The 56,564-nt window shown below is 64.0% G+C and carries 53 protein-coding genes and 5 pseudogenes (2 of these 58 cut by a window edge); 21 read left to right on the top strand and 37 right to left on the bottom strand.

Translation table 11 applies throughout. From position 1 onward, the window contains the following. Nucleotides 1–2,090, bottom strand: partial view of a hypothetical protein gene (locus ACSQ89_RS31530; protein WP_436296808.1) — the 5' portion only. The gene continues 70 nt to the left of window position 1, outside the view; the window shows 2,090 of its 2,160 coding nt (coding positions 1–2,090); its start codon is at nt 2,088–2,090; its stop codon lies beyond the left edge, outside the window. A 962-nt stretch (nt 2,091–3,052) separates the two neighbouring features. Here ACSQ89_RS31530 and ACSQ89_RS31535 point away from each other — a divergent pair. From ACSQ89_RS31535 to ACSQ89_RS31550, 4 genes are all read left to right on the top strand, one after another. Further along, nucleotides 3,053–4,171, top strand: a complete 1,119-nt coding sequence (locus tag ACSQ89_RS31535) for an IS110 family transposase (RefSeq protein WP_436296809.1) — start codon at nt 3,053–3,055, stop codon at nt 4,169–4,171. Between the two features lie 285 nt (nt 4,172–4,456). Continuing rightward, a complete protein-coding gene (locus tag ACSQ89_RS31540; protein WP_436294313.1) occupies nt 4,457–4,798 on the top strand; it encodes a hypothetical protein in 342 nt (113 codons plus the stop codon). A 316-nt stretch (nt 4,799–5,114) separates the two neighbouring features. Further along, nucleotides 5,115–5,618 (top strand): O-acetyl-ADP-ribose deacetylase, encoded by a 504-nt coding sequence (locus ACSQ89_RS31545; protein ID WP_436294314.1) that lies wholly within the window; start codon nt 5,115–5,117, stop codon nt 5,616–5,618. Between the two features lie 320 nt (nt 5,619–5,938). Beyond that, entirely contained in the window at nt 5,939–6,484 is a 546-nt protein-coding gene (locus ACSQ89_RS31550; protein WP_436294315.1) for a hypothetical protein, read from the top strand. A gap of 274 nt (nt 6,485–6,758) precedes the next feature. Here the strand turns inward: ACSQ89_RS31550 and ACSQ89_RS31555 are convergent, their stop codons facing one another. Continuing rightward, entirely contained in the window at nt 6,759–7,439 is a 681-nt protein-coding gene (locus tag ACSQ89_RS31555) for a redoxin domain-containing protein (RefSeq protein WP_436294316.1), read from the bottom strand. A 465-nt stretch (nt 7,440–7,904) separates the two neighbouring features. On the opposite strand from ACSQ89_RS31555, the gene ACSQ89_RS31560 reads away from it, so the two are divergent. Beyond that, entirely contained in the window at nt 7,905–8,114 is a 210-nt protein-coding gene (locus ACSQ89_RS31560) for a hypothetical protein (RefSeq protein ID WP_436294317.1), read from the top strand. 326 nt (nt 8,115–8,440) lie between these two features. Here the strand turns inward: ACSQ89_RS31560 and ACSQ89_RS31565 are convergent, their stop codons facing one another. From ACSQ89_RS31565 to ACSQ89_RS31620, 12 genes are all read right to left on the bottom strand, one after another. Next, nucleotides 8,441–8,635, bottom strand: coding sequence for a hypothetical protein (locus ACSQ89_RS31565; RefSeq protein WP_436294318.1), 195 nt, complete (start codon nt 8,633–8,635; stop codon nt 8,441–8,443). 523 nt (nt 8,636–9,158) lie between these two features. Continuing rightward, nucleotides 9,159–9,545, bottom strand: coding sequence for an IS66 family insertion sequence element accessory protein TnpB (gene tnpB, locus ACSQ89_RS31570; protein ID WP_436294319.1), 387 nt, complete (start codon nt 9,543–9,545; stop codon nt 9,159–9,161). Further along, complete coding sequence (locus tag ACSQ89_RS31575) at nt 9,542–9,904, bottom strand: transposase (protein ID WP_436296810.1); 363 nt, start codon at nt 9,902–9,904, stop codon at nt 9,542–9,544. The genes tnpB and ACSQ89_RS31575 overlap by 4 nt, the downstream gene beginning before the upstream one ends. 208 nt (nt 9,905–10,112) lie before the next feature. Beyond that, the gene (locus ACSQ89_RS31580; protein ID WP_436294321.1) at nt 10,113–10,331 is read right to left on the bottom strand and encodes a hypothetical protein; all 219 of its coding nucleotides are present in this window, start codon (nt 10,329–10,331) and stop codon (nt 10,113–10,115) included. 233 nt (nt 10,332–10,564) lie between these two features. After that, nucleotides 10,565–11,002, bottom strand: a complete 438-nt coding sequence (locus ACSQ89_RS31585) for an SgcJ/EcaC family oxidoreductase (RefSeq protein WP_244504023.1) — start codon at nt 11,000–11,002, stop codon at nt 10,565–10,567. 232 nt (nt 11,003–11,234) lie between these two features. Continuing rightward, nucleotides 11,235–11,687, bottom strand: a complete 453-nt coding sequence (locus tag ACSQ89_RS31590) for a hypothetical protein (RefSeq protein WP_436294322.1) — start codon at nt 11,685–11,687, stop codon at nt 11,235–11,237. Nucleotides 11,688–11,789: 102 nt separating this feature from the next. Beyond that, on the bottom strand, nt 11,790–12,410 hold the full coding sequence (locus tag ACSQ89_RS31595; RefSeq protein ID WP_436294323.1) for a 2-hydroxychromene-2-carboxylate isomerase: 621 nt from the start codon (nt 12,408–12,410) through the stop codon (nt 11,790–11,792). Continuing rightward, entirely contained in the window at nt 12,407–13,402 is a 996-nt protein-coding gene (locus tag ACSQ89_RS31600; protein ID WP_436294324.1) for a Bug family tripartite tricarboxylate transporter substrate binding protein, read from the bottom strand. The genes ACSQ89_RS31595 and ACSQ89_RS31600 overlap by 4 nt, the downstream gene beginning before the upstream one ends. A 19-nt stretch (nt 13,403–13,421) precedes the next feature. Continuing rightward, entirely contained in the window at nt 13,422–15,299 is a 1,878-nt protein-coding gene (locus ACSQ89_RS31605) for an AMP-binding protein (protein WP_436294325.1), read from the bottom strand. A gap of 25 nt (nt 15,300–15,324) precedes the next feature. Then, nucleotides 15,325–16,167 carry an SDR family oxidoreductase gene (locus ACSQ89_RS31610; protein WP_436294326.1) on the bottom strand — a complete coding sequence of 281 codons (843 nt, stop codon included), beginning with the start codon at nt 16,165–16,167 and terminating at the stop codon, nt 15,325–15,327. A gap of 10 nt (nt 16,168–16,177) precedes the next feature. Beyond that, a complete protein-coding gene (locus ACSQ89_RS31615) occupies nt 16,178–17,488 on the bottom strand; it encodes a serine hydrolase domain-containing protein (RefSeq protein ID WP_436294327.1) in 1,311 nt (436 codons plus the stop codon). 34 nt (nt 17,489–17,522) lie between these two features. Then, complete coding sequence (locus ACSQ89_RS31620) at nt 17,523–18,134, bottom strand: TetR/AcrR family transcriptional regulator (protein WP_170855723.1); 612 nt, start codon at nt 18,132–18,134, stop codon at nt 17,523–17,525. Nucleotides 18,135–18,265: 131 nt separating this feature from the next. On the opposite strand from ACSQ89_RS31620, the pseudogene ACSQ89_RS31625 reads away from it, so the two are divergent. Continuing rightward, nucleotides 18,266–18,490 (top strand): annotated as a pseudogene (locus tag ACSQ89_RS31625) (hypothetical protein); the annotation flags it as partial. 118 nt (nt 18,491–18,608) lie between these two features. Here ACSQ89_RS31625 and ACSQ89_RS31630 read toward each other — a convergent pair. Continuing rightward, nucleotides 18,609–18,767 (bottom strand): hypothetical protein, encoded by a 159-nt coding sequence (locus tag ACSQ89_RS31630; RefSeq protein ID WP_436294407.1) that lies wholly within the window; start codon nt 18,765–18,767, stop codon nt 18,609–18,611. 179 nt (nt 18,768–18,946) lie between these two features. Here ACSQ89_RS31630 and ACSQ89_RS31635 point away from each other — a divergent pair, with 179 nt between their 5' ends. Both ACSQ89_RS31635 and ACSQ89_RS31640 read left to right on the top strand, forming a co-directional pair. Then, complete coding sequence (locus ACSQ89_RS31635) at nt 18,947–19,651, top strand: ParB/RepB/Spo0J family partition protein (protein WP_436294328.1); 705 nt, start codon at nt 18,947–18,949, stop codon at nt 19,649–19,651. Between the two features lie 376 nt (nt 19,652–20,027). Continuing rightward, nucleotides 20,028–20,171: a hypothetical protein gene (locus tag ACSQ89_RS31640; RefSeq protein WP_436296811.1), complete on the top strand. Its 144-nt coding sequence runs from the start codon at nt 20,028–20,030 to the stop codon at nt 20,169–20,171. A 125-nt stretch (nt 20,172–20,296) separates the two neighbouring features. Here ACSQ89_RS31640 and ACSQ89_RS31645 read toward each other — a convergent pair whose 3' ends face one another. Together ACSQ89_RS31645 and ACSQ89_RS31650 are read right to left on the bottom strand one after the other, a co-directional pair. Continuing rightward, complete coding sequence (locus tag ACSQ89_RS31645; protein ID WP_436294330.1) at nt 20,297–20,830, bottom strand: H-NS family nucleoid-associated regulatory protein; 534 nt, start codon at nt 20,828–20,830, stop codon at nt 20,297–20,299. A gap of 128 nt (nt 20,831–20,958) precedes the next feature. Then, the gene (locus tag ACSQ89_RS31650) at nt 20,959–22,041 is read right to left on the bottom strand and encodes a tyrosine-type recombinase/integrase (protein ID WP_436294331.1); all 1,083 of its coding nucleotides are present in this window, start codon (nt 22,039–22,041) and stop codon (nt 20,959–20,961) included. Between the two features lie 74 nt (nt 22,042–22,115). Here ACSQ89_RS31650 and ACSQ89_RS31655 point away from each other — a divergent pair, with 74 nt between their 5' ends. The 6 genes and pseudogenes from ACSQ89_RS31655 to ACSQ89_RS31680 all read left to right on the top strand — a co-directional run. Continuing rightward, nucleotides 22,116–22,454, top strand: a complete 339-nt coding sequence (locus tag ACSQ89_RS31655; RefSeq protein ID WP_436294332.1) for a hypothetical protein — start codon at nt 22,116–22,118, stop codon at nt 22,452–22,454. 141 nt (nt 22,455–22,595) lie between these two features. Continuing rightward, nucleotides 22,596–22,958 carry a hypothetical protein gene (locus tag ACSQ89_RS31660; RefSeq protein ID WP_436296812.1) on the top strand — a complete coding sequence of 121 codons (363 nt, stop codon included), beginning with the start codon at nt 22,596–22,598 and terminating at the stop codon, nt 22,956–22,958. 840 nt (nt 22,959–23,798) lie between these two features. After that, on the top strand, nt 23,799–24,668 hold the full coding sequence (locus ACSQ89_RS31665) for a DMT family transporter (protein ID WP_436294405.1): 870 nt from the start codon (nt 23,799–23,801) through the stop codon (nt 24,666–24,668). A 709-nt stretch (nt 24,669–25,377) separates the two neighbouring features. Next, entirely contained in the window at nt 25,378–28,167 is a 2,790-nt protein-coding gene (locus ACSQ89_RS31670) for a PAS domain-containing protein (protein ID WP_436296813.1), read from the top strand. Beyond that, on the top strand, nt 28,164–28,907 hold the full coding sequence (locus ACSQ89_RS31675; protein WP_436294406.1) for an EAL domain-containing protein: 744 nt from the start codon (nt 28,164–28,166) through the stop codon (nt 28,905–28,907). The genes ACSQ89_RS31670 and ACSQ89_RS31675 overlap by 4 nt, the downstream gene beginning before the upstream one ends. A gap of 412 nt (nt 28,908–29,319) precedes the next feature. After that, a pseudogene (locus ACSQ89_RS31680) lies at nt 29,320–29,451 on the top strand (3-hydroxyacyl-ACP dehydratase FabZ); the annotation flags it as partial. Between the two features lie 602 nt (nt 29,452–30,053). Here the strand turns inward: ACSQ89_RS31680 and ACSQ89_RS31685 are convergent. From ACSQ89_RS31685 to ACSQ89_RS31740, 12 genes and pseudogenes are all read right to left on the bottom strand, one after another. Further along, entirely contained in the window at nt 30,054–30,584 is a 531-nt protein-coding gene (locus ACSQ89_RS31685; RefSeq protein ID WP_436294335.1) for an NADH-quinone oxidoreductase subunit B family protein, read from the bottom strand. Further along, on the bottom strand, nt 30,584–32,137 hold the full coding sequence (locus ACSQ89_RS31690; protein WP_436294336.1) for an NADH-quinone oxidoreductase subunit C: 1,554 nt from the start codon (nt 32,135–32,137) through the stop codon (nt 30,584–30,586). The genes ACSQ89_RS31685 and ACSQ89_RS31690 overlap by 1 nt, the downstream gene beginning before the upstream one ends. Nucleotides 32,138–32,141: 4 nt before the next feature. Continuing rightward, the gene (locus ACSQ89_RS31695) at nt 32,142–33,596 is read right to left on the bottom strand and encodes a hydrogenase 4 subunit F (protein WP_436296814.1); all 1,455 of its coding nucleotides are present in this window, start codon (nt 33,594–33,596) and stop codon (nt 32,142–32,144) included. A gap of 1 nt (nt 33,597) precedes the next feature. Further along, nucleotides 33,598–34,260, bottom strand: coding sequence for a formate hydrogenlyase (locus tag ACSQ89_RS31700; RefSeq protein ID WP_436294338.1), 663 nt, complete (start codon nt 34,258–34,260; stop codon nt 33,598–33,600). Nucleotide 34,261: 1 nt separating this feature from the next. Further along, on the bottom strand, nt 34,262–35,209 hold the full coding sequence (locus ACSQ89_RS31705; RefSeq protein WP_093110235.1) for a respiratory chain complex I subunit 1 family protein: 948 nt from the start codon (nt 35,207–35,209) through the stop codon (nt 34,262–34,264). Nucleotides 35,210–35,216: 7 nt separating this feature from the next. Next, nucleotides 35,217–37,232, bottom strand: a complete 2,016-nt coding sequence (gene hyfB / locus ACSQ89_RS31710) for a hydrogenase 4 subunit B (protein WP_436294339.1) — start codon at nt 37,230–37,232, stop codon at nt 35,217–35,219. An 8-nt stretch (nt 37,233–37,240) separates the two neighbouring features. Continuing rightward, nucleotides 37,241–37,519, bottom strand: a complete 279-nt coding sequence (locus ACSQ89_RS31715; RefSeq protein WP_244504016.1) for a CopG family transcriptional regulator — start codon at nt 37,517–37,519, stop codon at nt 37,241–37,243. Nucleotides 37,520–37,591: 72 nt separating this feature from the next. Further along, a complete protein-coding gene (locus ACSQ89_RS31720; protein ID WP_436294340.1) occupies nt 37,592–38,347 on the bottom strand; it encodes a fused MFS/spermidine synthase in 756 nt (251 codons plus the stop codon). A 46-nt stretch (nt 38,348–38,393) separates the two neighbouring features. Beyond that, nucleotides 38,394–39,179 (bottom strand): hypothetical protein, encoded by a 786-nt coding sequence (locus ACSQ89_RS31725; protein ID WP_436294341.1) that lies wholly within the window; start codon nt 39,177–39,179, stop codon nt 38,394–38,396. Between the two features lie 195 nt (nt 39,180–39,374). Further along, entirely contained in the window at nt 39,375–39,905 is a 531-nt protein-coding gene (locus ACSQ89_RS31730) for a proton-conducting transporter transmembrane domain-containing protein (RefSeq protein ID WP_436296815.1), read from the bottom strand. Beyond that, nucleotides 39,820–40,320, bottom strand: a pseudogene (locus ACSQ89_RS31735) (proton-conducting transporter transmembrane domain-containing protein). Before ACSQ89_RS31735 ends, ACSQ89_RS31730 begins: the two are co-directional and overlap by 86 nt. Next, nucleotides 40,230–40,442 (bottom strand): hypothetical protein, encoded by a 213-nt coding sequence (locus tag ACSQ89_RS31740; RefSeq protein ID WP_436296816.1) that lies wholly within the window; start codon nt 40,440–40,442, stop codon nt 40,230–40,232. Before ACSQ89_RS31740 ends, ACSQ89_RS31735 begins: the two are co-directional and overlap by 91 nt. 230 nt (nt 40,443–40,672) lie before the next feature. Here ACSQ89_RS31740 and ACSQ89_RS31745 point away from each other — a divergent pair, with 230 nt between their 5' ends. Both ACSQ89_RS31745 and ACSQ89_RS31750 read left to right on the top strand, forming a co-directional pair. Further along, on the top strand, nt 40,673–40,870 hold the full coding sequence (locus ACSQ89_RS31745; protein WP_093110231.1) for a ribbon-helix-helix protein, CopG family: 198 nt from the start codon (nt 40,673–40,675) through the stop codon (nt 40,868–40,870). 354 nt (nt 40,871–41,224) lie between these two features. Further along, nucleotides 41,225–41,485, top strand: a complete 261-nt coding sequence (locus ACSQ89_RS31750) for a hypothetical protein (protein ID WP_436294344.1) — start codon at nt 41,225–41,227, stop codon at nt 41,483–41,485. 245 nt (nt 41,486–41,730) lie between these two features. Here ACSQ89_RS31750 and ACSQ89_RS31755 read toward each other — a convergent pair whose 3' ends face one another. Next, nucleotides 41,731–42,153 carry an ACT domain-containing protein gene (locus tag ACSQ89_RS31755; RefSeq protein WP_436294345.1) on the bottom strand — a complete coding sequence of 141 codons (423 nt, stop codon included), beginning with the start codon at nt 42,151–42,153 and terminating at the stop codon, nt 41,731–41,733. Nucleotides 42,154–42,289: 136 nt separating this feature from the next. Here ACSQ89_RS31755 and acs point away from each other — a divergent pair, with 136 nt between their 5' ends. Continuing rightward, complete coding sequence (acs, locus tag ACSQ89_RS31760) at nt 42,290–44,347, top strand: acetate--CoA ligase (RefSeq protein ID WP_436296817.1); 2,058 nt, start codon at nt 42,290–42,292, stop codon at nt 44,345–44,347. A 117-nt stretch (nt 44,348–44,464) separates the two neighbouring features. Continuing rightward, a complete protein-coding gene (locus tag ACSQ89_RS31765) occupies nt 44,465–44,656 on the top strand; it encodes a hypothetical protein (protein ID WP_436294347.1) in 192 nt (63 codons plus the stop codon). Between the two features lie 91 nt (nt 44,657–44,747). Here ACSQ89_RS31765 and ACSQ89_RS31770 read toward each other — a convergent pair whose 3' ends face one another. Further along, entirely contained in the window at nt 44,748–46,307 is a 1,560-nt protein-coding gene (locus tag ACSQ89_RS31770) for a DUF2254 family protein (protein ID WP_093110227.1), read from the bottom strand. 149 nt (nt 46,308–46,456) lie between these two features. Between ACSQ89_RS31770 and ACSQ89_RS31775 the strand changes: the two genes are divergently transcribed. Together ACSQ89_RS31775 and ACSQ89_RS31780 are read left to right on the top strand one after the other, a co-directional pair. Then, a complete protein-coding gene (locus ACSQ89_RS31775) occupies nt 46,457–46,906 on the top strand; it encodes a universal stress protein (RefSeq protein WP_436294349.1) in 450 nt (149 codons plus the stop codon). Between the two features lie 512 nt (nt 46,907–47,418). Continuing rightward, nucleotides 47,419–47,550: pseudogene (locus ACSQ89_RS31780) on the top strand (hypothetical protein); the annotation flags it as partial. Nucleotides 47,551–47,603: 53 nt separating this feature from the next. Here ACSQ89_RS31780 and ACSQ89_RS31785 read toward each other — a convergent pair. The 6 genes and pseudogenes from ACSQ89_RS31785 to ACSQ89_RS31810 all read right to left on the bottom strand — a co-directional run bounded on the left by ACSQ89_RS31785 (nt 47,604) and on the right by ACSQ89_RS31810 (nt 55,452). Next, the gene (locus ACSQ89_RS31785) at nt 47,604–48,266 is read right to left on the bottom strand and encodes an ABC transporter ATP-binding protein (protein ID WP_436294350.1); all 663 of its coding nucleotides are present in this window, start codon (nt 48,264–48,266) and stop codon (nt 47,604–47,606) included. A gap of 44 nt (nt 48,267–48,310) precedes the next feature. Further along, nucleotides 48,311–49,555, bottom strand: a complete 1,245-nt coding sequence (locus ACSQ89_RS31790) for an ABC transporter permease (protein WP_093110224.1) — start codon at nt 49,553–49,555, stop codon at nt 48,311–48,313. Nucleotides 49,556–49,559: 4 nt separating this feature from the next. Further along, entirely contained in the window at nt 49,560–50,606 is a 1,047-nt protein-coding gene (locus tag ACSQ89_RS31795; protein ID WP_436294352.1) for an efflux RND transporter periplasmic adaptor subunit, read from the bottom strand. A 279-nt stretch (nt 50,607–50,885) separates the two neighbouring features. Further along, complete coding sequence (locus tag ACSQ89_RS31800) at nt 50,886–53,678, bottom strand: cation-translocating P-type ATPase (RefSeq protein ID WP_436296818.1); 2,793 nt, start codon at nt 53,676–53,678, stop codon at nt 50,886–50,888. Between the two features lie 154 nt (nt 53,679–53,832). Next, nucleotides 53,833–54,088 (bottom strand): annotated as a pseudogene (locus tag ACSQ89_RS31805) (alcohol dehydrogenase catalytic domain-containing protein); the annotation flags it as partial. A gap of 920 nt (nt 54,089–55,008) precedes the next feature. Further along, the gene (locus tag ACSQ89_RS31810) at nt 55,009–55,452 is read right to left on the bottom strand and encodes a universal stress protein (RefSeq protein ID WP_436296819.1); all 444 of its coding nucleotides are present in this window, start codon (nt 55,450–55,452) and stop codon (nt 55,009–55,011) included. 106 nt (nt 55,453–55,558) lie between these two features. On the opposite strand from ACSQ89_RS31810, the gene ACSQ89_RS31815 reads away from it, so the two are divergent. After that, a protein-coding gene (locus tag ACSQ89_RS31815) for a heavy metal translocating P-type ATPase (protein ID WP_436294355.1) crosses the window boundary here: on the top strand, nt 55,559–56,564 show its beginning. 1,325 nt of this gene lie beyond the right edge of the window; only the first 1,006 of its 2,331 coding nucleotides appear in the window; it begins with the start codon at nt 55,559–55,561; its stop codon lies beyond the right edge, outside the window.

A 56,564-nucleotide genomic window follows, 5' to 3' on the forward strand; every position in this document is an offset into this window, starting at 1 on the left:
TCGCTCGCGCAGTCGGGCCACTTGCCGCTGGCCAGCCAGAACTCGACGAGTCCGAGCCGGGCGCACAAAGGCGCGAAACGCCGATCGTTGCGCAGCTCGGGCATGCTGGCCTGGAACAGCAGCGCGGTGCGGCAGCCGTCGGGCCCCATGATGTCGTCGGCATGGCCGGCCGGCCCCAGGCGTGCGGCGTCGGCGGCGACGTAAGCCTCGTCCACCAGGCCCAGGTGGGCCGCGTACACGAGGCGTGACACGTCGACCCGGCCCGTCTTGCGAACATGCGCCGCGAGCTCCTCGCGCCACGCACCGATGTGCTCGGGCGAGGGGTCGCGCTTGGCGCGGATGAAGGGCAGCCCGTCCTGGAACTCGCGCAGCTGGCGTTGCTCGGCCAGCGCGAGCAGCCGGTCCACCGCGGCCCAGTCCTGCTGGAATGCGTGGGCACGCAGCAGGCTGGACACCGGAAAGCTCATCGTGGGCATGCGCTCCACCAGTTCCTCGAACACGGGAATGGCGTCGGCGATATGGCCTGCCGCCATGCGTGCGAGGGCGAGGAGGTTGGCCGACATCGGATCCAGCACATCGAGCTGAAAGGCCTGCTCGGTGGCCGTCAGCGCCTCGCGCATCCAGCCGAAGTGGCGCAGGCCCCAGCCGATGTAGCGCTGCCCGTCGCCCGTGCCGGGTGCGCGGCGCAGACGAACGAGCGCGGCATCGGCCTCGACGAAACGCCCGAACGGCGCGATCACGAAGTACTGCCCTGCCATCGCGTCGAGGTTCTGTGCATCGAGCGACAGCGCGCGCTCGGCTTCGCGGTTCACCTGCGCGGCGCTGGCCGCGCGCTCGGCGAACGGCTGGTAGAAGCGCAAGAAGGCACGCAGATAGGCCAGCCGCCCCCATGCCGCGGCGAACTGCGGTGCGCGCGTGGTCACCAGCTCCAGCACGCCGACGTGGGTGCGCAGTTCGTCGGGCGCGTAGCCCTTGGGCCTCGATCGGAGGTAGAGGTCGTACACCGCCGGCTCCACCGTCGGGGCCGGCGCGCTGGCGAAGGCCTGATCGAGCGCGCGGGCGATGTTCTCGGAGATCTCGTCCTGCACGGCGAAGATGTCTTCCACCCCGCGCTCGAAGCGTTCCGACCACAGCGTGGTCTGCGAGGCGGCCTCCATCAGATGCGCGCTGACCCGCAACCGGGCCGCTGCGCGGCGGATCGAGCCGTCGAGCACGTGGGTGCAATGCAAGGCGTTCGCCGCCTCGGCCTTGCGATCGCCGCGGAACTGGAAGCTCGACGTGCGTCCGATCACCTTGAGCTGGCTGCCACGCGATACGCGCTGAATGATTTCCTCGCTGACGCCGTCGGAGAAGAACTGCATCTCGGGGTCGTTGGACAGGTTGTCGAATGCCAGCACGGCGAGCAGCGGTCCGGCGGCCGGCGCGGCGGACGTCAACGATGTGGCGGCCTGGGCCACGCGCTGCGCCTTTTCCGCGCTTGGAGGCGGCGTCAGCGCGTCAGCGCCGGCGGTGGCCACTTCGCAGACCTCCACCGGATCGTCAACGCCGGCCATCCGGTACGGCCCGTGCACGGCCCAGCGCAGCGCGGCCTCGTCGGCATGGCCCACCGCACCCCGGCGCGCGAAGTCGTAGGCCGTGCGTGTCATCAGAATGCGCCCCTGGCCGGCGAGCGACATGACGCGCGCGGCGATGGCCTTGGCCAGGCCCTCGACCTCCAACGGCTTGGCGCCTCGCGCGACGTCGGCGGCCGCGTTCTCGCGCAGCACCACCTCGCCGAGATGAATGCCCACGCGCGAGGCGAGGGAAGTCCTCGACTGGGCGCCGAGTTCGAGCAGCTGCGCCTGGTAGGCAAGCGCGAAGCGCACCGCCTCGACCGGCCGCTCGAACAGCAGCAGGAACCCGTCGCTCTTGTCGATCTCGCGGCCGCCGTGGGCAGCAAGCAGGTCACGCGCGATGCGGTCGTGGCGTGCCATCAACTCGGCCGCAGCGGCGTCGCCCAGGCGCTCGACGAGGTGGGTGCTGGCGACCAGGTCGCACAACAGCAGCGCGCGGATCGCGGGGGAGGATGGGCCGGGTGCGGGAGTGGGCATGCAGGGGTCCCTCGATCGAGACCACCGCGCGGTAGCCGCGTCAGGGCACATCTTCGCACAGGAGCCTGCCAGGTCAGCGGCGCATGGCCGTTGCGAGCGATTCGACGTCCGAATCAGGGGAACACCAAGCGTCGAGCGCGCATCCTCGAAGCGGAAACCGCGCTCGACGAAGTCGCGAATGTTCTGTTTCGGAAGCGCCGTGTTTCGGCTCTGGGGTCGAGAGTGCGAGTTCGCAACTTTCGAGTGTGGCCGTTCGGTTGCCGTGTTTTCCCAGTCGTCGATTGACCCCTACCAATGACCGCTTCCGGTGGGCTCTGAGTCGCCCCGCAAGTTCCGCGGACGCCCAGGCCCAGGGTGGACCGACCGGTCGCTCGGAGACCGCCACGGGCTGCAATGGTTCGAAAGCGGCGTCGAGCGGCTGCTTTCTGGCATCCACGTTGAATGCTGTTGATGGCCGCATTCTGACCTAGGCCGCCGAGGCAGCGACGCGCCCGGCTCAGCAGTCCTCAGTCGCGACTGATGAATGCTGCGGCAAAAAGCATCGCACCTGCCGCGAACCAAATCCACGCGATGCCGCCTTGGCCAAACTGAGAGTGCGCCAGCGTCTCCAGCCATCCCCAACGTCCGGAAAAGGGAGGGCGCTTTGGATTCATCCATTCGACCGCTCCCATCGCCGCAGCAACGCACCCCATACCAGCCCAGAGCTGCCACTTCTGGCGGCCTTCCCATCCACCTCTGGCTTGGAGCGTCGAAGGTGAGCCCTCCTTCGGCCTCCCCATTCGCTTCCTGTCCCAAACCATGAAAGCAAGGAGCGCCAGGAAGGGGGCAAAGAACGGCAGCAAATCTAGACATCATGGTCGCCGTCCCATAGCAGGCGGCCGGTCTCCAACATCGTAGATTGCGTCCAAAGACGTAGAGCTACATGCTGTGACTTGCGTCGTCAGCAACAAAGGAGACCGACCATGGAAGAGCGTAGCAAGATTCACGTGGGTTTGGATGTCCACAAGGACAGCATCAGCGTGGCGGCGGCCGAGCCAGATCGAGCGCCCGGGCGCTTGATCGGCAAGGTCCCGCACGACGTGAACAAGCTGCTGAAGGTGCTGGCCAAGGTCGGCACCGCCGAGCAACTGCACATCGTGTACGAGGCCGGCCCGACGGGCTTCGGTTTGCAGCGAGCGCTAAAGGCCAAGGGCTACGTCTGCGAGATCATTGCCCCATCGCAGATTCCGCGGCGTCCAGGCGACCGAGTCAAGACCGACACACGCGACAGCGTTCAACTGGCCGAGTGCTCGCGCGCCGGCCAGTTGAGCGCCGTGTGGATCCCCGATCCAGACGATGAAGCGATCCGTGACCTGTCGCGGGCGCGCGAAGACGCGGTCCACAGTCGCGTCCAGGCCCGCCATCAGCTCAAGGGCTTCTTGCTGCGCCACGACGTGCGCTACAAGGGCAAGACCTCGTGGTGCGGTGCCTACTACCGCTGGCTGGGGACGCTGAACTTCGGCGCCGGCGCCGCCCAGACCGCGTTCACCGAATACTGGCAAGCCGTGACGGCGGCAGACGATCGCGTCGATCGGCTGACGAAGGCGCTGCAGGCCTCGATCGCTGGCTGGCGCTTCGAGCCGGTGGTCGGTGCGCTGCAGGCACTGCGGGGTGTCGCCGCGATCACGGCGATTGGCCTGGTGGCCGAGATCGGCGACCTCGGGCGCTTTGCACATCCGCGCAAGCTCATGGGCTATCTCGGGCTGGTTCCATCTGAGCATTCCAGCGGCGAGCGCACGAGCCGCGGCAGCATCACCAAGACGGGTAACGCGCATGCACGCCGGCTACTGACCGAGGCCGCCTGGAACTATCGCTTCAAGGCGCGCATCTGCAGACAGGCGCAGATTCGACAACAAGATTTGTCCGAACCGATACGAAGGATGGCCTGGACGGCGCAGCTGCGGCTGACCCAGCGGTTTGCCGCTTTGAATGCGCGTGGCTTGCAAGCCAACAAGGCCTGCGTCGCGGTCGCCAGAGAGCTGGCCGGCTTCGTCTGGGCCATCGGCATGCAGGCGCAGCGCGAGAAAGTCGAGGCAACCTGAAGAAACGCAGAAACCCGGATCGATCTGGCGATGCGATACGAGCCACGATAGGGCAACCCTCGGCACTCCTATAAGGGCACCGCAAGGCAGATCCCCGACGCTAGAGCGAGGCAGGCCCGCGACGAATCGATGAAGTGCTGGTAACCAATCCGCGGATATGAGTCTGATTCATCGTCGCTGCAACTCTCGTGTCGCATCACCCGATCGATCCCAACACACACCTACACCCCATAACCATGCAGTAGCGCTATTGACAGTGGCGACCATATGAGGAGTAGCAGGAGCATGGGTTTGACCGCATCTAGTCAGGGGGTGCGCGCACGTCTCGAAGGTCTGATATTGGCCGGATTTTGCCGTTCGATTCCGCTGGCGCTCGGGCGCATGCCGTACCTCTCCCGAAAGGACCTGCACCTGTTCCGTGCCGTCCTGCACACGCGTGACTGCGACATCGCGGCATGCAAGTGCACGAGCTTCTTCCATCACCACGCTTCAGGTGTGATGATCCCCGAAGTCGACCAGTTCAAGTGGGTGGACATCGCCGATGTACCGGCTTTTGCTGCCAAGTCGATGACCGCACTGCTGCGGACGCTGCCCGGCTTCGAGGCGATGTCGTCGCCCGAGAACTGAGGGCCGCAGTGTCATGTATCAAAGTATCCCGGTGCGGCAGTGTGCAGCGACGCACCCTCGAGTTCTCGTGCACAGCACCCGCTGCTCGAGTCAACGGGCGCGCAAGCCCGCTCAATACTGCACCGCAAAACAAACGGCGCCAATGAGCGCCGTTTGAGTGCCTACAGACGACTGCACGCCGGTACATGCCTCACGCCTGATTGTTGGCTCACCCGCAGGTGGTGCAAACGCCCGATTGCGGCGGACGCGCTTGGCCATCATAGTCCTCAAATGGCGTACAGAGCGCGCCACGGAAAAGGACTGGAGGAGCAGTGCAATGGCAGCAAAGCTGCGTGCAATCAAGGCGGACATCACGAAGTTGCAGGTTGACGTTATCGTCAACGCTGCGAACTCGAAATTGCTCGGCGGTGGCGGCGTCGACGGCGCCATTCACAGTGCTGCGGGTCCCGAACTACTCGAGGCGTGCCGTGCACTGGGGGGCTGCGCCGCCGGCAACGCGAAGCTGACGAAGGGGTTTCTGCTGCCAGCGAAGCATGTCGTGCACGCGGTAGGACCGGTGTGGCAAGGCGGCAAGCAGAATGAGCCCGAGCTGCTCGCCTCGTGCTATCGCCGTGCGCTCGAGCTTGCGTCGCTGGTCGACGCCAAGACCATGGCGTTTCCGTGCATCAGCACTGGCGTCTATGGCTATCCCGTCAACCAAGCGGCGCGCATTGCAGTCGCCCAGGTGCGGGCGTACGTCTCAGAAAACGGTGAGCTCGAGGAAGTAGTTTTCTGCTGCTTCTCGGACAAGGACCTCGCTGTGTACGAAGCGTTGTTGTAATCGCCGGCACGGTCCTCGGCGGCGCCTCCTCCGATGCGTCGTCATGATGGTTTGGCGTGCTTGCGGGAACCAGCCAGAAATGCTGGAAGGGAGGCCTCAACTTTAGCCGCCGCGCCGTCGGCTGGAGCGCCGCCTTGTGGCTAAATCAGAGGACCGTGACGAAGGGCCGGTATTGGCTGCATTCTGCCCTTCCCGCTGAACCCAAGGGGGAGTAGGCGGCCTCCCGAGAGGACCCATGCGTTGCAACGCCCAGTAGCGCCAGCCGATACTGCACAACTCGGACGATGGCAGGCTAGCCCGCCCTCAGTACATTGCGCGGCATGACATCGCATACCCCACGAGCTACCGAGGAAAAGGCCTTCCAACGCGCCGACGGCATTGACGAGGACCGTCATCACCGCAGCTCGCGACGACCGCCTGCCTGGTTCAAGCTCTTGGTGCTCGGGTTCCACGTGCTCGCAGCCCCTGTTCTGCGCGGTCGCAGTTACCGCCGTCGTGGTGCTGCCAGCAGGGTGGAGGCGCTGGACGAGTTCGATGAAGTGGACTGGGGCTGCGCGTCGGCTAGCAAAAGCGAGCGGCAAACGCCCGGTGATTGGGTCTTTCCGAGCTTCTTCCTGTGCATGGCGGTAACCGCTCTGCCGTTGATAGGCACTCGCTGGACCACGCCGGAGGGTATGGCGACATGGTCTTCCTTCGCGGACGCCCTGGTGTTTTCACTTCCAGTCATTGTCCCGCTGCCATTCCTCTTCCTGGGCTGCCTGGGAACGCTGGCCTTACAGCCCGCGTCGCGAACGCCGGCAGCGCTCGCCTTCCTTGGCACGGCCATGCTCCTCGGGCTTGCGGGGATACACGCCTTGCTGGCGTAGATGTCGGTGCCTTCAGCCGCGATAACGAATCCACCCAGCCTCAGGCGAACTTCCTCCAGCACCTCGTGAATGTCTTGGCGCCGCAACTGGCCTAACGAAGGGCCGGTTGTGGCCGACAGCGGTATTCGGCGCTCGCATGTCACGTACAGCACCGGGCTCCCTTGCGGTCCATCGCCCTCGATCGCTCAACGGCATATGGAGCAAGCAACGGTTGCTGCATATGGCCAGAGGCTGCTTCCTGGCAGCAAAACAGTGGCGGGTGATCCGCCGTAGGTCAACGTCCAAGGCTGCCAGCGGCGGCAATGATCTCCGCCGCATTCGGGAAGATGGAGAGGCTGTTCGGCCCGTCGGGCGCCTCGATCTGCACCCAGCCGACGATGCCGGCCGCATCGACCAGGAAGTGTCCGACGAGCTGAGTGCCGTGGTTCGCGACGATCGCCTTGTCGGCTTCTTCAAGCTCGAAGCCGTCCTTGGCGTTGAGTGCGGCGAGGGCTTCCAACGGCTGTAACGGTTCCGGCAGCTCACCGGTAGGGTTGATGCGCGACGCGACGAATTCCGCCATGCTTGCCTGATAGGGCCATTCGGGCTGCTCAAGGCTGCCATCGGGCAGGAACTCGCCACGCGGCACGCCGAAGGCCTGGTGCGTGACGCATTCCGGGTCGCACAGAAGCGTGACCGGCGTCGGCCGGTGGCGGAAATACAGGCGGGCGTTGCCCAGGGGCGTGTTGATCACTGCCACGGTCTCTACGCCGGCCGCATGCAAGGCCGGCTGTACGCCTGCAAGCTGAAGCACCTGGCGCCGGCAGAACGGGCAATGCAGCCCGCGATAGAAGCCAATCAGGAACGGGCGACCACGCAAGCTGTCGAGGGAGACCATTCCTTCGAGGTTGGCCGCCGGAAGCGCGAACGCCGGCGCAAGTTCTCCCGGTCGCAGCGGGCGTCTCTGGTCTCCCATGGAATACCTCCTTTGGGTGTTGTTGTCGTCGAGTTGAACGACGCATTTCGACCGTATCACTTGTCGAAGGAAGGCACAACGCTCAACGTCGAGTGTCGCGTCCGCCTCTCAGCCTAGGGCAAGCGGTTGGATAGCGTGCCGATGCCCGATCCTGGCGACCATCGTCCGTTTCGATTGCGGGACGCGCCCTGCCCAACCTTGGTGGTGGTCTCCCAACAGGGCGCGATCACGATGCCCGTTTTTCTCATCGAATCAACCACTTGCGCGCGCCGCCGTCAAAGTTGAGCCTTAATCTTGATGGGATCTCGGTCTAACTATGAACGAACTCAGCCGGATGCAGGGAAGCGCGTCGCGCAGGCGTACAGTCGCGTATAAGCATGTCGATTCGGTGCGTGTCTTGGCTACTGATGGCGGCGTTACCCCGCCCATCGCGGTATGCACCAATGCTTTCACCGGAGTGTGCCCATGAGCGAAAGATCCGCAATCGACGAAGCACGCTTTTCGCAAGCCGTGCAGCTCGTTGCCGCAGCCGTGTCCGCCAATTCGCTGAGCAGCGATCGGAGCTTTGATGCGCCCACTCACCAAGACGTCATTCGAGTGGCGCTGATTCGCGCCTACCAGACGCTTGGGGACGCCCGTGACGAGATTGAGGGTCATGTGCGCAGTCCGGATTGACCTGGTCCAGCCTACGCCTGTGGCGGCCGCAAAGGGGTACGGGGGAATTGAGCGACCTTGGGCTATTCAGACGCCCCTCGGATCTTTGTAGCTCATCGCGGACCGGTTCACTCGCCTCGCTGTCAGCTGTCAATATCGCTGCACAGCGTCTCATCAAGGATGGGCACCTGCCCATCGAGTAGCCGCGTTCGGGCCGCTTGCACTGCGGCCTTGTGAACAACCTCCACCACGCTACGTCCGCTTAGATAGTCGGCGACCAAGCCCTCAGCGGAGAGCGCCTTCGCTGGTCCCTGAGCCAGATCCCCCGACGGGGCCGGTGTCTGTGATCAATCGGCGTCTTCCGGTGCAAACGCCAGCTCAAGCTCGTCGAGGGCCTTGCGGGCGAGGCGCAGCGCTTCCACGACCTGTTCGGGCGTCGCCGGCGGCATGTGCGGGGCCGCGTGCAGTGCGTTCTTAAGGCGCTCGCAAGCGGCCTCCCACATCACGATCCCGCGCCGCCGCGCCATGTTCAGTTCCGTCATCCGACGTTCCATTCCCGGCAAGGCCGAGAGCGACCAGTGTGCGCGCTCTAGGGACGTTCGTCGCTCGGCGCGCGATGCGGCCCCACTCGCATATCCGCCAGGGACTTCAAACTGCTCAAGGGCTTCAGCCACTCAGAGACCGCCTTCACGGGTGGCATCGCCCGCAAGCGCTCGTCGAGCCACAGTTCCGCCGCTGCGTCGTCGAGCTGATCAGGGTCCACGGTGCGCCACTGGCGCCGACCTCTAGCTCAGCCTTGGCAATCCAAGCTCCGCCGTTTGGCGCGTCGCGTGGTCTTGACTGGCTGTTAGCGGGGTGAGGATCCGCCCCGGGCGGTGATTCCGTGGGGATCATGAATGGTTAGCCGGCCAGGTAGTTGCCGGTGGTGACCGACCGCTGATGGCCGCATTCTGCCCGTCGGCTCGGACACGAACCACATGTACCCGATGAAGCTTCCGACTGCGACGACAAGCGGCCTGCACTATTTTGTGAAATAGCGAACGGCCCCGTACGCGACGAGTCCGGCTAGAACGGCCATGAAAACCTTGAAAGGGCGATCTGCGCCACGCGCAGCGCGTCGGGCTGCCAGGTGCGTTGCGGCATACGCCAATCAATGCCCTCCAGCAGCATCGACAGCTGCGCAGGCGTCAGCGACACCGCGCCGCTGTCGGCCTGCGGCCAGACGAAGCGGCCCCTCTCTAATCGCTTCGTGAACAGGCATAGGCCCTGGCCATCGAACCACAGGCACTTGATGATGTCGCCGCGGCGGCCACGGAAGACGAACACGTGACCGCAGAATGGGTTGGCCGCCAGCGCTGTCTGCACCATCGCCGCCAGGCCATCGAAGCCGCGGCGCATGTCGGTATGGCCCCCCGCAAGCCACACGCGCGTGTTGGCCGGCTGCCCGATCATGACAGCCCCCGCAGCGTGTGCAGCACACAGCGCACGTTGGACTCGTCAACCTGGCCGTGCAGGCGCACGCGCGCGCCGCCGATGTCAATCTCGATGATGCCCACGGGCTTCGACATGGTTGAAGGCGTCGCTTCCGGCACGGCCGCCGTCACCTCAGCTGCCACATTCACCGGCACCAGCACGGCCTGCGAAAGGTCATGACCCCTGTCGCGCGCGGTGTCCCGCGTGTTGATCCCGTTCTCAAGCGCGATTCCCGATACCGAAGCGCCAGGCCGCATGCAGCGCTCGACGAGTTCGCGCTTGAAGGTGGTCGTGTACTTGCGACGCGTGGACTTGGAGTGTGGGTCTTGCGAAGACATGGTGTGCACCTGTTGCGTGAAGTGCACACCATCCTTCGGCGAGCACGATCACTCGATCGTGCTCATACAGTACGTCGCGTTCAAGAGGGCCTCGGCCGCACGCTTACTCTCGAAGCCAGCCTTGCGCATCAACTCGCAAAGCCGTGCGACCGAAACTGCGTAGTACCTTGAACGCATCACGTGGGTCTTCACCTGGCCGGTGGCCAATTCATCTGAAGAAGGACAGGTCGTAGTGGTCGCCATCGAAATCCCAGACTTGGAACAGCACGTAGCGCTTGCCGTCTTCGACCCGCGCTCCGTAGTGCTTGACTAGGTTCGTGCCGCGCGCTTCCTCGTCATAGTCCCTGACACTGATGATGCATCCGCCGCCAGGGCGCAAACACGCGACGAACTGCCGAAACGCAAGTAGCAGGTCGTCGTCGGTCAACAGGTGCGGAACCGAGTTGTCACACGAAATGTGCCAAATTCGGACGGTCGCCAGCGGGCCCTAAGCGGTCAGACGCGAGGACTACTCTCCATGACGGCATGCGCCCAAAGCGAAGTGGCTGGAACCAAATCCGGTGATGAGGACAGGCAGGACCTTCCGGGGTCAATCGCTTCGCGATTCAACGCCGGCTTGGCCAGGGCATGTCCGCTCGATGGATAGACCCCACCGGTAATTTACTTCTCCGGCATGGCCGAAGAATGGTGGCTGGTGATTAGCCATTGACTACCGTCCCACTTGTAGGTGTACGTGTACCGCGCCTTGACGACAGCTCCCGTCTTGGCGAACGTGAAGGTATATAGGCCAGCATCCACTGCCGTGGTGCAACCTATCTCTATTGTTCTGAAGTCAATGCGGCCGAACGGCTTGTTTTCAAGAAAGTGTTCAAAGTAGTCTTCCTTTTGCGCCGCATTGAGACGCGGTGTGTTGGAAACGGTGGGAAGCAGGACCGATTTCTCCGCATAATTTGCAACCACCTTGTGCGCGTCGCCAGTTTGCAAAGACTGGTTCCAGCGGTCAAACAGCGCGGCAACTTCCCGCTCGCTGGTTGCCTTGCAGACTTCGGTTCGCGTAGATGTGGAACCCGGTGGATTTAAGGCGCATCCTGCAAGCACGGCGCCCGCGGCCAAAAGCGAAAATGCGACATCTTTCTTCACGGATGCTCCTTTTCGGTCTGGGAACTCGGCTGTAGGCGAAGTAGGGGGTTTAACGAATATATTCATAAACCGCAAACGGGTGAGTCGGTAAGTCGGCTCACGCGGGCCAGCGACCGAGCCCGGTTGATGCATCCCGAGCAGGCGATACAGAGGTTCTGTGAGCTTACCGGTCAACCCCGTACAGAGAAACTCAGGTAATTGCCAATGACAGGCCGGGCCTCTCATCGTCCCAGGCCATTGCGCTCATCTTCCACCCTGTGGGCGTCAGAATGAACTGGGTCGAAATCATCCCACGCGCCGTGAAAGAGCGTCCATTCATGGTTCCAGACTTCGAGTACGCGCTGAAGCGGTGCGCGATATTGCCGAAGATTTGCGTTACCTCGGAAAGCTCTTCTTCTAGGAACCTCGTCAGTTCGCCCTTGCGGACCATGGTCTCCCTTGGCTCGATGAATTCCTGAACAGTAGAGATTGCAGGCGTGGCTCCCACGTTCTTGATGAGCAAACCGGACTTGATGAAGAGCGACCGGATGCGCTCATAGGCTGGTGGGCTGCTGGCGGGTTCAAACGACACAGCGCCGAAGAACTCGGAAGTCAGACGGTCGAGTTCGGTCTTCACAGACTCGGTGGTTTGCTGATTGCCCATGGCGCCCTCCTAGAGGAGCTAGATTCTGCGCTGCTCGTCGACAACAGGCCAGCGGGTCAGGTTTGCGAACGCCGCCCGTCCCGCGACCGTGAGTCTGCTTGATCACCATCCGCCAGCGGCGAGCCACTCTTCGACAACCGGCAATTTCTCCAAACCGAAGAACGGCTCTCCATCCACGATGAAGTAGGGCGAACCAAACACGCCGCGCTGGATCGAGTCATCGACATTGCGCCGAAGGAGCTCAGCCGGAGTTCCCTCGGCGCGAGCCGCCTCGAAGGCGGGCCACGACAGCCCGGCCTTTCTTACACACGCGCTCAGCACGCTGTCCTCCGAGATGTCGAGACAGCGCACGAAGTAGCTGGTAAAGATGAATCCGGCGAGCCGTTTGGCAGCTGCCGGATCGATCCCCTTTGCCCAGGCGAAGGCGCGTCCAGCCTCCACAGGGCGGGACGTTGGAGACGTGCTGGGGCGTTCGAATGCAACTTGATGCTGCCTGGCATAGCGTTTGGCATCGTTGATGACATATGGACCCTTCAGCGGAAGCTCGACGATGGGCGGCAGACCCATCACCTTGAGCACACTGACGCCCACCAGCATCGATGTCCACTCCACCTCGCGGCCATAACGTCGGGCCAGCTCGTCGATTCGAAGGCTTGCGAAGTAGCCGAAGGGGGAAATGAAGTCGAAGTAGAACTGGATCGGCGTTGCGGTTTGCGCCGTCATTTAGCTTCCAGCTTGATCGATCTGGCGAGCCGCCGGAGCTTCTCGGTGCCGTCGCCATAGAACTTCGCTGCTTGCTGCAGCGTCAGGCCGGGGTCGGGAACGCTGGTGCCGTTCTCAGCCGAGAACTTGAGGTACTCCGGGGTGCGAATCGCATCATTGACGGCGGCGTTCACCTTCTTTGCCGCCTCGGCGGGCAACGTGGCAGGGCCGAACAGGCCCAACCAGACGGTGTGGTGCAAGCCCTTCATCTGCCGGGACTCGTCCACCGACGCGACTTGTGGGAGCTGGGGATTTCGCTTGGGGCCCGTCAGCGCGATGGGCTTCACCCGGCCTGAATTGATGAGGCCCACAGTCTGTCCGGCCACGGGCAAAAAGGCGAGGTCGACCTGATTGCCGATCAGATCGGTGACGACGGGTCCCATACCCCGGTAGGGGACGTGCAGCAGTTTCCCGCCGCTGCGATTCTTCAGGTCCTCTCCGATCAGGTGGTAGATCGACCCGTCCCCGAAGGAGGCGTAGCTCAATTCCGTGCTGGATGCGGCGCGCATGTGCGCCACGAGGTCATCCAGGCTGTTCAAGGCCGGCCCCGGGCGCCCCACGATGACGAATTCGGCTTGGCCCATGTAGCCCAGCAGGCGCAGATCTTCAGGCTTGTATCGCGCCGACTGGATGGCAAGCGGTGCCAGCACCGTGTCGCTCGCGGTACCGAGAAACAGGACGTGCCCTTCAGGCGCCGCATTCAGCATCTTCTGCACGCCGATGGAACCACCGGCACCTGGCACGTTCTCGACGATGACGGTCTGTCCCCACGACTTCTGAAGGTGCGGTATCGCGACCCGGGCGGTGACGTCCGTCGCGCCGCCGGCGGGAAAGCCGACCACGACGGAAATGGTGCGCGAGGGAAACGGCGGGCTCTGGGCCCGAACGCTTCCGAAAGGCAAAAGCGTAGCTGCGACGGCCGCTGCGGCGGTCCGCCTGTTGACGGTTTTCAAGGTGATCTCCTGGTTGCGATCAGGACGGGCTTGCCTGGGAGCTTGCCCACTCGAGGGTGAGCAGATAGCCCTTCAAGTCGGCAGCGATGCGCTGACGGGTTTCGTGGGAGGAGTCCTCCTCGGCGGCTGCCAACTCGATGCACACGACCAAGCCGCGGCCGGGTTCCTCGCGCACCGTCAGGGCTGCGATCGATTCATCCTGGAGCACCTCCAGCAAGTGCTGCCGTGTGCAGTCCTGCCGCAGTGCGGGCTTGTAGATCTTTCCCACGGCGGTCATGGGCAGTTGCTCCAGGACGAAGAGCCGCCGCGGGAGCGCGGGCGGTTCATTGATGGTGACCTTGGCGAAAGCCAGCAATTCGTCCTCCGTGACGCTAGCGCCTTGCCGCAACGTGACATAGGCCACCGGCACTTCGCCCGCGTAGGCGTCCAGCATGCCCACCGCGCCCGCATCGGCCACTGACGGGTGCCGCATCAGGCACTCTTCGATGACAGCCGGGTCGATGTTGTGGCCGCCGCGGATGATCAGGTCCTTGGCGCGACCCGTGATGAACACACGACCGGTGGCGTCGACGTACCCCACGTCTCCGGTGATGAGCCAGCCGTCCTCGGTAAAGAGGCTGGCGGATTGCCCGGCGTCCTTGTAGCCGGGCGTCACGTTGGGCCCGCGAACCACGAGCATGCCCGCCTCACCCGGCATGCAGGAGCGGCTCGAGGCGCTTGTTCCGGCCAGCGCACGCGCCTCGACTTCGCAGAACGGTATGGGGCACCCCGCGGACCCCATGACCCGCGCGCGGGACACCGGGTCGACGCAGATCACGCCACCGGCTTCGGTCATGCCATAGACCTCACGCATGGGCTTGCCCGTGAGCAGCTCCATCTGCTCGGCGACACTGCGAGGAAGCAAGGAGGCACCGCAGATGTTGATGCGCACGCGGCTCAAGTCCGCGCCTTTCGGATCGACCTTCACCACGGCCGAGAGCGCCGTGGGTACGCCGCCGACGATGGTCGTTCCGGTGCGCTCCACGATGCGCCAGAAGTTGGCGACGATCTGGGGGTTGCGAAATCCGGCTGGCGAGAGGATCACCACTTCCGCGCCGGCAACGAACATGGCCAGGCTGCAAAAGATTGCGGATGCCACGTGGAACATCGGCAAACCGTTGACGATCACATCGTCGGTGCAAGCGCCTACCGCCCAGGCGCCTCCGTAGGCAGCGGCCAGCTGGTTGCGATGGGTATGAATGACCAGCTTCGGCGCACCGGTCGTTCCGCCCGTGTGGAAATAGGCGGCGACATCGTCTGGCTCGGGCAGGTCAGAAAATGCCAGTTGCCGCGAGTTCGACCGCAGCAGATCCGCCAGCAGATGAACCTTGGCGCCGCTGGCGGCTTTCTCACCTCCCACCTGGATCAGGGCGCCGATCGCCGGCACCAGCGCTCTTACCCGCTCGGCCTTGTCCCAGATCTCGGTGCCCGGCAGAGGTCCCAGTGCCACCAGCGCCTTGACACCGGCTGCCCGGCAAAGGCTGGCGATCTCCTCGGCCTTCAGCAGCGGGTTGAGCGGCAAGGCCGACGCAGCCGTCGCCGCGCCCCACAGCACGAACTGCGTTTCGACCAGCGACGGCAGCATATAGGCCACCACGTCGCCCCGCCGCAAGCCGAGAGACCGGAAGGCATTCGCCGTCCGCGCGATCCCCTCCACCAGTTCCGTATAACTGACCTTTCGCGGCAGGGCTTCAGGTTCCGTGCCGAGGAAGGTGATGGCTGTCTTGTCGACGCAGCAGCGCCTTTGCGTGCGCTCGATGGCATCGAACGCGTTCGTAGCCTGAATCCAGTCTTCGAAGCGCGTTCCGGAGCCGGGTGTATCGATGGTCGGCAAGGCGACGCCGGGGGTGCTGTTCATGCTGGTCTCCTTTCTTGTGCAGATTTCAGGCGGCAGCGCTGGCGGCCTGCGCGACAGAATCCTTCAGCATCCGTCCGAACTCCAGGGAGCCGACGGCGGAGAAGCCGCCATCGATCGGAATCACCACGCCATTGATATAGCGCCCGGATTCGCTGGCCAGGTACAGCGCCAGGTCGGCGATCTCCTGCTTGAATGCGCCACGTCCGGACGGAATGGACTGCAGCAGCCTGGCCCAGCTTTCCTGGCCCTGCGGCGCGAGCCGGACCATGCCTTCGGTATCGGCCACCGGGCCCGGCGCTATGCCCACGCATCGGATTCCATCCTCGGCCCACTCCACCGCCAGTGTGCGAATCAACATGTCGATGCCGGCCTTGGCGGCGCACACATGGGCCTGGGCGTAGGTGGGCATGCTGGACTGGACGGCGGAAATGGCCAGCACCAGGGCGGATGGCTTGCGAAGGAAATCGTAGGCGGCGCGTAGCGCATTGAAAGTCCCGACCAGATCGGTGTCGATGACGGCACGAAAGCCGTTGGAACTCATCCCCGTCGCCGGCGCGACGAAATTTCCGGCGGCGCCGGCGACCACGATGTCGATCGGGCCAAACGCCGCGTGCGCCTGCTCGACGGCGTTTCGTAACGCCTCATAGCTGCGCACATCCGCGGACAGCCCGATCGCATGCCCGCCGACAGCCCCGATCTCGGCAGCGGCATCGCGCGCCTTTTCCTCGCTGCGGCCAACGATCGTCACTGACGCCCCGGCAAGCGCGTAGGTGATCGCGATCTGGCGGTTGATGCCGCTGCCGCCGCCCGTGATGAACACGGCCTTGTTGCGCAGGAGGCCGGGTTGGAAGGTGTGGTGGATGCTCATGGCGTTCCTCTCAATGCGCGCGCAGCGCGGCAGCGATGGCGGCGAACGCCCGCCGGTCGAGGTTGTGCGTGAAGCCGGTATCGCCATTGGGGTGGGAAGAGAGCTTGACGATGACCAGCTCGGCCGCCGGGTTGATGTGCATGTGCTGCCCGTTCAATCCCTTCATCTCGAAGGTGCCGTCGCGGTCGTGGGGAATCCACCACTGGTTGTGATACGAGTAGCCGAAGCGCGTCGCCTGGCCGCTGGCCTTGAACTTCTCGATGTCGGCGCCCTTGCGGATTTCCGCGATGACGCTTTCCGCGATGACCTGCTGCCCGTTGGAACGGCCCGCCGTGCGCAGCGTCTCGCCCACCCGCCCAAGGTCTCGCAGCGTTGCGCTGAAGCCCACGCTGGTGATCTGCGTGCCGATCGGGTCGACCCAGACGTACGCGTCATCCTGGGCGCCGATGCGCGACCAGAGGCGCTCGGACAGGAGCGCGGAATAGCTCTTGCCCGTGACGCGCTGCAGGAGCCAGCCCATGACCTCGGTGTCGACGGTCTTGTATTTGAATCCCGCGCCATGCTCGCCATCCTTCTTGAGGGTCACCAGCAGGTCGGGGATGGCGCGGGGCCCGCTGTAAGCGGGAGGCGCAGGCAACAGCCCGGCGGCGTGCAGGTACTGGAAGATGCCGGAGCTCGGGTCGCGGAAGTTTTCCTGGTACGCAACGCCAGTGGTCATGTCGAGCGTCTGCTGTACGGTGGCATCCGCCCACGCGCTGTCTTTCAGCTCGGGCAGGTACTTCGTGACCAGGGCGTTGGGATCGATCACCCCCTCCTTGATCAGCATCGTTGAGAGCAAGCCGGTAAACGACTTGCTCATGGACCAGAGCGAATGCGGCTGGTGGGCGGCCATGCCGGAGTAGTGCTTCTGGTAGACGATCGCGCCCTTGTGCAGCACGAGAAGGCCATCGGTGTAGGTGCTGCGCTGCCAGTCGGCCAGGGTGGTCTTGCCGCCCTTGTCGTCCTCGAACTTCAGCGCGCCGATATCCTGTTGGGCCTCGCGCACGATGGACGGCTTCTCGTCGCCACGCCAGACCTGCACCGTCGGACCGAGTTCTCGCATGTGGTGGAACGCCCAGCGGCCATTGGGGAATTTCAGGACCGTGGACAGCCTGACGGTTTTGTCGGGCGCCGGCGGGAATCCTTTCATGAGTTCCAGCTTCACGGGATCGGTGGCCTCTGGCGGCGGAGGCTGCGGAGCCTGCGCCAGGGAGGCCGAGGCATTGAGGATGAGAGCAACCGCGACGGCAACGGCGCGATGCGGTTTCGATGGGTTCTGCATGATGGTCCTTGCGAGGTGGGATTGGGGTTGGGGTTCAGGGGATTTTTCTTGCCGCTTTGCGAGCGGGGGCGGGGCTGATGCGTTCCAGGGCGCTTGTGCCGCGGCTGCTGGCCGTCCCCTGATGGGCGCCGCGAACCAGGGCTGACATGGTCCTTTCATGGAGTTGCCGCAGTTCGGTGTCGTCGGCCACGATGCCCGAGAGCCTCAGCATCACGAGGCCGTGTGCGGACGCCCACAGCATCTGCCCCAGGGCTTGCGTTTCGCCGCGCAGGATGCCCTTGTCGATCAGTGGGGCCACGTATGCCACCATGCTGCGGCGCGCCCGCGCCAAAGCTTCTGTCAGCTCCGCATTGCCGGTCACGGCGGCTTGACTGACGTCGAACATCATTCGGTAGGCGTCCGGGTTCTCCAGGGCAAAACCCAGGTAGGCCTGGCCGACGTTGCGTGCGCTCTTGCGCGGGTCCGGGCTCGAGCGCGTCGCTTCTTCGATGACTTCGCAGAACCGGTTGAATGCAGCGGCTCGCACAGCCGCAAGGATTTCTTCCTTGTTCTTGAAGTAGCGGTAGGCGGTGGTAGGACTCCAGGCAAGCTCCGCGGCAATCTGCCGCATCGTGACGCCCTCGACGCCATGACGCGCGAACAGCACCTCGGCAACGCGGCAGACATCGGCACGGAACTGAGCTACCTCTTCGTCGGTCAGTACAGGTCGCATTTAATTTACATCGTTAAATAAACAGTGTTAAATGTACTTTGCTTGCGTTCGTTGTCAATGCTTCTTTGGGCGGATCGCTGAAAAGGCCAGTAGGGACAGGCACAACGCCCCCACGCGGCAACGGCCGGTACCGACTTCTGAAGACCGATCGCTCGAACTGGACGTCGTGTGCCGCCCGTATTGAGAAAGAGATCGAACAGCTCTCTGGTCTCGCGCAGCGTGAGGGGGTGCACACCGCCGCACTCGCAATCGATGCCCGCAATTGGCAATGGGTGAAGTTTGTAGCGTGGGGGCACGCAGTTGCGATTGACGAGGTTGTCATCGAGAAGTACGAGATCCTGCATGTGTCCACGCCCGGCGGGCCGGGGTTGGTAGGGAGCACCGCCTACGCACAGGTGTGCCGAATTTTCAGAGCACCTCTGCGGTCTTGGCAACGCGTGGCGTTTGCCGGCATGCCATCGCGCTCGTGCCCATGGCATTGGCGGCTACCGCGATCTTGTTCTTCTCACGCGGGCGCTTGTGGCAGCCGTGAGCCAAATGGATCTGGCGGCAGAATGGCGTGCTCATAGACTCGCCCTGCTTACGGCCACAAGCATCGATGATCGGGCGGGTCCAGTAGCTCGCGGAGTTGTCTCTCTAGACTCGTAGCCCTTCACGAAGGAGAGATCGAACGAGGTCGGCGAGCGCAATTCAGGGCGAGCGATCTGCTGAACAGGACCGACGCATCGATCGCCGATGGCGTGCCCATGCAGGTGGCGTTGTCGTTGATCGACTTCGATCCATCGCAGCCGCGGCGTTCGGTCGATGAAAGGACCATCGCGGAACTGGCGGAGTCGATTCAGACGCACGGGGTGCTGGAGCCCGTGTCGCTGCGCCGGCATTCGGAGGCAGCGGGACGCTACATCGTGAACCGGGGGGAACGTCGCGTTCGCGCGGCCAGGCGCGCGGGACTCGAAACTGTGCCGGCCTTCCTGGACGACCGGGTGGATCCGTTCGCCCAGGCCGCAGAAAACCTCCACCGCGAAAACATGTCGCCGTTCGACCTGGCGCTGTTCATCGCGGAGCGCGAGAGGGAGGGGTATTCGCGCGCGGAGATTGCCCGCAGGCTCAACAAGCCTCGATCATTCATCACCGAAGCCGCGGGCCTGATCGACGCGCCGGCGCAGGTGAGGTCTGCATTCGAGACAGGACGTGTGGGTGGCGATACCCGGGTGCTCTACCAGCTCGCAGCGGCGATGAAGAAACGACCGGCCCAGACCGTGGCGTTGCTGGAGGGCAGCGCAGCCATCACGCGTGGCAGCGTCGATGCGATTCTTGGTCGACCACCGCCAGCTGAGTCGGGCGCAGCAGCGACTGCGGCGCCCGCCGCGGTTCGTTGCGACTCAAGGCGCACGACAACGACCTGGCAGAGATTCGCTTCGGCGATGGCTCTCGCGACCTCATCAATTTGAAAGAGCTCCGGCTCGTCTGCTGGGCGACGGAGGAATGAACCATGGACCACTTCAATATCGGCCGATCTCGATCTGTGACCGTGCCCGCGCACCGCATTCCCATCGCGCTTCGGTTGCTGGAGATCTCGCTTTTCGTCGGTTGGCAGGTGGTGCGCCTCGCATGCTGCGCCTTGCTCGTGCTGATGGAGCCGTTTCTGCGCGCGACGTTCGTGCCGATCGCATTCCTGGGGTTCCTGGTAACCCTGGGTCTTCGGCTTCCTGATCGGCGACCCCCGATTTCCGCGCTGGGGCATGCTTGCGTTCTCGGTGGGGGCGCTGATGCTCTACTGGCTATTCCTGGGCCTGATGAGCCTCTTCATGACCTTGCCGCCCAGCCATGGCCGTCATTGACAGCCACCTGCTCGAACGCGTCGCGCGCGAGCGGCGCTTCGATCCGCGGACATTGGAGATTGCCTGGCGGCTTTTCATCGAGAAGGAACCGGTCAAGAAGTTATCGGCCGAGTACGGCGTGAGCAGATGACCGAGCTGGCAGCGGAAGCGAACAAGTAGTCGATGGATCGGCGACCGCGAGGGCATCGGTAGTCGCGAGATCGACTGTTGACGCCCCTGCGCTGCCCATGGAGTGCCAGCGTCCTGGTCGCGTGGTTAACCCCGGAGGTCTTCCAGAGTCTTTCCGGCGGCCAGTGCGGCCTTCAGCCATCCGGGCTTGGGCCCCATCCCGCTCCAGGAATTGCCGGCATCATCCTTGTAGATCTTCGACGCGGCGCGCTTCGCCTTCTTGCGGGCAGGGCGGGCAGCTGGCGCAACAGTCTCGCCGGACACGGTCTCCACGGAGACAGGCTTCGACTTCTTGCGCGATCCCACTCGGAATTCGTCGATCGACCGACCCGCCGTCAGCGCGTCACGAAGCCATTGAGGACGCGGTCCACGGCCTGACCAGACGTTGCCGTTGGCGTCACTGAACTTCGCACCGGACTTGCCCGACGCGTTCGTGGCCTTCTTCGGCTGAGCCACTGTCTTGTTCGTGCCAAGTCCCAGTTGTGCAGCCGTCAGGCCGTAGTGCGCAATCGCCACCTTGATGCGGTCGATGACACCTTTGACCTCACTGTTGCGCAGAGCTTCTGCCTGTCGTTGAAGCTGTTCGATCTGCTTCTGGATCTGTTTGTACGTTTGCGCCATGGATACTTCCATTGAATGAATAGAGGGCCGACTTTACTCGGTTGCCAATTGGAAGCTGATTAACTCCATTCGCCAGTCCACCAATGCGTCTGATTGATGGGTGCCCGTTCGACGGTGTGAATCAGATGCTAGACCACATCTTCGGGACTGCTCACGACTCTGCGGTATTTGCCCATGGCCTCTGGCTCGACACCAAGCCACCGTGCGACCTGATCGGAATCTGTCCCGCGGCGCAGCTGCCGCAATGCAAAGGTATGCCGCAACCGGAACGAGCCGCCATCGCTGGCATCCAGACCTGCTTCCTCCAAGACCTGCCTGGCGGCCTTGTACTGCGCGTCCTTGCTCCAGGGCTTGCCGCTGCGGGTCGACGGAAAAAGGAAATTGCCCAGAATGCGAGCTTCCGTGCGGACTTGGAGCCAGTGCTGCAGCAACTCGCCCGCCCAGGGGGCGATCGGCGTTTCGCGTGCAGGCGAATTGCCGTTGCCCGGCACCGCGACTTTCCATGGGCGTTCGCGCACGCGGCCACCGCGCGATGTCGGCGCATCGAGGGTCAGCGCGCGAACATCGCCCGGTGCCAGGCCCCCGCCCAATTGCAGCGCAACAGCCACTCGATTGCGCAGCTGCTGCCAGGTGAAAGCCAGATGACTGTCGCGGCGTGAGCCCGACAGACCCGGGCGAGGTCGCGCATCCGACAAGAACGTGATCAGGTGCCGCGCCTCGGCCACCGACAAAAACTCAGGCAAGGGATCGGCCTGCGCGGCTTCGGCGTAGCGGATCTCCGGGTGCGCATCGATCCAGTCGCTCGCCGCCGTGTTCACGGGCTCGCCGGTCTCAGCGGCATGGTGACGCAGCACCCGGTCGATCAGGCGCAGCAGGCGAAGCGCGTGACGCGGGGTGAGCGACAGGTCGGCGCTTTTCATGCCGAAGCGCGCCGCCTGGAACGCCTGCAGATCGCGGACATCGAGAGACGCCAGCGACACGGCCGGGGATTGCCCGAGGCACCAGGCCGTGAAGCTGCCCCACATGTCTCGGTAGACCTCGATGGACGACGCCTGGCGCAGGGATCCAACGGCGCGCTGGTCCCGCAACCATCGCTCAAACGCCAGGCGATGAACGGCGAGGGGCGACTCTTCGAAAAGGGAGAGAGAAGGCATCGAAATTACGCTAACGGCGAGGGAGTTGATTTTGCGTAGCTGGGTTGGTTTTGTCACGATGGACTGGAGTTGGGCGTGGTTGGTGGCTGCTAAGTTGGTATGCCGTTAGTGTATTAATTGCGGAGCAAGGGATGGGCCCGGCCTGGGGTTCCGGGCTCGAACTCTGGGACAAGAAGCAGGACCGCTGCGTGACCACCGTGCAGCCCGAGTTCGGCCGCACCATCGTGCTGCCGCACGGCCCCGCGAGCTACCACGGCCACACCAAGCCGCTGCAGGCGCCGGACGGACGGCCGCGCCGTTCGGTCGCCGCCTACTACTACACCAGCCCGCTCGCCGGCAAGCAGCACGGGGACGAATCGGCCTCGGTCTTCATGAAGACGCACCGCGTCGACCGCGTCAAGGCGCTGGCCCGCATGCTGACGCCGCCTGTGGTCTGGCTGCTGGCGCGAAAGGTCAGCGGGCGCGCCTGAGGAGCGGACCCGGCGCTGCCCCGCAGGACGGGGGAGATGTCAGTCTTTCGACTTCGGGACTTCCCCGAGTGTGCGACAGTCCTACGCCAGCACTGGCAACTCCCGACACCCTCGGCCGGTCGCGCTGCAGCAAGATGAATCATGAGACATCTTTGGTTAATGGCCAGGGTGATCGTGATCATCGTGCTGACACCTTTGGTCGCGATTGCGGGTTTGGCCATGGGCCAGATCTACGCCGTGCTGGCGCTGCTGTCGCTGCCGTTCCTGTTGGCGTACGAACTGATCCAGCGGAAGGCCGAAGAAGCCGCCTTGGCCGAGCGTGAACTGGATCTGCTGCAGATGACCTACCCAGACGTTCCGCGGCACATGCTGCAGCAAGCCAGGCGGGGAACTCTCATGCAGGAGGGCGGACATGAAGTAGACGCGCGGCAGTTGGAGCGCGATGCGACAGCGGAGATGCGGGCCGACACTGCAGAGCAACGCGCTCCAGACCTGTCGCGCTGATGCGCTCGCTCGCCGAAGCGTTCGACGGCCCCGTGCTCAACGCGCGCACACGCCTCAATCATCCTTGCGAGTCGCTTGGCGACCTGGCATTCAGTTTCCATCGTCGTGCTCGCATTGACGCAATGAAAGTGGCAGTAGTTTCTGCTGCGGCCAACATCCTAGATTCCTGGATCGAAGCCGCGGCGCTGCTGCCACTCGAAAGTCGTGCAGGTCTTTTCTGCCAATGGCATGCGCCTGCTGTCCCGCAGACAGTCCGGTTTGGTCATTCACGGCTACCTCCACGCGCAGTCGCACATTGTCGAATTGCTGAGCTGGTACCAGCTCGGAAATGCTGCCGCGCGCAGTTCGCTCGACGAATTCGAAGAACCCCCGCGACACCCGCTTACCATCAGCACCGGGGCCGTAGACGCGAACGCTTCCTAGGTGCGGCCCGGCGGCACATGAAAGATGGAACTTGAAGTCGCCCCCATCGTCCGAAATGGGAACCAAGTGCGATGGCAACCCGTCGAGCAGCAGGTTCCTGAGCAGCGCTCGAACGTCAGTCCAATAGGGTGGCTTACTCCCACGTCCTCACAGGTGTCCTTTTGGTGATGGTCCGCCATCGTCGCGGATCACGCAATTGACACACCCAACAAGGCCATCACCTGGCGCACGGCCAAGTCTAGGGCCGCGCGGGACAAAGCACATTAACATTGCGGGCGACCAGCGGCAGGTGTTGGTCGTTCCTGCCGCTCTCGCAAGACGGCACCCCCGGCCCGAGTGCAAGTCTGAGCAATGAGCAACAAGAGCAACAAGAGCTACAAGAGCAACAAGAGCAAAAGGATTCGCGGCACCGTCGAGATGGTTGCCGCCATGCTGATTTCGGGGACGATCGGGTGGTTCGTCGTTTTTTCCGGGCAGCCTATCATCCAACTGCTGTTTTGGCGCTGCGTCTTCGGAGCCGCGACGCTGCTGGTCGTATGCTTCCTCACAGGAGCGCTGGTCGGCAGGCTGACGCTCAAGCAGGTCGGTTGGGCGGCCCTCGGCGGCGTGGCCATCGTCCTCAACTGGCTGCTGATCTTCGGCTCGTTCTCGCGGGCATCGATCTCCGTTGCGATCGCCGTCTACAACACGCAGCCGTTCATGCTGGTCGGCCTGGGCGCGATCTTCTTCTCGGAGCGCATCACCGCCACCAAGCTGACGTGGCTTGGCATCGCATTCGCGGGCGTGCTGCTCATTGTCTATACGAGACCTTCAGCGGCGGCCTACGCAGGGCCCGCAAGCGCCTACATCGCCGGCGTTCTGATGGCGCTCGGCGCCGCATTCTTCTACGCCATCGCGGCGATCGCGACCAAGAAGCTGGGCGACACGCCACCGCACCTCATCGCGTTGATCCACGTCTGCGTCGGCACCATCATGATCGCGCCCTTCGCGGACCTCACGAATCTTCCGACCGACTATCGGGCCTGGCGCGATTTCGTGGTGATGGGCGCCGTATACACAGGTCTGGTCTTCGCGCTTCTGTACGGCGCGATCCAGAAGCTGCCGACGCACTCCGTAGGTGCACTGTCCTTCCTCTATCCCATCTTCGCCATGGTCGTGGACTTCGTCGCCTTCGACCATAGGCTCAAGCTGTTGCAGTTCGTCGGCTCGGTTGCCATCCTGATCGCCGCTGCCGGAATGACCCTCGGGTGGTCCTTGCATCGAAGGAAGACTACTTCGCAGACCTGAGCTTGGAAGGGAGCCGCCATGGGAGCGGCGGCTGGGCGCGACAGCATGACTCTCTTCGTCGCCGCTCGAGTAGTTCACGTTGATGGCCGCGATCGGAATTCTGGCGTGTCCCGGCTCGCCGGAGCCGGCGTTCCACTCGGGAAGTACAACCAGCTCCGAGTGACCCGGGAGTCTTCCGAGTCGAAGCGTGCCTTGGACACCCCTTCTAGGAACCGGTCACGCATCGCAGCGGGAAGCGGAAGTTCAGCAGTGCACGGCCGCCGCTATGACGTACATAGATCTAAATTGGGTGGTCCATCACCGCAGTCTATTCAGCCGAACAATGGGTAGGAAAGCTTCCCGCGCCATAGGCTCTGAAAAGGTGTTCCCCTCTGCTAACCGTAGGGACCAGCCTGCTCCCCTCCTTCCGGTGGATTCATGCAGCGCTTTCGATCTTGCAATGAATGCTTTAGTAAACACTGAAGGATTGGCTGGCCGAGAAGTGCAGCCGGGGGTTGAACGGCACTGACCGACAAAACGCCGCCCCTCGAAGCAATTGCGTCGTGACAACGCAACTTCATTCACGCTCGTGCGATCTCTGGTCGCTCACGCGCGCGTGCCGGGCGGGCTTTTATGAGTATGCTGGCCGAGGCGTTGACCCGATGACCAGAGCGAAGCGACGCTTCCGGGTCTGCGGCATCGAGCTGCGGCTGTTCCGACCTGAACTCACATGATGCGCCTCCCAGTCCTTCGCCTCTCTCGCCTCGGCCTGCGCGCCCGGTTGTCCCTGGGCATGGTCGCCGTTGTCCTGCTGACGACGCTGGGCGTCGCCACCGCCGCGTTGTTCGTCGTCAAGCGCCACATGCAGGAGGACATCGCCAACGAACAGTTCGATCGGATTTCGGCCATCGCCGATGCAGTGGATCAGAAGTTCTTAAGCCGGCGCACCTTGCTCAAGACCTTCGGCAACAGCGTCGAGGCACAACACATTGCCGACAGCAAGCTGCTGCAGGACTTTGTTATGCAGCACAAGTCGCTGAAGGAGGCCTTTGACAACGTCGCCTTTGTCGACAGGAACGGCGACCTTGTGGCCAACCTCAACGGCGCGGACAAAATCGGCAAGGTCAATATCAAAGACCGCGAATACTTCCTGCGGACGGTCGCTGCCAAGGCGGGCGTCATCTCGCAGCCCTACCGGAATCGACTCAACGGTCTGGCGCAGATCGCGATGACGGAGCCGGTATTGAACAGCCAGGGTGAAGTGGTCTATGTCATCTCCGGCGCCATCAGCCTCAAGGAGCAGAACTTCCTGGGTGAACTTGCCAACATCAAATTTGGCAAGAGCGGATACATGTTCATCGCCAATACGGATGGCATTGTTATCGACCACCCTCGCAAGGACCTGATTCTGCAGAGTGTGAATGCTGAGGGAGGCCGCAATCCTGCGCTGGACCGCGCCATCGCCGGATTTGAGGGTACGGCCGAAGCCATGAATCGCGTTGGCGTGTACGGGCTCTACGCATTCAAGCGCAGCAGCCAGACCAACTGGGTGCTCGGGGGCATTTATCCGCGAAGCGAGGCCTTTGCCCGCATCGAAGAGATCGAGCGGTACACCTGGGCGGGCGCGCTGCTCCTGACCGCGCTGGTCGGGGGGCTCGCCTTCGTGGTCATGCGCTCCCAGCTCATGCCCTTGTCACAGCTGCATGAACACATGCAGGTTTCGCGCGCCGTCTCGAACTACGCCCCCTTGGAGCAGGTCGGCCCCAAGGACGAGATCGGCGATCTTTCGCGCACCTTCGATTCGCTCATGCTGGAGCGCCAGATCGCCCACGAGCGGCTGCGGTCGAGCGAACGGTTCTTGCGCGATGTGACCGACAACCTGCCGGCCGTCGTCGCCTACTTCGATCGCCACCAGGTCTGCCTCTTCGGCAACAAGGCGGGACTCGCCATGCGCGGCAAGACGAAGGCCGACATCGGCACCCTGACGATGAAGGAGTCGCTGCCGGAGGCGGTCTACAAGCAACTGGAGCCGGAGATTGCCAAAGTGCTGGCGGGGACGGCGACGCGCTACGTGGGCACCTACGATCGCAATGGCAAGGAGGGTTTCTTCGAGTGCCATCTGGTGCCCGACATACGCCATGCCGGCGAGGTGTTCGGCTACTACGTGATGACCTTCGACGTCACGCGCCAGAAGGTGGCCGAACGCGAGCGGGCTGCGGGCGAGGCTCGCATTCGCACCATCACCGATAACCTCCCGGCACTGGTCTCGCACGTGGATGCATCGTTGCGCTACACCTTTGTTAACGCACATGTGCGGGCGCTGCACGACAACGCGGAGCTGGTGGGCCAGAGCATGGCCGATGTGCGTGGAATCGAAGACTTCAAGATGGTCGAGCCCTATGTGCAGCGTGTGCTCGCCGGGGAAGCGGTGACCTTCGAGATGACTGGATACCGTACGCGCGGGCTCAGTCAGAACTGGTACCAGTCTCACTACATTCCGGATCGCGATCAGGAAGGCATCGTGCGAGGCTTTTATGCGATGACCTTCGACGTGACCGAGCGCAAGCGAGCCGAGATCCGCAGTGCCGAGAGCGAGAAACGCCTGCGCGGGCTCACCGATAACGTGCCGGCGCTCCTAACCGAGCTGGATCGCGATGAGCGGGTGGTATTCTGCAACGGCAGGTACCTGACCTGGCTCGGCATCCCGCCATCTTCGATGATGAACCGGCCCATTCGGGAGGCCGTTGGTGACGCGCACTACGAGATGCGCAAGCCGCTGCTGGCGCGCGCGTTTGCCGGCGAGGAGGTCTCCTTCGAGCAGACGGCCAAGCTGCTGGTCGGCGAGCGAACTCTGCAGACGACCTACCTGCCGCAGAGAAATGCAGAGGGCGAGGTCGTCGGCCTGTACATCCTGGCGAACGACGTCAGCGACTTGAAGCAGAAGCAGATGCAGCTGGACACCCTCGCGCGTGAAGACGCGCTCACGGGCCTGCCGAACCGCCGGTCCTTCGAAGAGCACGTGCGCGAGGCATTCGCCAGATCCCGGCGGTCCCACCTTCCGGTCTGTCTCATGTTCCTGGACATCGACTACTTCAAGTCAATCAACGATTCGCTGGGCCATGCAGCGGGCGACGCGGTGCTCAAGGAATTCGGCCGTCGGCTCAAGGAGAGCGTGCGTGAGACGGACATGGCGGCGCGCTACGCCGGCGACGAATTCGTGGTCCTGCTCGAAGGTGTCACCGATGCCGACGAAGCGCGGCTGGTTGCCGGCAAGGTGATCAGTGCGATGCAGCCGGTATTCCACCTTCCGAGCCGCACCTTGCAGGTGACGACCAGCATCGGTGTCGCGATCTCGGAGGGGGATGAGGACTTTCCCGCGCTGCTGGCATGCGCCGACTCGGCGCTGTACGCGGCCAAGAAAGAGGGAAGAAACCGATTCATAATGGCCGCGTCGAGGTCCGAAACCCAGGAAGCCCGGTACGGATCCTCATTTGCGAGGCGGGAGCAGCTGGTCCAATGAAAACCGAAAACATCACCGAGGCCGCCGGTTCTCGCATCGGGCCGGACTTCACCATCGCGTTCCAGCCCATCGTGGACCTCGAGCAGCGAGACATCTTCGCGCATGATGCGCTTGTTCGAGGCATTCACGGGGAAGGGGCCTTCGAGGTGCTCGGCAAGGTGCAGGCGCGTCATCGCTTTGCTTTCCACGAGGCGTGCCGCGTGAGGTCGATCGAGATGGCATCGATGCTCGGCATGCGATCGAGGCTCAGTCTCAATGTCGTGCCCAACGACATTGCAAGGCCAGCGGAATGTTTCCATACTGCCATCCGCACGGCCGAGCGAGTGGGCTTTCCCGTCGATCGCCTGATGTTCGAGATCACGGAGGGCGAGCCGTTCAAGGACCTGCGCGAACTGGCCGCGACGTTCGAAACCTTCGAGCGCTTCGGGTTCATCTCGGCCATCGACGATTTCGGTGCGGCCTATGCAGGCTTCGAACTGCTGGCCGCTTTTCAGCCGGATATCGTCAAGATTGACATGAGCTTCATTCGGGACATCCACCTCAGCGCCGTGCGCTTCACGATCGTGAAGGGGTTCGTCGCGACGTGCGACGAACTCCAGATCAAGGTGATCGCGGAAGGGGTGGAGACCCGGCAAGAGGTCGATTCGCTCCGAAGCCTCGGCGTGAAGTTGTTCCAGGGCTACCTATTTGCACGTCCTGGCATAGCCATGCTGCCGAATGTTGCCTGGGATGCGGCCTGAGCTTAGCGCTGCGCGATGCCCGTCGGCGCCAGCAGACGGGCGCGCGCTATGGCCTGCTGTCGATTGCCCATGTCACCGGTGACTGGTGTCGACGTCGCCGTGCCGTTGGCGAGGGTCGTCACCGGAGGACCGAGATGGGCGAGGCCGTCAGGGCGCAGTCCTGGCCCACCCTCGCTGCGGGCTCAGAGGCTTCGTAGGTCTCGGACATCGGCTTCGGGCAGCGTGGTCGCACTGTCAGAGCCCAACACCACGGCCAGCAAGGCATTGCACGCCCGCTGATCGGTCCGCGGGACAGAAAGCCGGACCTATGCGCCGCCGCGGAAGCAGGACAGGCCCCACGGCGTGGCGGGATGAACGGCCGGGATCTGCCCGTGAGAAGCCGTCGATACGACGATAAGGGGCTTGCGTGAAGTTGGACATCCACGAAATTCTGAAAAGGCTTCCCCACCGCTATCCGTTCCTGTTGGTGGACCGCGTCGTGAAGCTCGAGGCGGGCAAGCGGATCGAGGCGCTGAAGAATGTCACGATCAATGAAGCGTTGTTCCAGGCCGAGAGCGAGAGACTTTTTCCACGCAAGCAACGCGCTGTCGAGAACGGCTGTTGCGGTCGCCCAGCCCAAGCCGTCGTTGACTGCCTGGCAGCGCAGTTGGTAGGTCTCGGTCGTCGTGGTATTGCCGACCCGGGCAAAGAACAGCGACCGGATTTCTGCGCGGTACTTCTCGCGTGTCGGTCGCAGCAGTCCGGTCAGCTCCATGCCCAGCGCGATCCGTTGGGGCGCGAGGATGCGCAGCCGCTCGACATCCGCCGCGGCCTTCGCAGCCGAGATCTCGAGTTCGCAGGCCGACAGCTGATCCTGCTAGGCCTTGGCACGGGGGCCTGCGCGCTCCAGCACCCAGGCGTTCATTTCCCCGTGCACAGCGCGAACGCACCGGATCACAGCGTTGTAGAGGCACCGGGCCTTGAGGATCTGCTCGGCTGCCGCAGCTTCGCAGTTCTCGTCGAGGCGAGCACTGAACTCGTAGACCACGATGTTCGCGGGCGCCGAAATCCAGGGTTTGAAGAGGAGTGGGTGGGGGGCGGGCGCAGGCGTAGCGCCGATCTCGGTGCCTTTCGCCTCAAGCAGGAACCCGTCGGCAATCTTCATGGCTAACGCGTGCCGGGCTGTGCCTTACGTTGTCGAACGGCGCTGAGGATCCCGCGCAAGATGTCGATCGGCGGTGGGGGACAGCCGGGTATCGCCACATCGACAGGAATCACGTTCGCTACCTTGCCACAGCTGGCATAGCTCTCACCGAAGATGCCGCCGGTGCAGCCGCAATCGCCAACGGCGACCACCAGCTTCGGTTCCGGCGTAGCGTCGTAGGTGCGCCGCAATGCCTCTTCCATGTTGCGCGACACCGGCCCAGTCACCAGCAGCATATCGGCGTGGCGCGGACTGGCGACGAACTTGATGCCGAGTCCCTCGATGTTGTAGTAGGGGTTGTTGAGTGCGTGGATCTCGAGTTCACAGCCGTTGCATGAGCCGGCATCGACCTCGCGGATCGTCAGCGCCTGGCCAAGGATGGCCAGTAGGTCGCGCTGAATGCGATCGACCGCGGCGTGTTCGGCATCGTCAACCTGCGGCGCCGGCTCAGTGACGATGCCGGTGCGCACGATCTGCTTGAGGATGTGCCACATCAGAGGTCGTGCCCCGAATAACTGAGGTTGAAGGACTTGTTGATCAGCGGGAAGTCCGGAACGATGTTGCCGATGATGGCGTGCTCGAGCACTGGCCAGTTCTGCCAGGACGGATCATGGCAATGGCATCGCACGATGCGACCATCGCTCCCGATCTCCAGTGCGACGAAAACCTCGCCCCGCCAGCCTTCGACCCAGCCCGCCCCCAGCGATGCCGTCGCCAGAGGCCGCAGCTCGGTGTGAGCGGCGCCGTCCGGCAAACCGGAGCAGATGGCGCGGATAAGCCGCAATGATTCGAATGCCTCTTCGAACCGCGCCGTCACGCGCGCAGCGACATCGCCGTCGCTAGAGGTGGCCATCGCAACCTTGAGCCTATCGTAGGGCGGCCATGGGAAGCTGCAGCGCAGATCGGCCGTCTGCCCGCTGGCGCGTCCCGCAAGACCTGTGAGGCCGAGTTGCGCGGCCAGCTGGGGCGTCACCCGCCCGGTGCCGACAAAGCGGTCCTGCAGGCCCGCATGTTCGTCGTACACACGTCGCAGCGCGCGCACCTCTCGCTCGATCACATCGCACTGCATGCAAAGGCGATCCCGCTTCATTGGCGTCAAATCAATCGCCACGCCGCCGGGCACGATGGCGTCCATCATCAGGCGGTGGCCGAAGATCTCCTTGGACAGGCGCAGCCAGTCTTCGCGCAGGCGCGAGAACTGCGCCAGGCCGAAGGCCAGGGCCGCATCGTTCCCAAGAGCGCCGAGGTCGCCCAGATGATTGGCCACGCGTTCGCGCTCCAGCATCAGCGCACGCAGCCAGTTGGCGCGATCCGGGACCTCGCTGCCCCAGGCTGACTCCAGCGCCATGCTGTAGGCCCAGGCGTAGGCCACCGTCGTGTCGCCCGAGATGCGTCCCGCGAGGCGGTGTCCCTCGAGCGGCATCAGTTCCGTGAACCGGCGCTCGATGCCCTTGTGCGTGTACCCGAGGTGCTGTTCGAGCCTGAGCACCTTCTCGCCCACGACGGAGAACCGAAAGTGGCCAGGCTCGATGATGCCGGCATGCACGGGCCCGACGGCGATCTCGTGCACCCCGTCGCCGTCGACGCGCACGAAGGGGTAGTCGGCAGGTAGCGCGCCGGCGGTAGCAGATGCTTCGGGCTGGGGTTTGTGCTGCAGTGGCAATGATCCGGGTGGCCACACCCCGTGGTCGAGCCAGGGGCGATCGTCACGGCTACCCTCGGCCCGGATGCCTGACAGGTCGGCCACGGCGCGTTGCATGCGCGCCGCGCACGGGAATGCGATTGCCAGATCGGGGAACTCTTGCGCTGCATCGTCCAGCTTCAGTTCGAGCCAGACTAGCCCCTCGGAAACGGCATAGGCTGCACACGCCGCCATGGCCTCGCCCGATGCGCTGCGATCGACGCCCCAGACTGAGATCAGGCGTCCACCCGTGTCCACGATGCTGCGCGCCATGGCGCTCCAGGCGTCCCGACCCACGCGCCCATGCCAAATGGGCGTCGGCGCCGACAGGCGCCGCAGATCGAGTCCGAGTTCCGGCCGTGCCATTTGCTCAGTTCCCCAGCATCGCCGCCGCCTGGACGTACCAGGCGTTGAGATAGGGTGGGATGTAGACGCCGAGCATCAGGCCAAGCGCCAGATGCACGAACACCGGAACCAGGGCCGGCGGATGCGCCAGGGGCTTGACGTTGGTCTCGCCGAAGACCATCGGCTGCACCCGGCTGAAGACGGATGCAAACGCCAGGCCCAGGGCGATCAGCAGGAACGGCGTCGCCCAGGGCTGCTCGCGCATTGCGGTCGTGACGATCAGGAACTCGCTGGCGAAGACCCCGAACGGCGGCATGCCGAGGATGGCGAGCGATCCGAGCATCAGCCCCCAGGCGACCGTCGGGCTGACCTTGATGAGCCCGCGGATGTCTTCCATGATCTGGGTGCCCGCCTTTTGCGTGGCATGGCCGACGGCAAAGAAGATCGCGGACTTGATCAGCGAATGCACCGTCATGTGCAGCAGCCCGGCGTAGTTGGCGATCGGGCCGCCCACGCCGAAAGCGAAGGTCATCATCCCCATGTGCTCGATCGACGAGTAGGCGAACATGCGCTTCACATCCTTCTGCCGGATCAGGAAGAACACTGCCGCCACCACCGACAGCAGGCCGAAGCCCATCATCAACCGGCCGGCCAGAGGATAGTGCAGCGCACCATCGGTCAGCACCTTGCAGCGCAGGATTGCGTAGAGTGCGACGTTCAGCAGCAGGCCCGACAGCACGGCCGACACCGGCGTCGGACCCTCGGCATGCGCGTCCGGCAGCCAGTTGTGGACCGGCACCAGCCCGACCTTGGTACCGTAGCCGATGAACAGGAACGCGAACGCCAGCGTGATGATGTTCGGGTCGAGCTGGTCCTTCACTGCATCGAGGTTGGTCCAGAGCAAGGCGCCGCCCTCGGGGCCGATCACCTTTTCGGCCGCCATGTAGAGCAACACCGTTCCGAACAACGCCTGGGCGATGCCCACGCCGCACAGGATGAAGTATTTCCATGCGGCCTCGAGACTGGCCGCGGTGCGATAGACGCTGACCAGCAGCACGGTGGTCAGCGTGGCGGCTTCCATCGCGACCCAGATGATGCCCATGTTGTTGGTCGTCAGTGCCAGCAGCATCGTGAAGCTGAACAGCTGGTACATGCTGTGGTACAGGCGCAGGCGCGGCGGCGTCATCTTGCCGTGGTCGCGCTCCACGCGCATGTAGGGGCGCGAGAAGATGGAAGTGGTCAGGCCGACGAATGCGGTCAGCGTGACGAGAAAGACGTTCAGCGGGTCGATGTAGAACTCGCGGTCCCACACCAGCATCGGCCCGCTCTTGACGATCTGCGCCGTGAGCACGCAGGCGGCGACGAAGGTGCCCAGGCTGAAGGCGACGTTGACGTCGCGCGCGTTGTCGCGATGGCCGACCAGCGCCAGCACCAGTCCGCCGGCCAGCGGAGTTGCGAGGAGGAAGGCCAATGCGAGCAACTCAGTCGTCCTTCAGCTTTTCGAGGTGGCGGATGTCCAGGCTGTCGAATTGCTCGCGAATCTGGAACATGAATACGCCCAGGATCAGCACGCCGATCAGCACGTCCAGCGCGATGCCGAACTCGACCACCATCGGCATGCCGTAGGTGGCCGATGTGGCGGCAAAGAACAGGCCGTTCTCCATCGCGAGGAAGCCGATCACCTGCGGAACCGCCTTCGCACGCGTGATCATCATCAGAAACGACAGCAGCACGCAGGCCAGCGCGATGCCCAGTGTGCCGCTGGCCAGCGCCGACGACAGCTGGGAGATCGGTATCGCCAGATTGAACGCGAAGATCACGACCCCGATGCCGATCAGCATCGTCGTCGGGATATTGATCAGCGTCTCGACGTCCCAGCGGATGTTGAGACGGTCGATGACCCGGTGCAGCAGGTACGGGATCAACAGCACCTTGAGCACCAAGGTCAGCCCGGCCGACAGGTACAGGTGGTGCTGGTCGGTCGCATAGCCGACCACGGCGGTCGCGAGCGCCAGCGCAGCACCCTGCATCGTGAACAGGTGAATCAGGGTGAGGATGCGCCGCTGCGAGATCATCGCGAATGCGAGCATCAGCAGCACCGCACCGAGCAGGTTGACGAGTTGGGTCAGGATGCTGCTGCTCATGTCACTGGTTGAGCAGCAGGTGCACCAGCATGCCGATCACCGCAAGCAGAAAGGCGGTGGCCAGGAACTCGGGCACGCGGAAGATGCGCATCTTGGCGCTTGCCGTCTCCAGCGCGGCAAGCAGAAAGCCGCCCACGGCGAGTTTGATCACCAACACGGGCAGCGCCAGCAACATCTCCAGCGGCGCCTGGGCCTCGGCAACGCCCCAAGGGAAGAATAGGGCCAGGCCGATGCACGAATAGGCGAACAGCTTCAGGCTGGCCGCCCATTCGATCAGCGCCAGGTGGCGGCCCGAGTACTCGAGGATGAGCGCCTCGTGGATCATCGTCAGCTCAAGGTGCGTGGCCGGGTTGTCGACCGGGACGCGCGCGTTCTCGGCCAGCGACACCATCGTGAATGCAACCCCGGCAAAGGCCATACCGGGATAGATCGCCAGTTCGCGGTGCGCCAGCGTCTCGACTATCGTGGTGAGCGAGGTCGACTGGGAAATCAGCGAAGCCGAGAACAGCACCATCAACAGGGCAGGTTCGGCAAGAAAACCAACCAGCATCTCGCGCCGCGCACCCATGGTGCCGAACGCGGTGCCGATGTCCATGGCGGCCAACGAGATGAACACTCGCGCCAGGGCGAACAGGCCGACGAGTGCGATCGCATCAGCCGCTGGCGCCAGCGGTAGATCGGTCGACAGCGTGGGGATGATGGCGCAAGCCAGCACCATGCATCCGAACATCACATAGGGCGCGACGCGAAACAGTCGCGATGCATGGTCGGCGACCATCGACTCCTTGTTGAACAGCTTATGCAGCATCCGGTAGGGCTGCCAGAGGCTGGGCGCGGACTTGTTCTGGAGCCACGCGCGCCACAGGTTGACCCAGCCGGTGAGCAGGGGCGCCAGCCCGATCGCGATGACGATCTCCAGCAACTGCGACATGAAGCCGGCGAAGCTCATGGCGACCTCATCGCATCACCACGAGCAACGTGGCCACCAGCGTCAGGAAGCTGTACAGCAGGTAGACCGAGATCCGCCCTTGCTGCATCAGGCCGATCAGCCGCGCGAGGTACGCCGCCAGGTCGGCGATGGGCACATAGAGCCAGCGCCAGAAGTGATCCTCCACCGTCACGCGGTAGCGCGGTTTCGCGTCGAAGGGCGTGGGCAGATCACGTCGCATCAGGAAGAAGGGTTCGAAGATCTGGCGGATCGGCTGGCCGAATCCTTCGGCGGTGTCCTGCATGCGTGCTGTGCCCCACGGGAAGCCGCAGGCCCAGGGCAGGCCGCGACGCACGCGGCCGTGGTAGAGCTTCCGCACGAGCAGGAAGGCGAACGCAAAGCTCCCCAGGATGCCGAGCAGGAAGATCACGGGGCCGTAGCTGGCCTGCGCGAGACTGTTCGGCGCCAACAGCCAGCCATTGGCTGCCACCTTGGCGCCGAGACCCGACTCGACAAGCTGCTGCGTCACAGGGTCCATCAGCTGAATGAATTGTGTCGGCAGCAGTCCGAGCGCGATGCAGCCGAGCGCCAGCCATACCATACCCATGCGCTCCCAGCGGCCGGCATCGTGGGCGTGGGTGAGCTTGTCCTCGCGCGGCTGCCCGAGGAAGATCACGCCGAAGAACTTGACCATTGTGTAGCCGGCCAGCGCTGCGACCAGAGCGATGAGTGCAGCGACCACCGGGATGAGCATGGTCAGCAACGGCACCGGCAGCCCCGGCGTGAAGAGGAAGCTCTGGAGCAGCAGCCATTCCGATACGAAGCCCCCCAGCGGCGGCAGACCCGCGCTGGTCAGCACACCCAACAGCGTGAGCCAGGCGACCCAGGGCATGGTCCGGATCAGGCCCCCCAGCTTGCCGAGGCTTCTCTCGGAAGTGGCATGAAGCACGCTGCCGGTGCCGAGGAAGAGCAGGCTCTTGAAAAAGGCGTGGCTCGCGACGTGATAGAGGGTCGCGGTCAACGCGAGTGCGGCCATCGGCTTCATGTTGTAGGCCGAGAAAATCAAGGTCAGGCCCATGCCGACGAACAGCAGGCCCATGTTCTCGATCGACGAATAGGCCAGCAGCCGCTTCATGTCGGTCTGCACCGCCGCGAAGATCACGCCGAACAGGGCCGTCGCCAAACCGAGCGCCAGCAGCAGCCCGCCCCACCACCACAGGTGCGTGTGCAGCAAGTCTAAAGACACGCGCAACAGGCCGTAGATGGCCGTGTTGAGCATGACGCCACTCATCATGGCCGAGACGGGGGAGGGTGCGGCGGGGTGAGCTTCGGGCAGCCACACATGCAGGGGCAGGATGCCGGCCTTGGCGCCGAACCCCAACACGGCGAGCAGGAAGCCGGCCGAGGCCCAGAACGGCGACAGTGCCTGGGCGCGCATGTTGGCGAAGGTGTAGTCGCCCGTGTTGGCCTGCAGCACACCGAAGCACAGCAGGACAGCGATCGCGCCGATTCTCGCCATCGTGATGTAGAGATAGCCGGCGCTGCGCACTTCAGCCATGCGGTGGTTCGCGGTCACCAGGAAGAACGACGACAGCGCCATCGTCTCCCACATCACCATGAACGAATACGCGTCGTCGGCGAGGACCACCCCCACCATGCTGACCAGAAAAACGTGGTACTCCAGGCACAGCAGGCCGGGCGGCGTGCCTTCGCCCTTGCGGAAGTATCCGGCCGCAAATGTGGAGATGCCGGCTGATGCTCCACCGATCACCATCAGGAAGTAGGCCGACAGACTGTCCAGGCGGAGATGGAACGGCAATGCCGGCAACCCGATGGGCAGCACGGCGACCTCGGGGGCGCCAAGCAGGGCATCGATGGCAAGCCCGAAGAGCACCAAGCCAAACAGCGCCCCGACGGGGAAGAGCACCTGGGACACCAGGCTGAAGCGATGCAGGGCGAAGATCCCGGCGGCCCCCACGAGCAACCAGGCCATCGTCACAACGAGTATCCAATCGAGATGGAGCCATTGCGCGACGGGGGGCATGCTGCTCCTCAGGCCCTGGGGCGCACGGCTCGACGCCTCACGGCCGAAAGAGCGGCGCCCAGCGAATCCGACCTCGGCCGCAGCGCCGGTATGTCGAATCGGGCGGCGAACTCTCTCGCGCTCACGCCGCGCGCCATGTACTGGACACCGTGCTGTGTGAAGTAGTCACGGGCCAGCTGTCGCACCACCTGCGACGCCGTCCGATCCTGCAGCGCACAAAGTCGCTCGAAGGCTTCCTTCTCATGAGGATCAATGAGCAGAGTCAGGCGTGCAGTTTTGAGCTCCATGGATCCTCAGCATGACAATGCAACAGGTACCCGTGACACATAGTATATGAACGCCATGCGATTCAAGAAGCCCTAGCTTCGCTGATCTTTCAGCACCGATGCGATTAACGCAAACCCTGCGAGCAACTGGCTGGCGGCGCCTGGGTCGAGGTCTGGCGGCCTGCGAATCGCTCCCAACCGATACGTCTCCAGGGCAGTGCCGTTGCAGGCAAACACGATGCTGTGGCTCTCCTCGCCGTCATCGACCACCAGGACCGAGCCATTGAAGCTGCGACGGATGCGAGCCAGGTGCTCGTCGGTTTCAGGGTCGCCGTACTGCAAATTGACCACCATGATTCCGTTGGGCTGGAGCGTCTCGCGGCAGTCGTCGTAGAAGCTTTGAGAAGACAACTGGGCAGGCAGTCCCTCAAGGTCATAGCCGTCGACGATCAACACGTCGAAACGGGCTGGACTACGGCGTACAAATTCCGCCCCATCGGCTTGGAAAACGATGAACCGCGCGTCATCGCGCGGGATGTGGAACTCCTCGCGCAACGCGATCACCATCGGATTGATCTCGGCGATCTGGATTCGGGCGCGGCTCAAATAGCGGTAGCAGAATTTGGCCAGCGACCCGCCGCCCAAGCCGACCATCCCAATGCTGCGCGGTTCCGGCTTGAAAAGCAGGAAGCCCATCATCGTGCGCGTGTATTCGAGAGCCAGCGCATTGGGATCATTGGTCCGCATGTAGCTTTGAACGTCACTGATACAGAAGTGGAGGGCCTTGGAGCTGACGGTCTCGTAGATGAAGGGTTTGACGTGCTGCGCAGATGCGGAACTATCGGACATGAGCAAGGTCGATTTTCTGTTTCTTGATTGAGGGGCTACTTGGGTTTCAGCGCTTGGCCATGTGTACCAGCGAGGCGCGAATGTGCTCAGTGTCCATGTTGGTGATCACCACGCGCGGAGTGAGGAACGTCGGCTGGTTGATTTGGAGATTGGGCACTACGAGCAGGCATTGGGTCCGAGCATTGTTCGGGGCAGTCATCCTGTGGTGTGCCAGCACCCCTTGATGTACGACGTCCGTCGAGGTGATGTTCGCGAGCAAGGTGACAACCACCGCTCGATCCAGCCCCAGGTCCAGCGTTGCGACGTCGTCCCCCTTTTGAGAGGTCGATTCGATTTGTCCTGCCACCAAATCAGGGTCGTTCTTCAGGATCTGCCTGATCATTTCCAGCAGGCAATCGCGCATGATCGTCTCGGGGAAGGCGCCAGCGGTCTCGGTCGCCCGAATCAGGCCTGCCAGCCCTAACAGGCTGGCGTCGCCTCCGTCGTACCGCACGCATCGCAATCGCCACTCGGGGTGTTGCTGACATGCGGTATCAACCTCGTGCGGATCGGCAGCGGCGTAGCACGCTGCATCCAGCCAGGTCATGACTTCTTCGAAGGCATCGATCGACGCCAAGGCATCGGGAAACTGCCGTGAATAGGACTTCGGATCCCGAACACCGTTGCGCGCGCGCATGAGCGGCGCCGCGAGGCGTACACGGTCACCCTCGCGCCAGAGTGCTGCACAAACTCGTGGTTTCCCGCTGGGTGGCAGGAATTGCACCAGCATCAGGTTGTGGTTGAGCTGTGATCCGCAGGCCGCCGCGGGCTTGTTGAAATGCTGTTGGGGCATGGCGTCGCCTCAGGCCCCTCGAACGACGTTGATCAACCGTCGTCTCGGTGAACACCGCCGGCCAACTCGAACTGCGATCGCCGTCGCTGCCGGAACGATAGCAAGAGTCGGGCGAATGAACCCCACGTAATCGAGCCTCCGCACTGCAAGTGTGGCCAGCGACGCGATTTCTCGACGCTGGACTAGCCAACGCGCTCAAGGAGGCATAAGCTTCAAGGCAAATGTAATGCGTTGAAAGTGTAATTGCAATGGTAATGATATTAACATGTTTGGCGGATGCGGATGCGGATGCGGATGCGGATGCGGATGCGGATGCGGATGCGGATGCGGATGCGGATGCGGATGCGGATGCGGATGCCGGATCGCTGCAGGTGCGGCCACCGTGATGCGGCGATGGAGCCGACGCGCTATCCGTCGTCCGTTGGAGGGCAATCCACCTGCGGATCCGATCGCTACCAGCGAGGCGTTGCCCCAGCTCAGTCCGAGGCAGCCGACACCGAAGCCGATGCTGGCGATGTTCACGTTTTCGGTCGACGAGTAGCCCAGCAGGCGCTTCGGGTCGCGTTGCCCGACCGTGTACAGGGCGCCGACCACCGCCGATAGCACGGAGAAGCCGATCAGGAACCAGCCCATCCATTCGTCAGGCTTGCCGATCAGAAAAAGCGAAGCGCACCAGTGCGTAGAGGCTGGCCTTGTGGATGACACTCGACATCGGCGCCGACACATGGGCTGGCGCCGCTGCGTGGGCCCGTGGCAGCCAGGAAGGAAACGGAAAGAACGCGGATTTAAGGCCGAAGCTCGTGACCTGCAGCAGGAAGACGAGGTTGCGTTCCGAGCTCGCGTTGTCGCGCAGTCATCGTCCGAAGCTGCTGAGGTCCCACGAGTCCGAGTGCGTGTACAGGATCATGAACGCCGCACCCAGGAAGATCAGACCGATGTGCGTGGACACCAGGTAGTTGAACCCGGCGAAGCGGACTTTCTGGTTCGTGTAATCCCAGATGACGAGGAGCCATGCGGCCAGAGCGGCGGTCTCCCAGCCGAGCAGGAAGATCAGATCCTCAGATCCGCGGTGTAGACGAGCACGAACGACAGGGCCGTCAGGTTCAGCAGTGCGTGGTGCACCCCCAGATGCCGCTTCGATCCGAAGTGCGGCCGCAGGTAGCCGACCGCATAGACGCTGCCCAGCAAGGTCATCGGGAGTGACCAGGCCAGGAAGAAGGCGCCGAGCGCGTCCAACCGTACGGCGGCGCTGAGAGCCGTCATTGGTGTTCCAGAGCCTTGGGCGCCGCGAAGCCGTCTCGAACTCGTCCGGTTACGTGCTTCAGCGAACCGGACGGCCAAGCCGCGTGCGGTGCGCAGGAATCAACGAGACAATGCAATGAACAGCTCTGGCATCTCGGCCAAGCGGGCATCAGAAACGCCTTGGCCTAGCTTGCAATTCGATTGCGCTGGATGATACTGTTATTATCATGAAACTGACATAGGGATAGCTCATGGAACTCAAGACAGCGCGCCTGACGGTGCTGGTCGATCCCTCGAAGAAAAAGGCCTTTGAGGCACTTTGCGCCCGCCAGGATGTCACCCCTTCGCAGGTCGTTCGACGTCTGATTCGCGACTACTTGGCGCACCACGGCGTCACCTTCGTCCCAAGCGGAATGGAGCAAGACGAGGAAATGCCTGCGAAGCCCTGATAGCCGCTGACGCGTGCGAGAACATTTGAGAAAACTGTCGGACGGTACAGTGGTTGGTGTCGGCAGCCCGGAAATCTTTGCCCAGTTCGGATGCTGGGTGCATGCATTTTTCTCGGGGACGGTCTGCGAAGCGCGATCTGGTCCCAATGGCTCTGGTCGCTACGTGCTGTCGGCGACGGCGACTGCGAAACTTCGTGGGCCGCGCGCGGCGGCCCTCGGTCAGCACGAGAGTCGCCGAGCCACATGGCGATCCTCGGCCTTGTGCGCAACTCGACGATTGAAAGTGTCAAGCCCAGCGGCGGCCATGACAACGCGGCGCGCGGTATTTTGCGTAGCCGCCTCATCAGGCACTGAATGTCTTCTCCCAACGAAATTGAGAAACGAGCGGACGTGAGTGACCGCGTGCCGCCGCATGAACTCGACGACGATCAATTGGCCGAGTTGGCCCGGGAATGGCGCAGTCGGGCCGCACGCGGGGATGAGCTCGCCTTTGGCCTCGCGCATGCTTTCGAGGCCGAACTTCGTCGCCGCGTGCGGGACAGCCAGGTCTCGCCTCTCGCGGCGCCCGAGCAACCGAGTAGCCCCGAACCGCGGCCATGGTGGAAGTTCTGGTGAAGCATCAGCTTGATGCGTAGTCCGACAGTACCGAATCGCTATCCACCCGCTCTGTCCCGCCTCATTTCTGTAAAACACCCCGAGCCTGCCTTTTTCCGGCACGCGTTTCGCGTCGCAGGCTCGACTTACAGCTTGACCTCAACCGGCTCAATGCCGAACCAGGCGGGAGCAAGCGCGCGGCAGCTGTGCAACCGTGCCCGCACGCAACCACCGCATTTCGTGCGCCGGAACCCGTCGTCGCGATCTCAGACCTTCGACAGGATTTCCATCGCCTTGTTGGCGTCGCCCAGCGAGTCGACCGCGATATAGGCCACGAACTGTTTGCCGATCACGGAGGCCGAGAAGCCGCGAAGATTGATTTCCCCGGCGGCAAGCTTTTGCGTCAACTCCGCAGCGATGCCCGGGCGATCCGGGCCCATGATCCGAACCGAGTGAAGGCTTTGCGTCACGTTGAAGCCCACCTGTGCCGCCGCACGGATTTCACGGTCGTTCTGCAGCGGCGTGACGTAGACGACCCCCGTCGCGGGCTTGTCCGGCCTACGCCTCGCAACGATGAATTGCAGGTCTGCCCCCGCTTCGCGCAGCGCATCCAGCACCTCGGCAAGGCCGCCGGGCCGGTCCTGGATGTCCGCTGCCCATACATCCGTACGTTCGACGAGAAGATCCATGATTGATCCTCCTTTTCTGCTGGTGACGTGTCCAACCAGAGGCTAGGCCAAAATCTCCGGGTTGACAAGCATGGGCAGAGTGGTGTAGTTGTTTCTGCTTGGAAATTCGATCTGCCCGAAAAAAGGAGTGACCGTCATGACTGAGCACAGGTCGTCTCGCCATGCCGCGGAGCAGCAGACTGTTGATGTCTCCGAGGCACAGATCGCGGTGCATTGGCCGGAAGAGGACTATGTCGCGCCGTCCAGCCGGTTTGTCGCGCAGGCCAACTTGACCGACGCCGGCATCTTCCAGCGCTTTGCCCTCGACAAATTCCCCGAGTGCTTCAAGGAATTCGCGGACCTTCTCGACTGGAACCAGCACTGGCAGACGACGTTCGACGCCAGCAACCCGCCGTTCTGGCGCTGGTTCGTCGGCGGCAGGATCAACGCCTGCCACAACTGCGTCGATCGCCACCTCGTCAAACACAAGAACAAGACCGCGATCCATTTCGTGCCCGAGCCGGAGAACGAGCCGGTACAGCACCTGACCTATCAAGAGCTGTTCGTCCGCGTCAACGAGTTCGCGGCGCTGTTGCGCGACTTCTGCGGACTCAAGGCAGGCGACCGCGTGACCTTGCATATGCCGATGGTGGCGGAACTACCGATCACCATGCTCGCCTGCGCGCGGCTCGGCGTGATCCACTCGCAGGTGTTCAGCGGCTTCAGCGGCAAGGCTTGTGCCGACCGCATCTGGGATTCCGAGAGCCGCGTGCTGATCACGATGGACGCGTACTACCGCGCCGGCCATCTGCTCGATCACAAGGAAAAGGCTGACATCGCGGTGAAGGAGGCCGCCAGCCTCGGCCAGCAGGTCGACAAGATCCTGGTCTGGCAGCGCTACCCGGGCAAAACCTCGAGCGCCAAGCAGCTGGTCGAGGGGCGCGACGTCATCGTCAACGACCTGCTCGGTAAGTTTCGCGGCCAGCGTGTCGAGCCCGTGCCGATGCCGGCCGAGGCGCCGCTGTTCCTGATGTACACGAGCGGCACCACCGGGCGGCCGAAAGGTTGCCAACATTCGATCGGCGGCTACCTCGCCTACGTCACCTGGACATCCAAATACATCCAGGACATCCACCCCGAGGACGTGTATTGGTGCATGGCCGACATCGGCTGGATCACGGGCCATTCCTACATCGTCTACGGCCCGTTGGCGCTTGCCGCTTCAACGGTCGTGTATGAAGGCGTTCCGACCCATCCGGACGCCGGCCGGCCATGGCGCATCGCCGAACAACTCGATGTCAACATCTTCCATACCTCGCCCACGGCAATCCGCGCGCTGCGGCGCGACGGACCCGACGAGCCAGCGAAATACCGCCACCAATTCAAGCACATGACGACCGTTGGCGAGCCGATCGAGCCCGAGGTGTGGAAGTGGTACCACCGCATGGTCGGCAAGGGCGAAGCCGTCATCGTGGACACCTGGTGGCAGACCGAAACCGGCGGCTTCCTCTGCAGCACGGTGCCGGGCATCCACCAGATGAAACCCGGCAGCGCCGGGCCCGCGATTCCCGGCATTCATCCGGTGATCTACGACGATCAGGGCAAGGAGCTCGCCAGCGGTTCGGGCAAGGCCGGCAACATCTGCATCCGCAATCCCTGGCCGGGCGGCTTCCAGACGATCTGGAAGGATCCCGAGCGTTATGTGCGCCAGTACTACTCGCGCTACTGCAAGGACCCCAAGAGCAAGGACTGGCGCGACTGGCCCTACCTGGCGGGCGACGGCGCGGTGCAAGCGGCCGACGGGTACTACCGCATCCTCGGCCGCATCGACGACGTGATCAACGTCGCCGGCCACCGCCTGGGCACCAAGGAAATCGAATCGGCAGCGCTGCTCGTGCCAGAGGTCGTCGAGGCGGCCGTGGTTCCGGTGGCCGACCCGGTCAAGGGCAAGGTGCCCGACCTGTATGTGGCATTGAAGCTGGGGCTGGCACCCTCCACGGAGATCGCCGACCGGGTCACGGCATCGGTGGTGTCCGAGATCGGCGCCATTGCGCGCCCGCGCCGGGTGATCGTCGTTCCCGACATGCCCAAGACGCGCTCGGGAAAGATCATGCGCCGCGTGCTCGCAGCGATTTCGAACCGTCAGGATCCAGGCGACGTGTCCACCCTCGCCAATCCGGAGGTCGTCGACCGGATCAGGGAGCTGGCCAAATAGAACCGTACTCGGGCGACTGCGCTTCGGGGCCAAACTGCGCCTGCAATCTGAACGCGGTTCTGTCGGCCTGAAATTCGGTCGTTCGCCAACCTTGCCGCCATCATCGCCTACCTGAGGGTGCAGCCCGCCGTCAGGAATGAAGTACCCAAGTCGAAATTCAACATCCGTCTGCCGACCAGTTACGGCCCGGTCGTCAAGAGCGTGCAGGCACCGGCCACCAGCAAGAAGGTGAAATACGGGGAGTACCTCGCCAACGTCGGCCACCGCATGGAATGCCACACCCCGCGCGACGCCAAGCGCTTGCTGTAGCGCGCCAGCCTGGGAGCAGGCGGCGTTGCCGGTCATCGGCTCTTGGTCGCAATGGCGGGGAATCGCTTGTTCGATGACGCGGTCCCGGCAGTCAGCTTGTGTTGGCCTTCAGCCGCTCGAAGACTTCGGTCACCCGTGTCCGGCGCTGCGGTTCGACGAAGTCGAAGTTGAGGCCGCGGTCATTCAGTTCCCAGAACACTCGGTCCTGCACGGAAAGGATGCCGAGCTTCGCTTTCTCGATGACAGCCGGCGTCACGCCCCGCAACGAGGCCTCCACGAGTTCCAACTCCTGCGTCAACCCGCACTCGAGGAAATAGGCCGCGAGAATTGCACGCGACTTGACCAAGCCTACGCTCTGCGCGGCGCCGTCGAAGGCGAGCACGGCATCGAGCAGCTCTCGCGCTGGCGCAGCCTTGCGCTCGTAGGCGCGCTCGGTCAGTTCGCTCAACTCGTAACTGACCAGTTCATAGATGAAAGGCAGCCCCTGCATGCGCGCGTACTCGGCGTAAAAGCGCAGGTAGCGTACCAGTCGAGGAACCTGCTCGGGACGGTCGCTGAGCAAGCGACGGATCAGGGCCTTGTACGAGTAGACGACATTGAAGACGGAGGCATTCTCTTTCTTCTTGATCGCCTCGCGCGTGAAACAATTCAGCACGCGCACGAGCAGGTCGAAGACAGCATCGTTGCGCCGGCACGCCTCTTCGTGCGCGGCGTTCTTGACCGCCTGGGCCATGGCGCTCACGCCGTCCGGCATCTTCCCCAGCACGCTCTTGAAGGCCAGGACCAACTGAATGGCAATGCGGTGCTCCATCCAGATGCGGGCCTCGCTGAGAATGTCGGTGGCGTCGCCGGACAGGCCGACGAGCAGGTCGTTGCCGACCTGAAAGAACTTCTCGGGCAGCCGCGCCTTCACATCGCGTAAGCGAGCCAGTTCCAGCATGTGTGTCTGGATTGCGTCGAAGGTCACGTCGCGATCAGCTCGATCCGCCGCGCGCAGCAGCACGCTGCCGAGGTTGGCGATCTTCTGGTTGACGCGATGCTGGGACACAGCCACCGAATGCTTGCCGGCGGCAGCGTCGTCGAGTTCGTGCATCAGGCTGTTGCGCACCCGCTTGATGATCGTCAGCGGGTCAATGAAGCTGACGACATAGAAGTAGTACGGCAGCAGCAAGAGCCAGCCGAAGATCGCACCGGCAACCGCAAGCGCGAACGGCAGTTGTCCGGTCCATTGGTCGAACGAAAGGCTGAAGGCGAACAGGTTGTGGGAGGCGAGAATCGCGCAGGTGCAGAGCACAAACAGGTTGATGCGGTCGCGGATGAAGATTTCGATCAGCTTCGGGGTGTAGAGATTGGCTGTGATCGGGATGGCCAGGGAGATGAAGGTCAACAGCAGGGCGATCAGCGTGTTGTAGGCGCCGGCGAAAGACGAAGAGAGCGAACGCACCATCGCCGGCGTCGCTCGAAGTTGCGACAGCCGCACGGCCTCCCCGGTGGCTGGGTCAATCGCGTGCGACAAATCCCATGCGGCTTCCAGCCAGAAGAAGCTCAGCGTGATAAAAAACAGGGCGACCAGCAGCCTCAGGGCGAATTTGACATGGTCCATGGTGGAAGGGTCACAAGCGATAAGGGCTTTCGGCCAGCATCCCAGCATTCTGGAGCGACACGACCTACTTTGTCCGCTTCGCGTCCGCGTCGAACCCAATCCTCACACTCCACTGCGGAGGGGATTTGCCCGGCGCCAGCCGGCACGCAAGATCTGGGTCAATCGGGAGTAATCTTCGCTATTCTTGGAGAATCGCCATGTTCAAACGCATTCTTGTCGCTACCGATGGTTCCGCGCTGTCCGAACAGGCCGTCGCCAAGGCGATCGACCTGAGCGTGCTGACCGGGGCTGAGCTGTTTGCAGTCACTGTGGCTCACCTCGAACCGCACAGCTACTTTGACGGCTCGACCGTGTTGTTGAACGACCGGGAGATCGAAGAGTCGCGTCATCGTTCGGTCGCTGCCGCCCAGAAGTTGGTCGACGCAGTCAAAAGCGCCGCGCACGCCAAGGGGGTTCGCAGTGCGGAGGCCGTGGTCATGAAGTCGAACCTGGTGGCCGAGTCCATCGTCGACGTCGCCAAAACCCACGAGTGCGACTTGATCGTGATGGCTTCGCACGGGCGCCGGGGCCTCACGCGGCTGCTGATGGGTAGCGAGACGCTGCACGTCCTGACCCACTCGCACACGCCCGTTCTGGTACTGCGCTAGTCAGGGCTGCCTGCCACGCGGGCTTTGCGTGCCGGCCACGGACTGCTGCACACCCTATTCTTGCACCATCGTCGCTATCGGCCTGTTTCTTGGGAAACGTGCCGGCGTGCAAGCGCGACCCCCATGGCAGCCGCGATTCGCTCACTCACACCAGCGGCATGCCCCGTATGGCGGCCGCTCGAGCAATTGCGCCTTCCTGTCGGTGATCTGGTTGGGAGGCACGTCGTGCTGCTGGGCCAACGCGGCCAGCGTCGTGTCACCACGGACGGCCCCCAACGCCGCCAAGGCTCAAGAACGCTGGTGAGTGATCGCGGCGTGGTCTTTGGCTCTTGGTCTCTACGCCTCGTACACCCGCTTCGCAGGTGCGTTTATGGGGCAGAGTTTCCATTCATCGCGGTGTGGGGCCAGCGATCCAGACGGCGCGCTCAACCCTTCGATCGAGACCATGATCCGCAGCCACAACGAGGGCGAGGCCGATTGCTCATCTAGGAAGCGTCATCGTCCAAAACGCAATGCGGCGCGCCCTGGCAGACGGTGCACTGAAGCCGATCGAGACTCAGACCATCCTCCTCGACAGCGATGGCGTCCGGTTCGTCGTGCGCACGGTGTCGAGCCTCGCGCGCAGGGACAAGGCGCGCCATGGAAGCAAACTCAACATGTGCGCGCGAACCGTGGAACAGCGGCCAAGCGGCTGGCGTCAATCCGGCCGCCATGCCATGTCGATGCGGCCATCGACGATGCCGATGCGCCGGTCTGCCACAGAGGCAAAGTTGGCGTCGTGCGTGACGGCAACCACGGTCTTATCGAACTCGTGGGTCAGGTTGCGCAGGATGTCGCGCACGTTGGTGCTGGCGACCGAATCGAGGTTGCCGGTCGGCTCGTCGGCGAGGATCACGAGCGGGTCGTTCGCCAGCGCACGGGCGATCGCGACGCGCTGGCGCTGGCCACCCGACAACTGGCTCGGCCGCTTGTGGTGCTGGCCCGCTAGGCCGAATCGATCCAATAGCTCGGCGGCGCGCGCCCGGGCCGCTTCGTCGGACACGCGGCCCAGCTTTCGCATGGGCAGCGACACGTTGTCGAGCGCGCTGAACTCGGCTAGCAAGAAATGGAACTGGAACACATAGCCCAGCCGCAGCAGCCGAAAATCCGTGAGCCGATCGTCGTCGAAGCTGCTCGTATCTTCGCCGTCGATCCAGACGCGTCCACGCGTGGGCACGTCGATCAGCCCCAGCAGGTATAGCAGGGAGGACTTGCCCGAGCCCGAAGGCCCCATCACGCAGACAAACTCGCCGCGCTCGATCTGCAGGCTCACGTCGCTCACCAGCGTAACCGGCACCTCGCCTTGGAGCGTGCGGGTCACGTGTTCGACGCGAATCGCCGGGCCAGACGCCGATTCACCGCCACTCATGCCGCACCCCGCAGGATGTCCACCGGATTTACGCGTCCGGCACGCCGCGCCGGAAGATACGAGGCCGCCAGGCACGAAAGCATCGCAAACGCCGCCGCCAGCGCGTACTGTTCGGCGCCCCAGAACATCGGCAGGTGCACGACCTCGGTCACGCCGGGCGGACGGATCTCGATCTGCTCCAGCAGCCGCATCAGAGACAGGCCGAGCAGTTCGCCCAAGGCGCTGCCGATGAGTCCGACGATCAGCCCTTCGAGTAGGAAAATGCGGCGCAGGTCGCGCGCGTGGAAGCCCATCGACTTCATGATCGCGATGTCGCGCGTCTTTTCCATCACGATGGTCGAGATCGTGTTGTAGATGCCGAACGCGGCCACCACCAGGATCGCCGAGACCACGCTGTACATGATGATGTTGCGCACCAGAAGCAGGCTCAGCAGGTCTTCCGAGGCCTCGATCCACGACACCGACTTGTAGCCCGTGGCGGCCTCGATGGTCTGCGCCACGCTCTGCGCCGCATACGGGTCGGCGACTTGGATGACAAAGCGGTTGACGCGGTTCTCGCGCCCCAGCAGCGACTGCGCGCGCTTGAGCAGCACAAAGGCCTGGGCCTCGTCGTACGTGGCGTTGCCGGTGCGAAAGATGCCGACCACGCGCAAGGATCGGCTGGTGCCGTCGGCGGCCAGCACGATCAGCGTACTTCCCAGGCGCAGGCTGAACTTGTCGACCAGGCCGCGGCCGACGACAACCCCGTTGGGGTCGGCGGCAAGCGCTTCGAGCGAGCCCTCGAGCATCTTCTCTTCGATGGTCGTCACATGCTTCATCTTCTCTGGCACCACACCGGACAAGGTGACGCCCTGCTGGCGCCCAGCGAAGGTGAGCACGGCTGCGTCGGCGAGCACCGGCGCGGCGCGCACACCCGGCAAAGCCTCGATGACGGCCAGCCGCTGCGACCAGCCGCGTATGCCGCGCGTCTCACGCGGCGGCCGCACGTTGTGCACGCTGACTGCGCCATCGGGCCAGCGCATCGCCGCCGGCTGCGCGCGGCCGTGGCGCATCTCGTCGTAGACGGTGATGTGCGGGCTGTTGTCGACCAGGCGCTTGAGAAAGTCTGCCTCCGAGCCGCGCATCAGCCCCGACACGGCGAGGAAGAAGGCCACGCCGAGCACGACGCCGGTGAGCGAGACCAGCGTCTGCCGCTTGCGACTAGTCAGGTGAGCCAGCGCGACGTCGAGTGCGATCGCCATGGCGTCACCTTTGGGTCGATGGGGCCGAGGCAGCCGAGGCGGGCGCGCTGCGCGCGCGCTGCCCGTCGCGCAACGCGTCGGGCGGCGACAGCACCACTTCTTCGCCATCCGCGAGTCCGGTGACGATCTCGGTGCGCTCGCCGCCGACCACGCCCTTGTTCACCGTGCGCCGCTTCACTCGACCCTGCGCCATCACCCACACGGCGTCGCCCTTCAGCGCGCGGTTCGGTATCAGTAGCGCCCCTTCGCGGCGCGACACGATCAGGTTGGCGTCCATCGTCATGCCGCTGCGCAGCGGACCGGCATCGACGGCAGGCGCGTCGGCGAGGCGGACGCGCACTCGGTAGCTGCGCGACACCGGATCGCCCTTGGGCGTGATCTCGGCCACCTCGCCGTCGAACAGGCGCTTGGGCAAGGCATCGCTGCGCATCGTGACCTTCTGGCCGACCGCGACACGGGCGATGTCCTCTTCGTCGACCTCAGCCGTCACGCGCAGCGGCGCGCAGCAGGCCAGCGTGAACACCGCCTGGCCGGCAGGCACGAACTGGCCGGCTTCGCCATCGCGGCGCAGCACCATGCCGTCGGCCGGGGCCACGAGTTGGTTGTAGTCGCGTTGGGCTTGGGCCCGCTTCGCAGCAGCCTGCGCGACCTGCAGCTCGCTGCGCGTGCGGTCGAGCTCGGCCGGCGCGACGAAGCGCTTCTCCACCAGGTTGCGGGTGCGCTCGAACTGGGCGCGCGCCAGCTGTTCGCGCGCGCGCATCTCCAGCACGGTCTGATCGAGGTCGATCGACTCGATGCGCGCGAGCACCTGGCCGCGCTTTACCGGCGCGCCTTCCTCGGCCTCGATCGCCACCAGCCGTCCGCCGGCGCGCGGCGCCACCGGCACCATCACCGTGGGTTCGACCGTGCCCGTGGCGTACACCGCCTCGATCGCCGGACCGCGCGTAGGCAGCGCGGTTTCCACGCGCGCGGGCCACTGCCACCAGACGATGGTGACCGCCCCTGTCGCCAACGCGGCGAGGGCGATGGCGATTGCCGTCTTCCGTTGCAAGCGCATTCCGGTTCGCATGAGTGCAAGGGGGTTCACTATCGCACGCCGGTGAATTCATGGGCTAGGGGTCTTTGGTATTTGCGATGTCCGGTCTGGCCCGACTGCCGAAGTTAGCGGCAGTCGCATCGACCGGTTGAATCCGCACTGCAAACCCGGCCGGACGCGTCATGCGGCCGCAGCCTCATGTCGAAGAGAAATGTTTCGGCAGAGTACAGATTGATCGCCACTTCCGCGACCCTGTCCGAAGCCGTCTTGTACGAGCGAGTGGCGATCCGGTTCTCATCGGTCCTGTGCGCGTTTTACCAGCTTGCGAAGCTCGCTGAACCACAGCACCACGCTGGCCATCGCAGCGCACACCAGCCATTGATCGACAGCCAGCGGCACCGTGCCAAAGGCGAGGTTGAGGAAGTCGAGATGGACAACCGCCACCTGCAGCAGAACCGAAAGCGCAATCGCCCCCCAGAGCCAAGGATTGACGAACAGATGCGAGAAGGCACTCGTGGTTTCGGAGCGCGCATTGAAGCAGTTGAACAACTGGGCGAAGACGAGCACCGTGAAGCCCGCAGTGCGCGCAGTGGCGAGGTCGTGCGTGCCCTCGATCAGCCCGCCGGGCAGGTAGATGTCGATTGTCAGCAGCGTCATCGCGGCCATCACGGCGCCGATCTGGATCACCCCTGCCCACATTCGCGCGTCGATCACCCGTTCGGTGAGCCGCCTCGGCCTTCGGGCCATGACATCGTCGGTGGGCGGGTCGACACCCATCGCTAGTGCGGGCCCCGAGTCGGTGATCAGATTGATCCAGAGAATCTGCGTCGCCAGCAGCGGCAGCACCAGCGCCTCGCCGGAACCCGTGAGCCCGATCACGCCGGCTCCCACGACACCCAGGAAGACGGTCAGTACTTCGCCCATGTTCGAGGACAGCAGGTAGCGCAGGAATTTGCGGATGTCGTCGAAGATGGCGCGCCCTTCGCGCACGGCCGCGACGATCGTGGCGAAGTTGTCGTCGACGAGGATCATCTTGGCGGCCTCCTTCGTGACCTCGGTCCCGGTCACACCCATTGCAATACCGATGTCTGCCGATCTCAATGCCGGAGCGTCGTTGACGCCGTCGCCGGTCATCGCGACGACGTTGCCATCGGCCTGCAGCGCATCGACGATGCGCAGCTTGTGCGCGGGCGCCACCCGGGCGTAGACCGAGGTCTTGCGCACTGCCTCGGCGAAGGCCGCATCGTCCAGCCCATCGATCTCGATGCCGGTCAGCGCGGTCACGCCGGATTCCACAATCCCGAGATCCGTGGCGATGCGCACAGCCGTGCGGGGATGGTCACCGGTGATCATGATCACGCGGATTCCTGCGCGCCGGGCCTCGCGAATGGCCACGGCCGCTTCCTCGCGCGGCGGGTCGATGATGCCCACGGTGCCGACGAACACGAGATCGCGTTCGAGCGCTTCCGTGATCAGCGGATCTTCCTCGGGCCCGAGCGGGCGGTAGGCCACGGCCAGCGTCCGCAGCGCCGCGTCGGACAGCGTTTCGACGTCGGCGAGGATCCGCGCCCGAAGCGAGCCGTCGAGAACGACCGCGTCCATTCCCACCCGCGCCCGGGTGCACCGATCGAGCAGGACGTCCGGGGCTCCCTTGGTGATCAGCACGACTTCGTCGCCGTGCTCGTGGTCGCGCTCGATCGTCGACATCATCTTGCGCTCGGACGTGAACGGGATTTCCCCGATGCGCTCGAAACGCCGCTCGCGCCGCCCGGTGACGCCCAGCTTGCGCTCGGCTACCAGAAAGGCCGCCTCCGTGGGATCGCCCTGGATCTCCCATTGGCCATCCGGTCCTTGGCGCAGGTCGGCATTGCCGGCCAGGCTGCCGCCGCTGAGCACCACGATGTGCTCCTCGCGCAGCGCCCCGGGCTCAAGTTCGACGCCTTTGTGCTCGACCCGTCCCTGCGGCGCGTACCCCACCCCGGTGACGCGGGAACTGCCCGAGGCGGTGATCACCCTCTCAATGGTCATCTCCGCCCGGGTCAACGTTCCTGTCTTGTCCGAGCAGATGACCGACGCCGACCCGAGCGTCTCCACGGACGACAGGTTCTTGACAATCGCGTTGTGCTTTGCCATCCGCTGCACTCCCAGGGCGAGCACCACCGACAGGATCGCCGGCAGCCCTTCGGGCACGGCCGCCACCGCCAGCGAGACGCCGAGCAACAGGACGGTGATGACATCTGCGGCGCTGCGGATGTCGGAGATCAGCAGGATGGTCCCCACCACCACGACGGCGATGATGACGACCGCGATGCCCAGCATGCGCCCGATGCGCCCGACCTCCTTCTCGAGCGGCGTCGGCTCCTGGGCGGTGGCCTCGAGCATTTCGGCAATCACGCCCATCTCGGTGTCCATCCCGGTCGCCGTGACGACGGCGCGGCCGGTTCCCTGCGCGACGGCCGTTCCCTTGAAGACCATGTCGAGGCGGTCGCCGAGTGCAGCGCAATCCTGAAGCGTGGCGGCGTCCTTGAGCACCGCTTCGCTCTCGCCGGTGAGAGAGGCTTCCTGCACGCGCAGCGATGTGGCCTGAATCAGGCGCGCGTCCGCCCCAACGGCGTCACCCTCGCCGAGGACAAGCAGGTCCCCGCACACCAGTTCGGCGCTGGGAACGCGCAGCGACTGCCCGTCGCGCACGACGGCCGAAGTCGCGGCGGTCATCCGGGCCAGCGCGGCCACGGCGTTCGCCGCCTTGGCCTGCTGCAGATAGCCCAACACGGCGTTGAGCAGGACGATCGTCGCGATGACGATCGCATCCACGGGCCAGCCTTCCCGGCCTTCGATCGCCCAGGCAATGAGCGCGATGGCGATGGCGACCAGCAGCAGGTAGATCAGCGGATCCTGGAACTGCGACAGGATGCGGCGCCAGGTCGGCGTCTGCGGGCTGGCGCGAAGTTCGTTCGGACCGCTTTCCGAAAGTCGGCGTGACGCCTCCTGCGAAGTGAGCCCTTTGTCGACGTCCGCCCCGAGCGCACGCGCGACTTCGTCGATGTCCTTCGTGGCCGGCTCGTCGAGGCGGGCTGCCTTTGCCATGGCGTCAGGCCGCCTGGGTCATGTATCCCATCCATGACCAGTACGTCAGCGCGAAGATCCCCAGCAGAACGGTCGCCGCCAGCATGTTCTGCGGCGCATTCACCGGCAGGATGAAGCCGAAGCTCACCACGAACTGCAGCAGCATGGTCATGCCGGAGATCTGGACCCTGTCTCCAGGCTTGAACGCGGAAACACCCGGACCCACGGCGTCGCCGATGCCCACGCCTTCATGGCGCGGTACGGTTGCGGGTTGGCAGCTCGGCGCGTCACCCTTGAGGATGTGCAGGTCGGTGCCGCAGATGGTCATCTTCGTGATTCCTGATGATCGCGTCGGTGGGCCTGCTGATGATCGGCTTGGAGCGGACTTCCAGCGTCTGGCGACCTGGGCCGTTGTACACGAGGGCTTGAATGAGGATCTCCTTTGCAATCGACCTGATGGCTGGTACGGGTGAGAGCGGACCAGAACCCACGTAGCCTAGGTTTCGAGCTTGCGCTGTGGCTTGCGCTGAATCAACGCAGCGTTTTCGGCCGGCGTGGCAAAGCTTGATCGAGCGCAAGTGCCATGTCCCGGCTGCTCGCTAGTCTCGGCCATTGTCCACGGAGAAGTCATGACACGAGCATCATTGAAATTCAGATTGGCTGCGGCTTCACTGCTGCAAGCGCTTCGAGACGGTGAGCGCGAGGTCTCGTCGTTTGACGCCGGCGGACGATCGCGCGATGACGACGCCATCACGGCTCAAACGAAAGAAAGATCAACTCGGCGCAAGCGGCCCGGCTCAAGCGCCGGCAAGACCCCCGGGCGACTGCGAGCCCCTTGAGGGGGAACTCTCATTCAATGGCGCCGTGGGCGCTCGTTGTCTCACGCGCGGCGCCATGGAGGCCGCGTTCTGGAAACTTTCATGGTCCTTCCATCGACGAGCTCAAGCGCTGGGCATCCCAACACTTTGGATTCATCGAGAACCTGCTGGATGGTGCGCCAGGTCAATGAGCTTGAATAAGCGGATCAGATGTCAGCCTCGGATCGATCCGACGCCCCTTCCATGGGCTTGCCTCTCGCGGATCCGGCTGCGAGAGATAGATCGGGCTTCTGACGGTGCTTGAAGAGGCCAACAACACCCATTCGTCGGCAGCCAGATGGCTCGTGTGGATCGCCCCTCAACGGGCATTGACCGGCAGACAGATGATGCAAGCGCTCATCGCGGCCGCCGGCTGCGGCTCTTCAGCAAGACCTGCGGCCACCAACAGGGCTGTCGCTCCAAGGGTTGCAAGAACGAAGGCCAGCGCCTTCAGCGTTCGGGTGTGCCTCGAGATCATGGGGTCCACTCCTCATTCAACGAAGCACCAATACCGGCAACGCCGAATGGGTCAGCACATGCTGTGTCTCGCTCCCGAGCAACAGCCGCTTGATGCCCTTGCGGCCGTGCGATGCCATGACGATCAAGTCGCTCTTGTGCTTCTTTGCGGCGGCGATCACTGCGTCCCCCATGAGGTCCGAGTTGATGGTTGCCGTCTTGCTCCTGACACCCGCTGCCTCTGCCAGCGTAGTGGCTTCGTCCAACGTGCCCTGCGCGGTCTCGGCCCACTGCCGCTCAATGCGCGCGACCTCGTCGTGCGAGAAGACCATCGCGCCGTCGAAATAGGCCTTCGGATAGCGAGGCACTACCGTGACTGCCACGAGGTCGGCATTGTTCTGAGCCGCAAGGGCGACGGCGCTTTTCACGGCCTTCTTCGAGAGCGCGGAGCCGTCAGTGGCGACGAGGATGCGTTTGAACATGATCTTTCCCCTATGAGGATGAACGTCGCAAGCGTACGGAACGCAGTGTGTTTGGGGTTTGATGCAGATCAAGGCCGCCCTGCATGCGTGCCAATAGCCTTGCACAATGCAAGCCGCAGCTGCGTCCAGCCCGCCCGCCCGCCACGACCCCATGTCCGCCGATCTCGCGGCACAGGCGGACCGCTCGCTGCTGGACGATCCGGCCGAGTGGCCGGCATTCGGGCGTTCGCTCGACGACCAGCCTGCGGCGGGCCGCTGGGAATCGCAGGTTGTGGTCGAGGGCATGCATTGCGCAGCCTGCGCCTTCACGGTCGAGGCGGCGCTGGCACAGGTGCCGGGCGTCGAGAAGGCGGAAGTCAATGCCGCAACCCGGCGCGCCCGTATTGTGTGGTCGGCCGCGGCCGTGAAGCCTTCGCGCTGGTTCGCGGCCTGCTCGGCCGCCGGCTACCGGCTCGTGCCGGCCGGCGACATGTTCGTGCGTGCACGGCGTGCGCGCGAGGCGCGGCTCGCGCTCTGGCGCTGGCTGGTCGCGGGCTTCTGCATGATGCAGGTGATGATGTATGCCTACCCAGCGTACATCGCCGAGCCCGGAGACATGACGCCCGATGCCGCGCAGCTGCTGCGCTGGGCCTCCTGGGTGCTCACCCTGCCAGTGATCCTGTTCTCGTGCGGCCCGTTCTTTCGCAGCGCGCTTCTTGATCTGCGCCGAAAGCGCATCGGCATGGATCTGCCTGTTGCGCTCGGCATCGCAATCACCTTCGTTGTCAGCACGGCGGCCACCTTCGATGCCTCTGGCCCGCTGGGCGGCGAGGTGTACTTCGACTCCCTCACGATGTTCGTGTTCTTCCTGCTCACCGGCCGCTGGCTCGAGACGCGCCTGCGCGACCGCACGGCGGGCGCGCTCGAAGCCTTGATGAACCGGCTGCCCGACAGCGTCGAGCGGCTCGGTGCCGACGGCATGTTCACTCGCGTGGCCGTGCGCCGGCTTGCGCTTGGAGACATCGTGCGCGTGCTGCCGGGCGAGGCCTTTCCGGCGGACGGCATCCTGACGGCCGGCGACACCACGGCGGATGAGGCCTTGTTGACAGGCGAATCGCGCCCGGTGCCGCGCC

The sequence above is a fragment of the Variovorax sp. LjRoot175 genome, from assembly GCF_964253805.1.
Classification (GTDB): Bacteria; Pseudomonadota; Gammaproteobacteria; order Burkholderiales; family Burkholderiaceae_C; genus Variovorax.

Coding starts and splice junctions, on each gene's coding strand:
- ACSQ89_RS31535 (WP_436296809.1), top strand. CDS start 3,053: ATGGAAGAGCGTAGCAAGATTCACGTGGGTTTGGATGTCCACAAGGAC.
- ACSQ89_RS31540 (WP_436294313.1), top strand. CDS start 4,457: ATGGGTTTGACCGCATCTAGTCAGGGGGTGCGCGCACGTCTCGAAGGT.
- ACSQ89_RS31545 (WP_436294314.1), top strand. CDS start 5,115: ATGGCAGCAAAGCTGCGTGCAATCAAGGCGGACATCACGAAGTTGCAG.
- ACSQ89_RS31550 (WP_436294315.1), top strand. CDS start 5,939: ATGACATCGCATACCCCACGAGCTACCGAGGAAAAGGCCTTCCAACGC.
- ACSQ89_RS31555 (WP_436294316.1), bottom strand. CDS start 7,439: ATGGGAGACCAGAGACGCCCGCTGCGACCGGGAGAACTTGCGCCGGCG.
- ACSQ89_RS31560 (WP_436294317.1), top strand. CDS start 7,905: ATGAGCGAAAGATCCGCAATCGACGAAGCACGCTTTTCGCAAGCCGTG.
- ACSQ89_RS31565 (WP_436294318.1), bottom strand. CDS start 8,635: ATGACGGAACTGAACATGGCGCGGCGGCGCGGGATCGTGATGTGGGAG.
- tnpB (WP_436294319.1), bottom strand. CDS start 9,545: ATGATCGGGCAGCCGGCCAACACGCGCGTGTGGCTTGCGGGGGGCCAT.
- ACSQ89_RS31575 (WP_436296810.1), bottom strand. CDS start 9,904: ATGTCTTCGCAAGACCCACACTCCAAGTCCACGCGTCGCAAGTACACG.
- ACSQ89_RS31590 (WP_436294322.1), bottom strand. CDS start 11,687: ATGGGCAATCAGCAAACCACCGAGTCTGTGAAGACCGAACTCGACCGT.
- ACSQ89_RS31595 (WP_436294323.1), bottom strand. CDS start 12,410: ATGACGGCGCAAACCGCAACGCCGATCCAGTTCTACTTCGACTTCATT.
- ACSQ89_RS31605 (WP_436294325.1), bottom strand. CDS start 15,299: ATGAACAGCACCCCCGGCGTCGCCTTGCCGACCATCGATACACCCGGC.
- ACSQ89_RS31610 (WP_436294326.1), bottom strand. CDS start 16,167: ATGAGCATCCACCACACCTTCCAACCCGGCCTCCTGCGCAACAAGGCC.
- ACSQ89_RS31615 (WP_436294327.1), bottom strand. CDS start 17,488: ATGCAGAACCCATCGAAACCGCATCGCGCCGTTGCCGTCGCGGTTGCT.
- ACSQ89_RS31630 (WP_436294407.1), bottom strand. CDS start 18,767: ATGAGCACGCCATTCTGCCGCCAGATCCATTTGGCTCACGGCTGCCAC.
- ACSQ89_RS31635 (WP_436294328.1), top strand. CDS start 18,947: ATGCAGGTGGCGTTGTCGTTGATCGACTTCGATCCATCGCAGCCGCGG.
- ACSQ89_RS31640 (WP_436296811.1), top strand. CDS start 20,028: ATGGCCGTCATTGACAGCCACCTGCTCGAACGCGTCGCGCGCGAGCGG.
- ACSQ89_RS31645 (WP_436294330.1), bottom strand. CDS start 20,830: ATGGCGCAAACGTACAAACAGATCCAGAAGCAGATCGAACAGCTTCAA.
- ACSQ89_RS31655 (WP_436294332.1), top strand. CDS start 22,116: ATGGGCCCGGCCTGGGGTTCCGGGCTCGAACTCTGGGACAAGAAGCAG.
- ACSQ89_RS31660 (WP_436296812.1), top strand. CDS start 22,596: ATGAGACATCTTTGGTTAATGGCCAGGGTGATCGTGATCATCGTGCTG.
- ACSQ89_RS31665 (WP_436294405.1), top strand. CDS start 23,799: ATGGTTGCCGCCATGCTGATTTCGGGGACGATCGGGTGGTTCGTCGTT.
- ACSQ89_RS31670 (WP_436296813.1), top strand. CDS start 25,378: ATGATGCGCCTCCCAGTCCTTCGCCTCTCTCGCCTCGGCCTGCGCGCC.
- ACSQ89_RS31675 (WP_436294406.1), top strand. CDS start 28,164: ATGAAAACCGAAAACATCACCGAGGCCGCCGGTTCTCGCATCGGGCCG.
- ACSQ89_RS31685 (WP_436294335.1), bottom strand. CDS start 30,584: ATGTGGCACATCCTCAAGCAGATCGTGCGCACCGGCATCGTCACTGAG.
- ACSQ89_RS31690 (WP_436294336.1), bottom strand. CDS start 32,137: ATGGCACGGCCGGAACTCGGACTCGATCTGCGGCGCCTGTCGGCGCCG.
- ACSQ89_RS31700 (WP_436294338.1), bottom strand. CDS start 34,260: ATGAGCAGCAGCATCCTGACCCAACTCGTCAACCTGCTCGGTGCGGTG.
- ACSQ89_RS31705 (WP_093110235.1), bottom strand. CDS start 35,209: ATGAGCTTCGCCGGCTTCATGTCGCAGTTGCTGGAGATCGTCATCGCG.
- hyfB (WP_436294339.1), bottom strand. CDS start 37,232: ATGCCCCCCGTCGCGCAATGGCTCCATCTCGATTGGATACTCGTTGTG.
- ACSQ89_RS31715 (WP_244504016.1), bottom strand. CDS start 37,519: ATGGAGCTCAAAACTGCACGCCTGACTCTGCTCATTGATCCTCATGAG.
- ACSQ89_RS31720 (WP_436294340.1), bottom strand. CDS start 38,347: ATGTCCGATAGTTCCGCATCTGCGCAGCACGTCAAACCCTTCATCTAC.
- ACSQ89_RS31725 (WP_436294341.1), bottom strand. CDS start 39,179: ATGCCCCAACAGCATTTCAACAAGCCCGCGGCGGCCTGCGGATCACAG.
- ACSQ89_RS31730 (WP_436296815.1), bottom strand. CDS start 39,905: ATGTGTCGGCGCCGATGTCGAGTGTCATCCACAAGGCCAGCCTCTACG.
- ACSQ89_RS31740 (WP_436296816.1), bottom strand. CDS start 40,442: ATGACGGCTCTCAGCGCCGCCGTACGGTTGGACGCGCTCGGCGCCTTC.
- ACSQ89_RS31745 (WP_093110231.1), top strand. CDS start 40,673: ATGGAACTCAAGACAGCGCGCCTGACGGTGCTGGTCGATCCCTCGAAG.
- ACSQ89_RS31750 (WP_436294344.1), top strand. CDS start 41,225: ATGTCTTCTCCCAACGAAATTGAGAAACGAGCGGACGTGAGTGACCGC.
- ACSQ89_RS31755 (WP_436294345.1), bottom strand. CDS start 42,153: ATGGATCTTCTCGTCGAACGTACGGATGTATGGGCAGCGGACATCCAG.
- acs (WP_436296817.1), top strand. CDS start 42,290: ATGACTGAGCACAGGTCGTCTCGCCATGCCGCGGAGCAGCAGACTGTT.
- ACSQ89_RS31770 (WP_093110227.1), bottom strand. CDS start 46,307: ATGCTGGGATGCTGGCCGAAAGCCCTTATCGCTTGTGACCCTTCCACC.
- ACSQ89_RS31775 (WP_436294349.1), top strand. CDS start 46,457: ATGTTCAAACGCATTCTTGTCGCTACCGATGGTTCCGCGCTGTCCGAA.
- ACSQ89_RS31790 (WP_093110224.1), bottom strand. CDS start 49,555: ATGGCGATCGCACTCGACGTCGCGCTGGCTCACCTGACTAGTCGCAAG.
- ACSQ89_RS31800 (WP_436296818.1), bottom strand. CDS start 53,678: ATGGCAAAGGCAGCCCGCCTCGACGAGCCGGCCACGAAGGACATCGAC.
- ACSQ89_RS31810 (WP_436296819.1), bottom strand. CDS start 55,452: ATGTTCAAACGCATCCTCGTCGCCACTGACGGCTCCGCGCTCTCGAAG.